The following is a 57671-nucleotide window of genomic DNA, read 5'->3' as shown; positions in this document are numbered from 1 at the left end:
GTTTGGACTTAAGATCAGAAATATCGCTGTAAACAGCGACCGTGCCCCCGTCGGGTGTCTGGCGTTTCGACACCTGAATCCATGCGCCACCCAGTAAGACTTCTTGGCGATCCCCATCAGGTCTGCGGTGTCGTTCAAGCCGCCCGCTAATCCACTCTTCGTCAGGAACATCGCCGCTATCCACCGATTTTCGTTCCAGTTGCAGCCGCAAGATGTCTTCGAACCGGGTGCCCGGAACCAGAATGTCGTCCACATGTGCGAAAATGCTGCGGAACCGGTCATTGAAGAGTATGAGCTCGTCTTCGTTGTCGAACAACGCAAATCCGTCTGGAATTGTTTCAATTGCTGTCAAAATCGTATTGCGCTGCGCACGCGCCTCTTCTTCTAGTTCGCGCCGTTTGTCCTGGCTGTCGCGAAGCGCTCTTAGCGCTTGGGACATCCGACCTAGCTCATCAGGGCCTTCGGGCGGCAGCGCGACATCCCGTTCTCCCCGGATTAGGCCTGAAATCGCAATGTTGATTGCATGAAGTGGCACAACGATTGACCTCAGAGCACGCCACGTAAGAAGCGCTCCCAATATCACAATGACAACACATGCAATGATCGCTCGGTTCATCGCTGCCTTGGCGGCAACCGTTGCTTCATTTCTGGTTTGGTCGGCGCTTTCAGATAGGTCATCGACCAATTGCGTCAGCGTCTTGTCGACGGCATCACTGGCCACTCGGGCCTGTGCAAGTAAAGTGTTTCCCAGCACCCTGTTACCATCTGTGTAAGCATCGGCTGCTAGCATAGAAGTTTCGTAATAGGAGTTTGCCTGCTCTTGTACGCTGGCTGCGGACTCAGGCGCAAAAGCGGCGAGCTGTTCGAGGCTGCTATTGAGCTTTGTACTGGCTTCGTTGGCGCGCCGCTCCGAAAGGGTCAGTAAGCTGACAGAAAGATCCGTCAGCCAGTACCTCATCTCTCCAAATTGACGATCTGCCTGGCCTGCCACTTCCAGCCGGTGAAATTCAGTGTTTGCGTCTTGTATGCGGGCTTGGTTACGCGCCAGATCGTAGACCATCACGATAGTGCTCACAACCAAAGCAGCTAACAGTAGCGCCGACAGTGATCCTATGCGCACCGGAATAGTATTTTCGGACACCCACCGCCAATTGTTACTCACACCAGATTCTTGTTTCATCTAAAAAGGGTTATGCTAATTGCACCCGCCAGATCACCAAGTTGCCCACCTTCCTTTGGGAAACCGGTCACATCCGTTTCACCCGCCGGCGATCCGTGGCATGAAAGACAAGACTCCGAATAGTATTCTGGGATCAACATACGGAAAGCGGGTGTTCCTGAAACGCTAGTTTCTTCGAAAAATGGCTGCCCTTCGGTCCAAGATGAGTCCTTGAACTTTTCCTCTATGACCGAGTTTTCCCAAGTATCCGGACGGGCCATGCGATTGCGGACAAATTCCGAAGGCGCCGTTACCTTGACCATGGCAGACGTGCCAATTTCATCAGCGAATTGTTCATTTACCAACCGCGCAAAAACTGCCGGAATAAATCCTTTGAATGCCACTCCCTCGGCATTTATTATATCTTGGTTTGCGTCGATTACCGTGACCATAGCGTCCAGCTGCGTTTCTGTAAGCTTTTGCTCCAGTGGGTCCAACCCATCATGCAGCGGTGGTTCGCCATTGGCCTCCAAGTAGGCCTCAATAACTTGCTCGTAAAACACATCGCCGGACAGCCCTTTGTCGGTGATATCCGGATTGTTGATTAGGTCCTGGCTGTTTGACACCACACTTCGTCCAGCTCGTAACACCGCTGCTAGTCGGTTGCCCGTCTCAACTTCTTCTGCGGTTTGCGCCGCAACACCATCCAGACTAAGCGAACAGATTGTACTCAGAACGACCGCTGCTTTCAAAATTAGTTTTTTCAATAGACCAACGCCCCCACGTAAAGTCGAGTGCCGTGACAATAAGATAAACTAGCAAAAAATCACCAAACTGTCTTATGAATTCGGCCCGACTGGAGTGTTCAGCCAAAAATGGTGTGTAGTATGTGGCGGAAGAGCTAGTCACCGCGTTGCTTATGCACCAAATAACTTTGTCCGCAAATCAGGTTGCGAGCGAGATTTCGTGAATGTGTGCACCGAGCCCAAAGCTGACTTACTGTGCTGCTCATGATGTTCAAACGCCTAAGCTGGGCACACGTGCCGGTGGCTTTGTTGCACAAATAGGGGTTAGAGCATACTGAGCTACTCCCCAATTGTTGGACCGGTCCTGGCGTGAATTGAGCTATTCTTTGGACCCGCTGACTGGGATTTGTAGTTTCATTTAGCTGCCATAGATCACGGCAGGAGACTTGCCGGCAAGGGCAGAATGCGGACACCTGCGATTGTAGAACTCGATCCACTTTCTGACAACAGCCTTTGCCTCTGATCCGGTTTCCTAGGCTTGCAGATAGTTGCTTTCGTATTTCAGGGACCGCCGCACCCGTTCAACGAAGATATAATAAAAAGAAGCGGCTTTTCCCATCCATCGAATTACGCATACTGGATCGACGCAATCAGTCGGTCCAGACAAAGGACGTGAACTGGCTGCGCTGATCTGTGTTCATGATCGAGGGCGGGCCGAACTTGTGGGTCGCTTCATTCAGCGCCTCAACGCGGAATTCGGCTTCCAGCGTGTTGGAGATGCGCCACCCCAGAACCTTGGGGTGTATCAGTCCATGATAGCTATGAGATACAGAGAACAACGCCGCATCGGCAGAAAGGAGATGTCAGCGCACCAGACCTGGTTGGGTCGATCTACACGTAATCCTCGCAAGAGATAGGGATATGGCCTTGAAATCTGGGTGATGTTACTTCCGTTTAAACATCTCGGATCTCTTTTCCGTTAAAGTTCAGCTGACAACAAAAAGCAGCTTACATATGTTTCTGAATTTCCAGTCGTAGTTCAAGTCAACCAAACCGCGTGCGCAATTTTCTCAACAGGAAATCGGTGACGCTTGTTGCTGATAGACGTTGAATTCATCGATGCCAATTGCTTCCGGATCCAGTCTTGAGCAACGCCCATACAGTTACCGTGACAATATCGTTGGTCGTTCGAAAAAAGCGTTCTTGGTGTGTATTATCATTCTGGCAAGCCATGGAGTATCAATCCAGTCAGCAACAATGTCAGAGAGTTCTTCGATGTTTGGCAATCTCTTGCCGTCATCCGCGTTCGCCACGTGGCAGATCAGCAGGAACAGGCACCTTCGGCGTCTTATCAGCGAATCAGCTTTGATTTTCGCAAAGGGAAGTCAGGATCAAAGAAATCAGCATGGATGAAGGATGTGGGGGAATGGAAAAGTTCTGTCGCTGGTGGTGGAACTTTGTGTAGCCTTAAAAAGATATGTGGAACGTCACATATCATTGACTCCATCTACGACTGAATTTTCAATAAATCAGCGAATTACGTCGTTCAATTTTGACCCAGACCGAATACCCAGGTGGCTCAAGCGCTCATGATGATCGGCGAAGCCTCGGGGTTAGATTATCTTCGGGAGAAAAATCGCAGATTCCGAGGTCTGCAACAGCCACCAAGGCTGCAACCCGGGTAGCCCGTTCCTAAGCGGTTAACACAAGCGCTGTATCAAGGTGCCTTGGACAGCGACTCCAAAAATGCAGCTAGGTCTGCAATCTCTTGCTCAGACAAATTCAACTCCGACAGTATGGCTTCACCGTCGGCGTGCAATCTTTCCGTATCAATTTCGCTGTAGTGCCTGATCACCGCATCCAAGTCGATCAGGCTGCCGTCATGCATGTAAGGCGCGGTTTCGGCCACGCCCCGCAGGCTTGGCGTACGAAAGGTCCCAAAATCTGAGTGGCTCCTGCGGACACTGCGAACCACCCATGCACCTTGCTTTTCCGGATCGTCGCTCCAGTTGCCGTCCAATGTGTAAGCGTTTGAAAGCAAAAAGTTCAATCCACCGAACCGCCCGTCGTCGACCTCGGTTTCGCTCAGAAAATATGGAACGCCTGCGTCATGGAACTCATTGTTGGAAAATCTCGGACCATTGTGGCACAACACACAGTTTCCACGCCCTATGAACAGCTGAAAACCTCGCTGGGCAGCTTCGGGGTAGTTCGCAGCCGCTGCTAAATCTTGGTTCTCCAATGCATCGCGAAAATCGTCAAATTGTGTCCGACCGGTAGCCAACGTTTCCAAGTAAGCGGATAGCGTTTTGGCAGTGTTCACCAGCACAAGTTCTGGATCTTGAATCTGGATGTCGCCAAATATGGCTTCAAATTCATCAATGTAGCTACTTTCAGAGACGGCTGTTTTTAGGCTTTCCTTACTGTGCGCCATCTCATGTTCTTCGATGATCGGATGCAAGCTGGCTGCCCAAAGACTGTCACTCTTGCCGCCCCAACCGTACCAGCGGAGACCGGCAAGGTTCCGCAGGGATGGTGTGTTTCGATCTAACTGGACGCGACCAAATGCTCGCGCGTCGGACGTGGTAAATGCCTGTTCAGGGTCATGACAACTTGCACAAGTAAATGCGCCGTCAACTGACAACACCGGATCGTTGAACAAGGCCGCTCCTAGCGCAATCGCTCTTGTATCGTTTGAAACCCTGTTGCTTGGATCCGACTGAAACGAAATTGGCCATGGTCCGAAGGACAGCGTTTGCTGAATTTCGTCATCAGACAACAGGACTTCGGCATGAACGGCCCCCGCTAGGACTACAAACGCCGCTGTCACCAGCACCTTCATTTTAGCACGACATCGGAAGTGTAGGATATCGATCGCCCGCCAAAATTGGTGTCAACTCGCAGTTCCCACAGCCCCGGCATGTGAAACAGCATGTTATCTGCACGAAACACCCTATCGCCTAATGCGGTGATTTTGGGGGCGTAGTTTAGCCCGTGTTGGTGAGCAGGCATTATTGCATCGACGCGCACCTCACTCACGGCAACATCATCACAGACTGTCAGAAGAATAGAAAACGGTTGGGCCAATCGAATTTCGTCGACAGCCACATGCACCTTGGGTGCGTTTTGAGTTTCCGAACTCATGCGTTGCCCTGCCGTTTCACAAGCGACGGCCGCGCCAGATGATACTAGAAACCAGACAACCCAGCGGATCATTCTGATGCCAGTAAACGTTCTGCGTTTGCGTATGCGATGTTGTCTGCGATCTGGTCCGGAAGCAAATCCAACCACTCCCGTGAAAAATCAGCATGAGGGCCTACGTAGTACCAACGCTCTGGAGCGAATGTATCCGTACCAACCATAAACCGATCCGGGTGCGCTTCGAACGCAGCCTTCCAATCTGGGTCAACACGGCCCTGCGAGACCATATCAGAGCGAAACGCAAGATCGGCCCAAAGTCTCGGATAGGTGTCTAGTGCATCGACCACACTAGACGGGTCGTCAAAGCCAGAGTGGGCCCACAATACCCGAGCTTCGGGCCAAATCTCAAAAATCAGGTCAACGGCCTCTCGATCGCCATGGTGATGCAGAATTAGGTTACGTTCTTTTGCCAGTGCGATCATATGCTGGATGACCGGCGTTTTGATATCATCACCATAAGCGTGAAATTCGCCGATGGCTTTGTATTCGTTCTTCGCCAGATTTGCTTCCAGATAACCGATTACGGTTTCATCGTGCATCCAGGTGTTGATCTCACCGCGGCGACGGTAGGGGCGAAGGGCCGGAACAACGATGTCCGGCGCTGCGGCCAACAGCAATTGGGTACCGTTGTCATCCGAGCTGGAAACCAGTGCTTTGCGCACGCCTGCGTCCCGAAGGATTTTGGCAACTTGTTCGGGAGGAACCAGTTTGACGGCATCATGGCTGTAATGAATATGCGCATCGAAGATCGGTCGCTCTTCTGCGATGGCATTACCACAAAGAAGCGTAGCACCTAAAATTAAGGTATGTTTCAGCACCGCACCACCCTCAATAGCATTCAAACTCTGGCAAGCTTCACATCGAACTTTACGTGCAAGAAAGGTTCAGTAATCTTGCCAGAAAGTTCCATGCCTTCGGGAAATTCTGAAGCCGGCCTTTCAACATAAGTCATTACCAGGTCATCCCGAACACCAAACACTGTATCCTGATCCAGGTAGGGATCGTCGTCGGGGAATATCTCGGTAACTAAGGAACGATGCCCGGGTGCCTTAACGATATAGTGCAGGTGCGACGGTCGCCAAGGATGGCGACCGCAGGCGCGCAGGATGTCCCCGACAGGCCCGTCTGAAGGCACGGTGTATTCGACTGGCTTGACGGTCGTGAATGCATACTTACCGTCCTCACCAGTGGTCATCAGGCCATGAAAAGAAAAGGTGTCCTGTTCTTCATCCTGGCTTGCATACATTCCATTTGGCGCCGTTTGCCAGATGTCGAGCTCTGCACCGCTAATCGGATTACCCTCGGCATCCCTGATAACGCCCTCGGCCAGCAGAACCGGCCCACCGTAGTGACGCTTCATATCACCACCGAATGGCAGTGGCGGTGCGCCAGAAACGTGAAAAGGCCCAAGAACAGACGAACTTGTGGCATCTGGAGTTGAATGGAGCATATCCACCAGCGATGACAGTCCCAACACGTCCGAGGCCAAGACAAACTCATGCCTATCTGCGGTTTCCACAGCGGCGCACCCCTCTAGAAATGCAATTCCAGTACGCCATTCGTCATGCGTCAGGTTGGTTTCACGGGCGAAATCGTGGAGGTGCTTGACCAGAGACCCCATGATTTCACGCATCCGCGGATCAGTATCCTTGGACAGGTATCCCATGAACACATCGGTGATATTGTCTTTGGTGACAGAGCGCATCTTGGCCTCCTTAAATCAGGGCAAGGCTGAGGATCGGGAACTCGATCAGAATGAACAGAACGATTAGCATTACAAAGGCGAAGGGCAGCGCGCCCATAAACACGTCCTTCAGAGAGATGCGGTCGTCATTGATTGTCGATTTGATGACGAAGCAAGATATGCCTAGTGGCGGGGTCAAAAGCCCGATTTCGGCGCCGACCACGGTGATGATACCAAACCAGATCAGCGACATATCCAGCGCTTCGGCCATAGGCAGGAACAGCGGGACAACGATCAGGATGATCGAAGCCGTATCCAGCAGTGTTCCCAAAAACAGCATCAAAAGGACGTACAGGAGCATAATCGACCAGAAGGACGCGGAATTCCCCGCAAGCAGGTCCTGCAACTGGTTGGGCAGCCCCGCCAGTCCCAGCATGCGGCTATAAATTGACGCTGCAGTGATCAGGAACAAGATCGCCGCTGTGATATGACCGGTTTCCAGCAACGCGTCCCAGAACGCTTTTGGGGACATTGATCTACGTAGGACAGCGATGATCAACGCCACGAAGGCACCGGCTGCTCCTGCCTCGACCGCAGTAAGCCAGCCGGTGTAGATCCCGCCAAGAACGATAGTGATGATGCACAGTGTTGGTAGCGTTTTGGACGCAATCTCGCGCCCGGACATCCATTCGGTGTCATCGACGACACGGCCGCCCACGAATACTGGCGTGAAACGGCCCATGGCCCAGATCGCGCCGACATAGGCGATCGCCAGCATGATCCCCGGAATAATCCCCGCCAGGAACATGTCCCCCACCGATTGTTCGGCGACAAAGGAATAGATGATCAGCATCGCGGAAGGCGGGATGATCATACCCAGAACCGAGGACCCGGCCACCACGCCAACAGCAAAGCGTGGGTTGTACTCCTGCGCCATCATCTGCGGCACCGAAACTTTGGTGAACACCGATGCGGATGCAATGGACGACCCGGTCACGGCGGCAAAGACGGCGTTGGCTCCGACCGTGGCCATTCCAATGCCGCCTTTGACCTTGCGAAACCGCATGGTCATGACTTCGTAGATGTCCCTGCCTAACCCGGCCTTTGAAACGATGAGCCCCATGAAGGTAAACAGCGGGATAGTCGCGAAGCTATATTCCATCGCGCTGTCGCCGACCGCCACTTTCAGCAGATTCAGCGCTAGCGTGAAGTTGTCCCGCATCAGCCAGATCGACACGAACGAGACGACGCCCAAGGCGATGGGAATGTAGACGCCCGCATAAATCAGGAAAACAATGGCAACGACCGAGATCAGGCCAATCTCAATCGGCGTCATTCTGCGGCCTCGTCATGTTCAGGGGTGCGAATAAGTTGCGGACGGTCCTGCGCCGTGACGACCTTGAGCAGCAAGATCACGCAGGCAAGCGCAGTACCGCACGCGATAACTAGTTTGACCGGCCACCATGGCAATGTGAAAAGACCGGGCACTCCGAAGTAGTCCTGCGTCTGCCACATGTGTAGGAATTCAGGAAATGTCACATAGGCAATCAATGCCATGAAGATCGCCGAGATGGCATTGATGATGCGCCTCAGATTGGCTGTTAGCCCCGGGCGACGATGGTGCAGCAGATTCAGGAACCCGTCCGAGCGTGTTAGCCGGTCAACTCTGACCACGTCTGCCAACTGCAGAAAAACGATCATTACGACCGAGAATTGCACCATCTCATAAGTGCCACGCAATGGGGCTGAAAACAGGCCACGTGCAATAACGTCGACATTTAGAACAACCACCAACGCCAGGACGACGAGCGTACCCAAAGCGTTGGCGGCGATTGCAAGTGAATTGGCGACCCGCGACAGGCCAGCAACTGCGGTCTTCAGCATGAAAGGCCCCTTTCGTGGATCGCCGGACAGCTATTCGGCTGTCCAGTCACGCACTCCGGTGAAACCGGCGTCTTGAAGCTTGCCAAGGTAGGCGGCCAGCATTTCCGTTCCTTGTTCGCCGTTGTCATTCAGCGTCGCGGCCCATTCCTGCGCGACATTCGGCATGGCGTTTGCCCAAGCGGCACGGTCTTCGTCCGAAACCTCAACGATTGTTCCACCCGCTTCAACATACGCATCCCGCGAAGCAGCGGCGCGGTCCATCGCGATGCCGGCGACATGGTCACGGTAATCGATGGCAACCGCCGTCAACACCTCTTTGACATCGTCCGGCAGGCTTGCCCAATAGTCTGCATTAACCGTGATGGTTTTTGAGTTCACAGCACCCAGATCGGCCTTGAGCATATACGGGGCAACTTCAGCGATCTTGAACGTCTTCGCCGCTTCGGGCCACAGCATTCCACAATCAACCAGACCCGTCTGAAGCATGTTGTAGAAATCGGTCAGCCCACCGCGCACACCTGCCGCATCCTTGATGCCTTCGAGATACCGCAAGTTAAGGCCGGCACCGGCAATCTTGCGACCCTCTAGGTCCGAAACGGAAGCAACCGGTTCCGTGCAGAAAATCTGATAAGTGTCCAAAACAACACCTGTGGCCAGATACACCTGGTTCTGTGCGGCAAACTCGTTCTGCATCGCCGGGTATTCGCGTGCGATTTCATCCACCGCCTTGGCCACCGCACGAGAATCCGATGCCACAAAGGGTGTCGATCCTGAAATACCCTGGCTAGGCAGCTTAGAGGAATGGAAGATCGTTGTCACGATACCTATGTCGCCAAGGCCAAGCTGAATCCCTTCCAGAACGCCTTTCGGCTTTACGATCGAACCGCCATAGTTCTCCTGCCAGTTCATCTTGTAGTTGCCGGAGTCGGCCAGTCGCTTGTCCACTTCCGGAATGAAGAAATTGGTGAACTCCTTCACCCATAATGCCCGGTCCGGGTAACCATCGATGACAACGGCAGAAATAGTTTCCTCTGCTGCGGCGGGCAGCGCCATGACGCTTGCCAGAGCAGCTCCGATAAGGCTGCGTTTGGTCCAGATTTTCATTTCTCTCCTCCCAGAAAGTCGGGCCTTTTGTCTTTATTGGTTTGTTTTGACCCAGTTGACGGTCAGGTCCGTGCCTGCCGCTTCAAATAGTTTTGCGATGGCGCAATACTTGGCTGTCTCTTCGCCCACCCGTGTCAGCTCCTCCTGACTGGCGGGCGTGTCACACTTCACGGTGAGCTCGATTTCCGGAAACGGAACATCGATCTCCTCCTCCATCAGGACACCGCGCCGATCCAGCCTGCATTTCGCGTCGATTGTCACCGTGCCAAGATCTACTCCCAACCGGTGTGCATTCTTGTGCCCGATGACGTTCGTACAGGCGATCAAGGCTGCCATTGCGGTTTCGGTCGGAGACGGGCCAAGATTTGTTCCGCCGCGTTCGACGGGTTCGTCGACAACCACATCAAGGTCGCGAATTGGGATCTCGGTACGCGCATGTGTCGGGCATTGAGCTGTCGTTCGGTAAGTCACGACAGGTTTTACTTTCATGGCCACGGTGTTACCTCTTCATGCATACGAGCAAACCTTTTCGAATGGAAAACGTGGAAGCTTCTGGAACAAACCGGTCTCGTCTGCGTAGCCCAAATTACAAAGAAAATTGGACTTGAGCGTCGTGCCCGCGAAGAACTCCTCGTCGACAATCTTGTTCGAAAAGCCTGACATGGCACCGACGTCCAACCCGACAGCCCGGGCCGCAATCATGAAGTAAGCGCCCTGCAGAGTGCCGTTTCGAAAGGCCGTGTCCGCTACGTATTCGGGTTTGTTTTCAAACAAGGGCCGACGGTCTTCGTGTGGGAAAAGAAACGGCAGCTCCTTCCAAAAGTCCAAGTCGTAGGCAATGATCGCCGTGACGGGTGCATCCATCATCTTTGGCACGTTTTTCGGCTTTAGCGACTTGGCAAGCCGTTCTTTGCCTTCAGTGCTTTTCACGAAAATAAAGCGCGCGGGCAACGTGTTCATGCTGGTCGCGCCATTGATCGTGATGTCGTAGATCTCTTCAAGTAGGTCGTCGGAAACAGGCTTGTCAGTCCACGCGTAGTGCGATCTGGATTCTCGCAGGATCAAGGCGATCGCGTCATCCGACAAGCGTGGAATGCGCCCGCGCAGATCGCGGTGATCTTGCTGCGCCTTGGCGCGAAGTGCCTCCAGCTCTGCTCCGGTTGGTGCGCTCATGCTGCGGCCACCTTGGACTTGGCGTCTTTTTCGTCGATGATCGGGCTGGCGCAGATTCCGATGCCTTCAATTTCGACTTCGACGGTTTCACCCGGCTTCAGCCAACGTGGATTGGGCTTTTTGGCGTGACCGACACCCGGTGGTGTGCCCAACGCAATCAGGTCTCCGGGCTCCAGAGTGGTGTATTCCGAAATCGTCGCAATGACCTGACGAACGCCCCAGATCATGTTGGCAGTGTTCGAGCTTTGCAGGATTTCATCGCCCACGCGGCTTTCGATCTTCAGACCGGACGCCCCTTCGGGCAGTTCGTCCGGCGTTACGGTGAAAGGACCGATCGCTCCCGTATCATCGAAGTTTTTGCCAGGCGTCCATTGAACGGTTTTGCGCTGATAGTCCCGCAGCGACCCGTCGTTGAACACGGTGTAGCCAAAGACATAATCCAGTGCGTCCTCTTCCGAGATATGCCGACCTCTTTTTCCAACGATCAGCATAAGCTCGGCTTCGTAGTCTAGCTTCTCAGAACAGGCAGGCCGTACCATGGGCTGCCCCGCCGCCATTATCGAGTTTTTCCCGCGCATGAACAGCGTTGGATATTCGGGGATGTCGTAGCCCCCTTCCTTGATGTGGTCCGTGTAGTTCAAACCCATGCAAATGATCGTGCCGGGCGCGACCACCGGCAATGCTGGTGTGATAGACGGCACAGGCACACTGTCTGCGGCGGCGATTTTGTCAGACAGTGAGTCGGCCAGCTCAGGCTTGGCTATTAAACCCATCAGATCGGAACCGACGGTAGCGTCCAAAGCCGTTAAATTCACTGCGTTTTCACCGTTCACAGCAAAGACCGCAGTGCCTTCCGAGGTTTCTCCCACCAGGTATTTCATTTTCACCATCCATGTCAGTTCGCTTGATTTTTGCCGACTATTTTGCAATATGTCAAATAATATCGATATTTTTGGAGATCCGCGATGGTTGCTTGGGCAGATTATAAATCAGAAGCGAAAAGCCGTGGCGCACTGGCACTGGAGCTTTATGTTGCACTCAGCACACCGACCAAAGCGCCAGAAGACGTAAAAGCATCCCTTCCGGATCACTTGGCGTATCAGGCGGATCTTGAACGCGCGGGAAAGTTGGCTTTTGCTGGGCCGATGTCGGATGAGACCGGTGAGCATATGCAAGGGGTTGGCCTGATCATCTATCGCGCTGACGGTCTTGAAGCCGCGCGGAAGTTGGCCGAGGGCGACCCCATGCACAAAAGCGGGGCGCGCAGCTTTGTACTTCGGCGCTGGATGATAAACGAAGGATCGCTGAACCTTTCAGTTGGCCTATCGACTGGCACGAGCGCCCTCAGTTAAGAGCACTCATGAGTTTTTGCCGTCAAAAAGGAACAGTCGGATATGGACGCCATGCTTGATACCGAGGGCAGAGAAACATCAGCCACTCATGGCGCGTATCGAAGGCTGCGCGAAATGATCCTGACCGGCGAGTTGCCGCCCGGACAAAAACTAAAGATCGAGCAACTCCGCGGCCTTCTGAACACTGGCGCAAGTCCAGTTCGCGAGGCGCTGAGCCTTTTGACCTCGGACATGTTGGTTGAACGGATTGACCAGCGCGGATTTAGGGCTGCGCCCGTGAGCAAGAGTAACTTCGAGGAAATTCTTCTGTTGCGCTGCAACCTCGAGGAAACCGCGTTGCGTGCCTCCATCGCCAACGCGGATGCGGCCTGGGAGGATCGGCTTGTTTTGCGTCACCACCATATGAAAAAGGCCGGCCAAAATGGGGCGCACGACTTTGAAGACGCTCATAAAGCGTTTCACATGGCGTTGTTGGACAATTCGAAACTGCCGTTGCTACTGCGATATTGTTCGCAGCTCTACGACCTGAACATTCGCTACCGCTATCTGGCAGCCGGCGGGTCGAGCTACAAAAAACGGGATATCGCCGCCGAACATCAGCAAATTCTGGACGCTGCATTAGATCATGATGCAGACAGCGCGACCAAGCACTTGATCAATCACTACCGTCGAACAGGTGAGTACCTGAGCAGCCAGATGGATTCCTGAAATGCAACGGAATTGGTTTCTGGGCGATCTATTAAACCAATTGCTGGACCGTCCTGACAAAAGGCGTGGCAAGGATGACAAACGATCCATTGCTGAACTTTGCGAGGCGCTTTTGTCCGCAGAAGGTGAGGTATCGGGCTTCACGCTCGCGTCCACCATACTTGACCGCCACCAGACCCTGGATGACGCGGGAAAACTGGACTTTTTTGTCTACTTGAATGACCAGCTTGAGTTAGACGCAGAAAAACTCGCTGACACGGCGCGCCTCTATGCCAATGAGCGAAGTGTCGATCTATATCAAAAGCTTAGTGAATCTGCAGAACCCAGGCGGCAAGAGTTATTGCGTCGGCTGAACCAGCCGTCTGGTGCGACGCAAGAACTTGTGGCTATGCGCGTTGATCTACTGCGATTTCTCAAATCTGATGCCGAACTCAAGCGAACCGATATTGATTTTGTCCATTTGTTGAGAAGCTGGTTCAATCGAGGCTTTCTTGTTCTCAAGCAAATCAGCTGGGATACGCCTGCCCGCGTTCTGGACAAGATCGTCGCCTATGAGGCGGTTCACCAGATCAACGATCTGGACGACTTGAGGCGCAGGCTCTACCCACCTGACCGTCGTTGTTTTGCGTTCTTCCACCCTTCAATGCCCAATGAGCCGCTGATTTTTGTCGAGGTGGCCCTTACAACTGAAATCCCGGGCGCGATCGATACGCTTTTGTCTGAAGCTCGAGAACCGATTGAAGCCGAGCAGGCAAAAGTCGCGGCGTTCTACTCCATTTCAAACTGCCAAAAGGGTTTAGCAGGAATCAGTTTTGGGAACTTGTTGATCAAACAGGTTGTGACCGAACTTTCGCGAGAGCTTAGAGGTCTCGACACTTTTGTGACCTTATCGCCTATACCAGGGCTTAGCCGTTGGCTGGCCAGCGAAACAGAACATCCAGAGCACGGTCATACCGCCGAGGCCGTACTGGCAGCGACGGCCTCAGCGCAGGACGTGCGCGCGATGGCCGCCCGGTATTTGTTGCTTGCGAAGCGCGAAGACGGGATGCCGCTGGATCCCGTGGCCCGCTTTCATCTGGGCAATGGTGCTGAGCTTCATGAACTGCACGCCGACGCAGATCCGACGCCAAACGGGCGCGCCCAGTCCGGAGGCGCGATGGTCAACTACCTTTACGACTTGAACAAAACAGAACGTCACCACGAAGAATTCGCGACACATGCCACTATCCAAGCCTCGCGTTCAGTTCGTGCGGCTTCAACTGCGGCGCTTGCGATCAAACCAAGGGAAAATACAGCGTGACCAATACACTCTACGACAGCTTGTTTGCCCGCCACGAGGGCAACACGGCTCCATTCCTGCAACTCGATGATGGAAAGGTGGTTTCCTATGACGCGTTTCTGAAGCGCGCCGCACAGATCGCGCATGTTTTGCAGAACAGCGGAGTTTCTCCTGGGGATCGCATCGTCGTGCAGGCCCCCAAGCTGGCTGATACGATTGCGCTCTATGCTGCTTCGGTTCAGGCAGGTGCTGTCTACCTGCCACTTAACACTGCCTACACCATGGCGGAGTTGGACTACTTCATCTCTGATGCTCAACCGGCGATGATCGTTTGCGACAGCAACGATGAAGCTGAAATCAAAAAATTGGCAGCCCAATCGGGCGCAAAGCTACTGACCCTCGGCGGCGATAGTCCAAGCCTAAGCGTAGAGGCTGACGCACAACCCTGCGTATTCGAAACCGTGGATCGCGCACCGGACGACCTTGCGGCTTTGCTATATACATCAGGCACTACGGGCCGTTCGAAGGGTGCAATGCTAAGTCAGCGAAACCTGCTGTCCAATGCCCAAGCTCTTGTGGAATTGTGGGCCATCACCAGCGCCGATCGCCTGCTTCATGCGTTGCCAATCTTTCACACACATGGGCTTTTCGTGGCGATGAATACGTCATTGCTCGCAGGTGCCAAAGTTCGGCTAATGGAAAAATTCGACATTGGCATGATCTTGGAAGAGTTGCCCCTCTCGACCCTTCTAATGGGTGTCCCCACTTTCTACACCAGATTGCTTGCGGATGACGGTTTCACCAAAGAGGTCACAGGGAGCATGCGTTTGTTCATTTCTGGTTCGGCCCCATTGCTAGCCGAGACCCACCTAGCGTTCGAAACGCGCACCGGCCACCGCATCCTTGAGCGCTATGGAATGACTGAGACAAACATGAACACCTCGAACCCCTATGACGGTGAGCGTCGCGCAGGAACTGTCGGCTTGGCGCTTCCCGGCACCGAGGTGATCGTTACCAATCCTGAAACTGGAGAACCGCTGCCCCGGGGCGAGGTTGGAATGATCGAAGTACGAGGGCCCAATGTGTTCCAAGGCTATTGGCAGATGCCCGAGAAAACCGCCGAAGAGTTGCGGGAGAACGGGTTCTTCATCACCGGAGATCTGGGTCAATGCAGCGAGGATGATTATCTGTCGATCGTTGGTCGGTCAAAAGACCTGATCATCACTGGTGGTTACAACGTCTACCCCAAAGAAATTGAAGACGTCTTGAACGACATCGACGGCATCCTGGAAACGGCAGTTTTTGGCATTCCCGACGCCGAATTTGGAGAAGCTATAATTGCCACTCTGGTTGCCGAGCCTAGCGCGCAACTTGACATGGAACAGATCGCGGTGACCATCAGAGACAAGCTGTCGCGATTCAAACATCCGCGTCGCTACGAAATCGTCCCGGGCCTGCCGCGCAATACAATGGGAAAGGTCCAAAAGAACGTGCTGCGCGAACAGTACGCACAAAAAGAACTGCCAATGGATGTGTCCTAACAGCCCGCTGAAAAACTCAAACCAACCACGACCCTTTGATCTGACAACCTCTCACTTCGAACTGCCTATTCATCAGGAGATTCACTATGACCCGCATGACGGCAAAGGACTTCGACCAGGAACTTCTGGACCTGTACGACTTTTACGCGCACGGCAAAATCACCAAGCGCCAGTTCCTGGACCGCGCCGGTAAGTTCGCGGTTGGTGGTTTATCTGCGGTCGCGTTGCTGAACATGCTCAGCCCGAATTATGCTTTGGCCGAGCAGGTATCCTTCAACGATCCCGATATCCATGCAGACTACATCACCTATCCTTCACCAAATGGAACCGGCGACGTTCGGGGCTACCTTGTTCGGCCTGCAGGCGTTGAAGAGCCCCTGCCAGCAGTGCTGGTCATCCACGAAAATCGCGGCTTGAATCCCTACATCGAAGATGTGGCGCGCAGATTGGCGAAAGCCGGGTTCATGGCTCTGGCTCCAGACGGCTTGACGTCGGTGGGCGGATACCCAGGCAATGACGCCGATGGGCGCGAGCTGCAAAAGACAGTGGACCGGGTCGAGTTGATGAACGATTTCTTTAATGGGTTCGAATACTTGTTGAACCGGGATGATTGCACTGGGAAGGTCGGCGCTGTTGGTTTCTGCTACGGCGGCGGTGTTGTCAGCGCAATTGCCGTGGCCTATCCCGAACTGGCCGCTGGTGTCCCGTTCTACGGGCGCCAGCCAGCGGCCGAAGATGTGGCCAAAATTCAGGCGCCGTTGCTTATTCAAATGGGAGAGCTTGACGAACGCATCAACGCGGGCTGGCCAGATTTTGAGACTGCTCTAAAAGCCAACGATAAGGTTTACGAAGCCTATATCTACGAAAATGCCAACCACGGCTTTCACAATGACAGCACGCCACGTTACGATGAGGAAATGGCAAACTTGGCTTGGGACCGAACCATTGATTGGTTTAATACCTATCTGAAGTAACTGCGGGGAGCTACGAAGCCGACCTAGCGTTGGTATCGCTTTGCGGACGCCCACAGTTCTCCGAGAACAAATCCCGTGAAGTCCGAGCACTTTGACTTTCGTGATTAGAGAAACCGGCCTTTCGCAGCGCTCGCAAGATCGTTCGCCATGCGAATTCACAGATCGCAGACAAACTGCGCGTTCGCTGCAGTTGCGTGAAGGTCAGCTTTCTATTCCGGAACTACCATCAGACCAACCTCGTGGGCGCCGGCGATGATGTTGCTGGCGATGTGATGCCCGAGCGCACGCAGTTCGGCGTCGGGGGCGACGATATCGGGGACCTGCACCGTTATGAGGCCCGCCGCGTGGGCCGCGCGGACGCCGTTGGGCGAATCCTCGAACGCAACGCAGTTTGACGGATCGTGACCCAGACGTGCCGTGGCATGTAGGTAGATATCTGGTGCGGGCTTGCTGGCAGCGACCTGATCGCCGCCTACGACGTCGCGAAAAAGCGCGCCGAGACCCGCTCGCTCGAGATGCAAATGCGCCTTTTTCGTCTGGGTGCTGGTGGCAATGATGTAAGGTATATCCCGCTCGCGCAGGTGTTCTGCCATCGCGCGCGCACCCGGTTTGACGGGGATGTAATCCGCCAGCCGTTGCGCGATTTCGGCGTCCCAGACGGCATCAAACTCTTCCAGATTGACGCGCCCCGCTAGCCCTTCGGTCAAAAGTCGGCGTCCTAGCACACGGTTCGTGCCGACTAGCCGCCGGAACAGGTCGTCGTCTTGCGGCAATCCGAGTGCGTCAAGCGTGGTGCGGAAGCCTTCGAAGTATACCCGCTCGGTGTCGAGCAACAGGCCATCCATATCGAAGACGACGGCTTGGGGAGTAGGAAGAGGCATGAGGTGTGGCCGTGCTGAGGTTCGAGTGTGCGTAGCTTGAATGAACGTTTTCGGGCGCAGTGGAAAGGCCTTAAGCGGGCATTGCTGCCGCCCACTTAGTGATTTCTAATATCCGATTTGAACTCAAAAGTTCAAATCGCGACGTCGCTTCTTTCTTTTGTACACGTCGTCAAAAATCGTCTCTACTTTTTTCTACGACCTCAACAAAAGCGACCGCCGCAGGGGATGGCGTTGCGTGCGGATGCATCGCGAGACCAATTTTTCGTGTCCTGACTGAATTCAGCGGTTTGCTGACCCAGCCCTCTTTACCATTCGTTGGCGGCAAGGCCATCTCGGCCACGACCGAGACGCCTTGGTTGCGCGCCACCATAGTCAACGTACTTAGCATCTGCGATGTCCGGTACCGCACATTTGGACTAAGACGGGCCTGCGTGAACAAACGGCGAATGATCCGGGCAGAACCAGATTCCGGCATGATGAATGGCATTTCGCACAGTTGCTCCAATCGGATTGAAGATTGCCTGGCCAAAGTACTGTCAGCGGCAACCAAGGCGACAAACTGGTCCTGTGCCACAGGCCAGGTCCGGAAGCGTTCATCTGGTAACACGACAAAACCAAGATCAATGCGCCGGTCTTCGATCCAACGGATAATCTCATCGTCAGCGGCTTCTTCAATCAGCACTTCGATACCAGGATGGGCTGCATGAAATGCTTCGAGAAGGCGCGGCAATATCTGCAATGATGACGTTGCACCAAAAGACCCAATGCGCAGTCTGCCGGTTTGCACTCCACGATATTCCGAGGCCTCCTGATGCATAGCGTCGGCTAGCCCAAGAATTTCGCGTGCGCGGGATAGAAGTCGTTCGCCCAACGGGGTCAGTTCGATTGGGGATACGGTGCGATTAAAAAGCGTGATGCCAAGCTCATCCTCAAGACTCTTGAGGGCATGAGACACTGCGGGCTGACTTATCCCAAGTCGCAATGCAGCAGCCGTAAACCCGCGCGTTTCGGCAAGAGTGACAAAAATATCAAGCTGACCAAAAGTCATAAGTAAATACTCATTTGACTATAACATAGTATAACTGAAATTCGGCATGGGCAATCCGATGTTTTAGGTGTTTCCATGTCCCAAGCCCTATCATATCCCATAGCGTCGCAGAACGCTTTGCTTTACGTCCGGCTCTCAATGGTGGCCTTCCTGTGGGGCGGCACATTTGTTGCCGGCCGCGTCGTTTCGGGTGAAATGCCCCCTCTGGTCGCGGCAACCGCTCGGTTTGGCCTGGCGTCTCTGGTATTGCTTTATCTTGTCTGGAAAGCGGAAGGTGGTTTGCCTCGCCTCACTTGGCGGCAGAGCGTGTTGATGGGGCTTCTCGGACTGTCCGGCGTCTGCCTTTACAACCTGTTCTTCTTTGCCGCTCTGGCTGAGATACCAGCTTCGCGAACGGCACTGTTTGTTGCCTTCAATCCGATAGCCGTGGCTCTAGTCGGGGTACTGATCGCGCAACGGCTCCCACCGATTGGGCAAGTTGCCGGGATTTGTGTGGCACTAGCCGGGGCCGTGATCGTGATTAGCGGAGGGGACGTTGCCGGACTGATGACTGACGTCCGGCAGAGTTTTGGGCAGGGAGAACTGTTCATGCTGGCAGCGGTGGGTAGTTGGGTGGGCTACACGCTTCTTGGACGCAAAGCTCTGGGAAGCCTCTCGCCACTGGCGGCAACCACTTGGGCTGCGCTGATCGGTTTTTTACTTCTGGCATTGGGGTTACCGTTGGCCGGTCCCGTGCAAGTGCCTCAGTTGCCCACGTTCACCTGCACTTTGGCCATCATCTACCTGGCCATTGGTGGAACAGTCGTGCCATTTGTTTGGTACTATCGAGGGGTACATTCGCTTGGGCCTGAGCGTGCGGCGGTGTTCACCAATCTCGTCCCCGTCTTCGGGGTAGCCCTTGGGGCTGCTATTTTGCGCGAACCGGTTGAGGTTTCCATGCTGGTGGGCGGTGCGCTAGTGATTGCCGGAGTTTCACTCACCAACCGAGGATGATGTCAAATGCCAAGAAACAGTCGGTTGGACAGGTTTTTTGTAGAACGATTGCTGGCTTTCACTGCGGATCGCAACGTGTTCAAAAATCCGCAGCAATAAAGACAGGCCAGTGCTGAGCCGACCTTGGATGCGGTGCAGCAACTCGCGTCCACTGATACAGTGCTCAAGCCAGAACGGCCCCAGACCTGCCATTTACTCACCGCGCTGGTGTCGCTACTGCGGCCCTTTATTCCTGACATTCGGGGCAACGGAACAGACTGGATGAACGAAAGCTCACACATTATTTCCACGTGGTCGATCCGGCTTTAAGAGTGGATTCCACTTACTCGAGTTCTCAGGTTATACGTAGCTATGGATATCGTCGTCATTACGACCATCATCACTTCTCTTTTTGTTGTAATCGGCGTGGCGGAACCGCTGGCCGCGCGAATGCGCCTGCCTTACAGCGTTATCCTCGCCGTCCTAGGGATAGTGATCGGGCTTGGCGCGACGTTCTTTCTCGACACAGACCTGACGGATGCATTGAATCCGGGGGCACAGGCAATTATCGATCTACCGATCCGGTCAGACGTCTTCCTCTATGTTTTCCTGCCCACGCTGCTCTTTCAGGCGACACTCGGCATGAACCTGCGCAGGATGCTGGATGACTGGATGCCCATCCTGATGATGGCCGTTGTGGCAGTAATTGTTGCGACACTTTCCATTGGCTATGCGCTCAGTTGGGCAAGTACGCTGCCGCTGGCCGCCTGTCTGTTGATCGGTGCTATTGTATCGACAACGGATCCCTCAGCGGTTGTCAGCATTTTCCGGTCGATTTCGGCACCGCGCAGGCTGTCGCGAATAATCGAGGGCGAAAGCCTGCTTAACGATGCTGCTGCGATTGCTCTTTTCGGGCTATTCATGAGCTTTGTTATGCTCGGGAGACCCAATCCACTGCTAAGTGAAGCCGTGGGGCAATTTCCGCTGTTGATCGCAGGTGGAGTTCTCACCGGTTGGCTCATGGCGCGCATGGCGGTTTGGCTGATGGCTTTCGTAGGCCGCTGGGAAATGGCGCAGATTTCAATATCCGTGTCTTTGCCGTATCTCGCCTATATCGTTGCAGAACAAAGCGTCGGAGCTTCGGGTGTCATCGCGGTGGTGGCTGCAGGTCTTACGCTCAACCTCACAGGCCCCGGTCGTCTGTCACCGGCCACCTGGACAAATCTGCAAGAAGTTTGGGACCTACTGGCACATTGGGCAGGCGCGCTGATCTTTATTCTTGCAGCCTTGCTGATACCACGATTGCTGGAAGAGGTGCGGCCGTCCGACTTTGGCCTGCTGGTTGTGGTGGTTCTGGCCGCCATGTTCGCAAGGGCGGCAATTCTGTTCGGGTTGCTGCCATTGCTTACGGCAATCGGTTTGTCACCTGCTGTCGAACGCCCCTATCGCACCGCAATACTGTGGGGTGGGTTGCGTGGTGCCGTGACGCTGGCTCTGGCTCTGGCAGTCACCGAAAGCACGCACATCCCGCTTGAGACGAAGCGCCTGGTCGGCATTCTGGCCACTGGCTTTACGCTGTTTACACTGATTGTTCAGGGTACAACCTTGCGCATGGTGATCACAAAACTGGGGCTCGACAGGCTTTCTCCGCTTGATACCGCCCTGTCGCGTCAGGTGGTCGCCGTCGCCTTGCAATCGGTTCGCGAGGACATGTCCCGCACAGCAGAAAACTATAACCTGACGCACGATATCGTCAGGAACGAAGCCAAACAGTTTAGTGAACGCCTGGACGAGGCCGTAAAGGCCGCCGAAGACAGTGCGCAGATCCTGGATCGTGACCGGGTCACGCTTGGTCTTATTGCGCTGGCCGGTGCAGAGCGGGACTCTGTATTGGCCAGGATGCGAGAACGCACCATGTCATCGGTTCTGAGTGAGAAGATTTTGTCCGATGCGGATCGGCTCATTGAAGGCGCACGGACTGGCGGGCGGATCGGCTATCAGCGCGCATCAAATCGGTCGGTCGTTTACGGCAGATCTTTTCGGATCGCCGTGTTTCTGCACAACCGGCTTCGAATTTCGTTCCCACTCACGCGTATCACAACGGATAGGTTCGAAAGATTGCTCATGCAACGTCTGATCCTGCAGGACCTCGATGGGTTCGTCCGCGGCCGCATCCGCCGGATCCATGGCCGCCGGGTTGCGGAATTGCTGGATGAAGTGTTGGCGCGTCGATCCGAGGCGGTTGAGACGGCGCTTGATGGTCTGAGACTGCAATTTCCCGGTTACGCCGAAAAGTTAGAGCGACGATTCATCCAGCGAACCGCGCTGCGCCTTGAAGAACGTGAATATGCGGTCATGCGCGAAGACGGCCTTGTGGGCGAAGAACTCTATTCCGTGTTGATGCAGGAAGTGGCGACGCGACGCACGTTATCTGAAGGACGTCCAAAGTTGGACATCACTCTTAAAGGACGGGATCTGGTCCGGCAGTTCCCACTGTTTTCCGATCTCGACAAGTCTTCGCTTAGGAAACTCAGCCGGGCGCTGCGTACTCGATATGCCAACGCGGGTGATACCATCATTTCCAAAGACGAATTCGCCCAGAGTGTATTCTTCATTGCTTCCGGAGCTGTTGAAGTGGAACTCGGCCGGCACACCTCGCGGCTGGGTCGTGGTGAAATGTTCGGGCAATTGGCCATGTTATTGAAACGGCCCCGTCGCGTAAACGTGCGGGCATTGGCACCGTCGACGCTGCTTATGCTCGACGAGGCAAGTTTCCGGCGCTTGCTGCGGCGAAGCAAAGCCATGCGAAACTCTGTCAAGATGAGCGCTGACAAGCGCATGATCGACCCCGCGGTGTTGGATCTGGATGAGGCCGAGGTATCCCCTGAAAAAGGGACCAAATCTTGAGAGGCTCTCAATTGGAAAGGAGCCGCGAAATCAAAAGTGCTGGTTCACGGACACCAATCTGATTCTGTTTTGTTGAGTGTCAACTCCTGTCAGAGGCTTGTTCGCTCGAAAAAATCACTACCTTCGACATCTCGGACAATCGCTCCAGTTTCCGACCTCGAATTTTATTGCGTCAGTCAAGACGTGCAGCTGTATGAGAAGGCGGGGTACGCGATCTGCGACATATCACGGTCCAAAGTGGCCCGTCGGTACAACTTCAATCGCTGCGATGCAGCGTTCTCTAAAGAAAGCCGATGTTGGTCACGAGCAACGTGCGGCTCCACTGCGTGGAAGCGAATGAGTGATTTAATAGGGGTATTCTTTCGACAGAAACTCATTTGACGCGAAGAAAGTGGATTATAGCCTGACAAACACTGTTTTGTTTTCCGACACCCCTTCCCTTAGATGTGGTGATGCATTCAGCAGGAAGTGAGCGGATCAATGCAAAACATCATTGCAAGAAGAAACTTCGCCGTCGCGGTAGCCGAAGAGGCGGGCGCGCTAGCGCTAGAGTGTTTTGCAGCGGTTTTGTCTGGGTGATTGATCCGATTGATGGGACAACGAACTTCGTCAATGGCATTCCTGCCTGGACGATTGTCATAGCGGGCGTTTCGGAAAGTCAGACGCAGGTCGGTGTGATTTTCGAGCCAAACGTTGGTGAAACTTACGTGGCGGTCGGAGGCGAAGGTGCCACCTTGAATGGACACGCCATGCAGGTTGCCTCAAGCGTGGAACTTGCAAGTGGAACCGTCTCAATTGGCTATTCGAACCGGGTCGAAGCATCAAACGTCGTTCCGGTGATTGCGGCCCTTATCGAACGTGGCGCTCTCTATCATCGCAATGCAAGCGGTGCGCTTTCGCTGGCCTATGTCGCGGCGGGACGTCTATTGGGGTATATTGAAGAGCACATGAACGCCTGGGATTGCCTCGCCGGTCAGTTGATAATCGCCGAAGCAGGTGGCGAGATCGAGGATCAAGACGCCGACGGGATGATCAGGGATGGTGGTCGCGCGATCGCTGGTACACCGGCCGTGTTCGATACCTTGAAAATGATCTGCGAAGACGCTTGGAACGAATGACGCCTTTCAGGCAATCGGGCGCCACCCGAATTCGGGTTGAAGAGTTTTAATATCCGCGCGCCAGAAGTGGCCCTGCCCAGATTGATCAAACCGCCGGTCGATTTCTTTCCCTGCCAGATGGCACCAAAGCAGTGTCCCGACCGCGCCGTGGGTTACAATGGCTAGGTCTCTTCCGTCGTGGTTTTCGACGATTGACAGGACTGCTCGAACGACACGCAATTGCGCAGCAGGGGCTGTTTCCCAGCCGCGGAAGCTGGAATTGGGTGCTTTGAAGAAGTTATCAGCGGCGGACTCGAATATCGAGGGAGGAAGGAGCCCGGTGGCGTTTCGGTCGTTCTCTCCCAATCCAGATTCGGATTTCGCGACCAGCCCCAAAGGCTTTGCAAGGATAGCCGCAGTCTCGTACGCTTTTCGCTCGGTGCTGGACCATATATCTGTCACGCACGACATGGGCTCATTCGACCAATTCGGGCCTGTCGCAGAGAAAGTCCGGTGCGAGCCCAAACCGGAAGCGGTGCTGCGCTGACGTTCGCAAGTGCGGAAACTCAAACGCAAAAATGTTGACTGCGCCGCAGAGAAAGAAGCAGACGTTCAGCCCAACCGCAGCGAAAATGACTGTGCGGATGTCCGAGTTGCGGTGCCGTTTCAACCGATCGCCGCAACACATTCATGGAACGTCTCTGCTGGTGAGAAGTAATGCAACGTTTTTCTTGGCCGCTCGTTGAGTTCACGAGCAACTGCGTCGAGATGTTCCTGGCTGTGCACTGAGAGGTCGGTGCCCTTTGGGAAGTACTGGCGCAGGAGACGGTTGGTATTCTCGTTGGTGCCGCGTTGCCACGGGCTGTGCGGGTCGCAAAAGTAGATGTCGAGATCGGTGGCCAGTGCCAGGTTCTTGTGATCGGCAAGCTCTTTGCCGCGGTCCCAGGTCAGCGTCTGGCGAAGCTCTCTCGGCAGATGTTGGATTTGTGCGGTCAGCGCAGCCACGACAGTCTGCGTTTCTTTCCCGCCCACCTTCACGAGCATGACATAGCGCGTGCGCCGCTCCACCAGCGTCGCGATGAAGCTGTTCTTCGAGCCGGCGATCAGGTCACCTTCCCAGTGGCCGGGAATGGCGCGGTCTTCGACAGCGGCCGGGCGTTCCCGGATCGAGATCGCATCCTTGATTTGACCGAGCCCATCCCGCTTCAGGCTAGCATGGCGAGACCGGCGGATGGCACGTGTCGCGCGCAAATGTGCAAGCAACTCCTTCTTCAGAACGCCACGGGCCTGGATAAACAGGCTTCTGTAGATCGTTTCGTGAGACACACGCTCGCCCTCGTCGTCGGGATGCTCGCGCTTCAGCCAACCCGCGATTTGCTGCGGCGACCACTTGCGTTCGAGCTTCTGAGCTATTGTGTGACAGAGCGCCGGCCTCTCCGCCAGCTTGCAGGGCTTCGGACGCCGTGCACGCTCCCAGGCTGCCTGATCGGACTGGGTGGCCCGGTAATGCTGACGCCCCCCGTTGCGCCGCACCTCCCGGCTGATCGTCGATGGAGATCGGCGCAGCTGACGCGCAATTGTACGAACGGACAACTCGGCTCCAAGCCCGCGTGAGATTTCTTCGCGCTCTGCCGTTGTCAACGCCCACCGTGATCGCCGCCGCTCTGGTGGCCGTATACCACCCGTTCTCGCAAGCAGGGGATAGATCGACGACGAGCCTCGATCAAACAACCGACCGATCGAGCTCATCGACTCCCCGCACTGCCAGCGATCCCAAATCTCTGCCTTCTGTTTCTCCGTAAAATAAATCCGACGACGATAAGCCATACCAACACTCCATCCTTGCTTCCAAAGTGAAGTGTTGCGGCGATCCGTTGAGTCCGCCGGTCAAAACGGACCTTTAAAGAAAGCCTTCTATAAGGAATTTGAGGTTATGCAGGACACAAACGCTCGCGCATTGCGCGACATGTCCTGCCAGTAAGGAAGAAGCTGCAGTGAATAACCGATTTTGAAGTCGACTAGCGGTGATTCCATGTAATGCTGACAGCCCGGATATGGGACTGAACCGGGCTTTTTGCAGGTTATCACGTCGGTGATTTGACCGCTGGAGTTGCGAGAAATATTCAGCTCAGTATCGCTGTAGGCGCTGGTTTCTGGATCTCGGAAGGGTGGTGCATCAGACACTAACGTTTCCAGTCCAAGTATAGATTCGACCGCATAAAAATCGGGTACATCAGCGACGGTTTAGCCTCGAACTCGAGTAGCGAAATGCTCAGCGATAGTGTCCATCGGCCTATAGTCGGTCAACAACATGCCGACATAGGGCCCCTCCTGACGTTTTGGCAAAAGCTCAGGTGGCCAGAGCGTGAAGCTCTCACCGTGAATCCGCAGAACCTGGCCTTCCCGCGTCGTGTTGTCCCGTAACTTGAGTCGAGGATCGAAATAACCGCGTGGAATGCTAAGACGAACTCTCTCTTCCCCCGGTTCAAATTCAAGGAATAGTGTTAGGTCTTCCGACCGATCCAAAGGGCAAATGAACTGTGAAGATTCGAAACTGGATGGGTCGTAGATTCCAGCGGTTGATCGGGACGTGGCGGCTACCAAAGCGAGTATGCCGACGACTATCGAGGTGGTTCGGAGGATTACATTCCGCATCCACTCAAAGTAGAAAACCCATACTAAAGATTCAAGCAAAGCGATTCACGTTGCTCTGATAAACCTATGTCGTAGAAGGGCTCGGTGCGGTCATTCGGCAAAATTCCGTGAACGTCTGCCTTGCGGACAAAGCCGACCTTGAAAAGACTGGAACATTAACTCGCAAAAAACTTTTGTGCTTAGCGCGCCTCCGGGAACGGGAGGGACTGGCAGTGTAACATCTTTCCTTGCCACGATAGAAGAAACCGCCATTAAATTTGGGTTCAGTACGAACGCGGTCTAAAATTTAACGTGTCCCCAAGTGCATTCATCCTGCATTTAATGTGGTACTCTGCGGGCTTTTGAGTCCAGAACTACCTTCGATAATATTATCTATCTGTATAGGCGCGGTTCACCCATTCTGTCGTGAATTGCATTTACCATATCCGGATCTAGGTCCAAGGCGCGTGACAGTTCATGCAAATATTTCGCCTCTTTTTTGGTATCCAGATCAATACCCATGACCGACATCATGTAAACCTGACCGGCAGCCTCTCTTGGCACGTCGCGAACCAAAGCGGCAACATCGATGGGCTTTGCAAGTTCCGCATTCACAAAGTCCAGCTCGGCGCGATCCAGCTCGCCTAGATGTTGCAACATTTGCTCTTTTTCGCTGGCATCAATACGTCCGTCAGCCTTCGCGGCCTGAATGAGTGCACGTAGTAAAATGCCTGCCAACTCCTCCTGCTCGCGTGATGGCCCGGTCTTTTCTTTCCCATATGTATCGAGACTATTGTTAAGCATATCGCCAAACGAGCCTTGGCTTGGTTTGCCGAAAGGACGAGATGCGCCGCTAGGACCAGAAAAACGGTCGGTTGAAATCTGGCTCAACTCTTCCAACGCTCCTCCAAGACTACCGCGTCCCCGTGGACCACTGCTGCCGAGCATCTGCCCTAGCAGATCTGTAAAGTCTCCTTCCCTGGCGGCTTCGCCTTTCGGTTGCGGGCCTCCATAGGGTGAGCTGCCACCTGAATCTCTGACCACCGATGGACCGCCTCCGCGAGAGGCTCCGCCGGACATCATACCACTCACGCCTTTTGCAAGTGCAATTCCAATCGCGGCTTTCGCCAGTGTATTAACCAAGCTCACTTCAAATCCTCCTAAAAATAATATCTTGAAACGAAAACAATCTACTAGACCATCGGTTAAGGAGAACCACCTTTACAAACTGTTGGCCCCAAAGGTATCGCAAGCGCGGACGTCGCCTGTCTGGTAGCCCGTCGAAAACCATCGCATTCGCTGTTCTGATGTACCGTGAGTAAAAGTGTGCGGACGCGGAACTCTTCCGGATTGCCGCTGAATAGCATCGTCTCCAATTGCTTTGGCAGCGTAAAGTGCTTCTTCAAGATCACCAGGTTCCAGAGTACCCAGTAGCGATTGAGCGGCTCGTGCCCAGACACCTGAATAACAGTCTGCCTGCAACTCAATTCTAACTGAAATTTGGTTGCTTTCAGCTTGTCCCATCTGCGAGCGTAACCTGTGGGCTTGTCCTAGAATTCCAAGTTGGTTTTGGACATGATGGGCGATCTCGTGGGCGACAACATAGGCCGCTGCGAAGTCACCTTTAACCCCGAACTGTCTCCTCATTTGCGCAAAGAAAGCGGTGTCGAGGTATGCCTTTTGGTCTACTGGGCAGTAGAATGGGCCGGTAGCGCCAGACGCGCCTCCACAAGGAGATTGTGTGACTCCTGAGAACAGAACAAGTATAGGTTCTTCATAAGGGCGCCCCACCTGTTCGTCAAAAATATCGCTCCAAACGGTTTCAGTGTCCGCTAGAACAACGGAGACAAACTGGGCGGCGGCCTCTTCTTCTCCAGCATCCAGAGCACCTACGTTGCCAGTTGAAGTCGCGACAGTGTTGTCTTGATTAAGCAGGAACGATGCGTCCACTCCGAACAGCCACCCAACCAAGACTATCAAAAGGATTCCAAGCCCAGCACCGCCTCCAGCTCGTGCCGCCTTGCCGCCTCTGCGATCCTCTATGTTACTGCTGCCTTTCCGTCCCTGCCAGCGCATAAATAAGCTCCACTACAATCAAAAGGGCTTTTCGGAAATTCAATGTTATCCTTTTAACATCATTTCTTTGCTGCGTTAATCAAATTGACAATCTGGGTTGGCACTTCCTCGAAACTCGGACGAAGCAATCTCGATCCTCTTTATATTAATTGAATGCCCATTATGGGCTCAGAGCAGCCGTTCGCTGCACTCGGCGTGGACGTCTGCTGTGCGGGACCATCCGGACTTTTGCATTTGCAGCTATTGCTGACGCAGCATCCGCCCGTACGTGCAGCGGTGCTCTTGCTGCGTCGCAGCCTTGATCACCGATGCGGACATTGCACACCAGTTTCTTGGGCTCAATCCAAACCAATCTTCCGCTGCATTATGCCTGGATGCGATTCCCGCGGGCGTGGCGGACCTTGCTCGCATCCATTCGACAGTCTTGTTAGCGTCACCTTGCTGCCGTTTGGAGACGGCGCTTGCAAATTGCGACCAAGATATACACGTGCCCCGGATCCGGGTGGCAACTTGGAGAAATCAGATGCGCGAAAGCCGCCATGTTGGGACAAGCGCCGACCGGGTGCAGAAGTCGCTTACGTCAACACCGCAGAACATACCATCCCGCTCGACAAGCACGGTACGCCACCCCTGCGCAGCGGCCCCGAGAATATCCGTATGCAGAGTGTCGCCGCACATTGCTATCCGGCTTGGCGCAACGCCAACTAGGCTTTCTTTGACCATCTCAAAGACTTCGGGGAAGGGTTTTCCGAAGAAATTGATATTCGTTAGACCCTTGTCGATCAGCATGTGGCCAAAGTGGCCAGGTTCAAGCGAGAAGCCATGATCGCGTGGGGCCGCGATATCCGCGTTGGCGATTACAACGGGCCGCGGATTGGCCAAGAGACTCTCAGTTAGGATGCCCTGACGCTCGGAAGTCCAAATTTCAGTCGAAAGAAACAGAATGCCCTCGACCTGGTCATATTCCGACCGGTCACTGTTGAGGCGCAACGTGTCGGCCGAAATGTCCGACAAGTCATCGCGCGACGCGGCAATGCACCCCCAGAGTATGTCATCCAGCCCGCGCAGCGTTGCATCGCGACTGGTAATAATTTCCTCTGGTTCAACACGCATGCCCAATTTGCGGAATTTTTCGGTCGCGCAATCATGATTATAGCTTGCCGCATTTGAAAGGATGCGGATTGCGTGCCCATTATCTCGAAGCTGGTCCAGCCTTTCCGCTGCTCCGGGTATTGGAGTTTCACCGACATTCAAAACACCGAAGGCGTCAAAAACGAAAGCATCTACATCGCCCGCTACGTCCAGCAGCGAATTCACCAATTTGGTATCAGCGGCGAAGTTTACAACCGGAAGACGGTGGCGAACCGACTGATACCTTTCGAAGATGCTATTTACATCATCCATGTGTTCAGCGCGGTCCCTTTAGAAAGCGGCACGCGTCGTGCGCGTTAATGAATCCATGGTAACGAGAGCAAACAAAAATGAAAGCGAAAACAACAAAACGACATAATTTGCTTAAAAACATGAGTTAGGACTGGATTTTTTTGTTGCTTTGTCGCTTTTGTTCGATATTTTTCGAACAAAACGTCAGGGATTCGATGGCATCGAAAAAGATCAGACGACGCGACATGATCCAGCAGGTCGTTCAGGAGCGCGGTGGCGTCAGCGTCGGTTCGCTTGCCGAGATGTTGGGCGTTTCCACGCAAACGATCCGCCGAGATATCGACGTCCTGTGTGATGGCAACACGTTGCGTCGGGCGCACGGTCGGATCGAACTCGCCGAAGATCGCCTGAACACGCCATTTGACCAGCGCGCCGGGACCAACCTCGCCAGCAAACGAGCGATTGCTGAAGTTGCAGCAGCACAGATTCCGGACGGCGCGACGCTCTTCATCTCTATTGGGTCGACGGCCTTGAGTGTTGCGCGGGCCCTTCGCTATCGCAAAGAACTGACCATCATTACCAACAACCTCAGCGCGGCGATGGCTCTGAGCGAGGAAGTTTCGAATCGTATCATTCTTCCAGGCGGCGAGCTTCGGCTTCCCGACCGCGATTTCATCGGAGAAGAAGTGGTCGACTTTTTCGGGCGCTTCCGTGCCGAATTTGCCCTGTTCGGAACCGCTGGGGTCGGCGAGGACGGCAGGTTGCTTGAATTTCATGAGTCCGAGGTTCGGGCGTCCGAGCGAATGCGGTCCAATGCACAATGCGCGATCCTTGTGATCGACCACAGCAAGTTCGGTCGCCTCGCCCCGGCTGCAGGCGCGATGATCACAGACGTCGATCAGGTGGTGTGCGACCGGCGGCCGGCGGCTGAATTCGATCCAGTCATCGAGGCGCTCGGCGACGGTCTCCTATTCGCGGAGAAGACAGAATGAATAACGTGGCAACCTTCGTTCACGTGGACAACGTCGCCAAGAGGTGGAACGGGCAGCTTGGGGTCGAGAACATTTCGCTTTCGATACCGCGTGGGGCTTTTGTCGCACTCCTTGGCCCCTCGGGCTGCGGAAAGTCTACTACCCTGCGGCTCTTGTCCGGTCTCGAACTGCCGGATGAGGGGCAGATCACCATAGACGGTCGCGACGTGACCAAAGCGGCCCCATCCGAGCGCAATCTGTCGATGGTGTTCCAGTCCTACGCGCTATTCCCGCACCTCAGCGTGGCAGAGAACGTGGTCTTTGGATTGAAAGTGCGAAAGGTCGGCGCTGCAGAGCGGCGTGAGAAACTGACCCGCGCTCTCGAGATCACGGGGCTGCTGGGATACGAGGACCGCAAGCCGGGAGAACTTTCGGGCGGTCAGAGGCAACGTGTGGCGCTGGCCCGAGCGATCGTAGCAAACCAGCCGCTCTGTCTGATGGACGAGCCACTCTCCAACCTTGACGCCAAACTGCGCGCCTCTGTCCGCAAGGACATCAAGAAGCTGCAAATCGATCTGGGCATCACGGTCGTCTACGTCACCCATGACCAGACTGAGGCTATGAGCATGGCCGACATGGTTGTGCTGATGAAAGACGGCCAAATTCAGCAAACTGGCACCCCGGAAGAGCTGTATTACAAACCCTCAAACACCTTCGTCGCCGAGTTCGTCGGCGCGCCGCCTATGGCGTTGATCGAAGGCTCTGCGTTGCCGGGCTTTGGAGAGGCTGCCCGGATCGGTCTGCGCGCCGAGAACGTTGAGGTCGCCGAGGCTGGAACCGGGCGGATGACCTGCAAAGTTTCGGAATGCGAGTTTCTGGGGTCTGAAACCTTTGTTGGCCTGTCGCATCCAGGCGCGTCCGGACTTACCGTCAGCTTGCCGGGCCTCCGGAACATCCCAGCAGGCGAGGAGATGGAAATTTATTTCTTTGACAAAGACTTACACTTCTTCGACTCCGCGGGCCAAAGGCTCGCGCAACAAGCCGGGTGACCGGCTATGCAATTCTAATGCATATCCAGGGAGGATACCGATGAACGCATTCAGAAAACTGGGACTGGCCGCCGTGTCAGCCACCGCCCTCGCCGCACCGGCAACGGCGGAAACCGAACTGACCATGTACTATCCGATCGCTGTTGGCGGCGCGCTGACCGAAGTGGTGGACGGGATCGTCGCCGACTTCGAAGCCGCGAACCCTGACATAAAGGTCAACGCGATCTATTCGGGAAACTACGACGACACCCGCGTGCGGGCGCTGTCGGCACTTGCGTCGGGTGAGCCTGCCCAGTTGGCGGTGATGTTCTCCATCGACGCTTATGACCTGATTGAGCAGGACTTCATCGTCGCCTTTGATGATATCGAAGGCGTGGACGCAAGTTGGCTCGACAGCTTCTATCCAGCGCTGATGGCCAACGGCAAGATCGAGGGCAAGACTTGGGGCATCCCTTTCCAGCGCTCGACAATCGTGGCCTACTACAACAAGGACATGTTCAAGGCCGCAGGCCTTGATCCCGAAGCACCGCCCACCACCTGGGACGAGATGATCTCGATGGGTAAGGCGCTGACGAAGGACGGCAGCTATGGCCTGATGATCCCGTCCACGGGCTATCCCTATTGGATGTTCCAGGCGCTGGCGATCCAGAACGGTAAGGAAGTGATGTCGGATGACGGTCTGACCACCTATTTCGACGATCCAGCCGTTGTTGAAACGCTGGAGTTCTGGAAATCGCTGAGCCAGGAGCATGGCATCATGCCGACCGGCACGGTGGAATGGGGCACACTGCGCCAGGCCTTCCTTGAAGGGCAGACAGCGATGATGTGGCATTCCACCGGGAACCTGACAGCGGTCAAAAACAACGCCAGCTTTGATTTTGGCGTGGCGGAACTGCCTGCGAATGTGCGCAAGGGATCGCCCACTGGCGGCGGAAACTTCTACGTCTTCAAGGACACCTCGCCCGAGGAACAGGATGCCGCGCTGAAGCTAATCGAATTCATGACCGCGCCCGAGCAGGCGGCGGCATGGTCGATTGGCACCGGCTACATGGGTGTTTCGCCCGCGGCTTATGAAACCGACGCGCTCAAGAACTACACGCAGGAATTCCCGCCAGCTTTGGTGGCCCGCAACCAGCTTGAAAATGCTGTTGCCGAGTTCTCCACCTTCGAGACCGCCCGTGTGCGAGAAGGTCTGAACAACGCGATCCAAGCCGCGCTGACCGATGCGAAGTCCCCGGCGGATGCGCTCGCTGAAGCACAGGCCGCTGCCGTGCGCCTGCTTCGCGACTATCAGTAAGCACTCACGGGCGCTCGGGTGACCGGCGCCTGATCTTCACTTTTCACGAAAGTCCGCCTCATGGCCGATCACGTCAGCAAAGAACGCCGCAGACAGGCCATCTATGGATGGATTCTGCTGTCTCCGGCGGCGATCTTGCTCACGACTTTCGCCTTCTACCCCTCGCTTGCGACGCTCTGGTCGAGTCTGTTCAGCCGCGAAACCCGCCGCCGCCCGAGCGAGTTCAAAGGGGTCGAGAATTACACCGACCTATTCGCCGATCCGACCTTCTGGAAGGTGATCACCAACAACCTGATGTACGCGGGCGCAACCGTACCAATCTCCATCGCTATCGCCCTTGCTATGGCACTTTGGGCAAATTCCAAGATCCCCGCGCGCGGCTTCATCCGCACCGCCTATTTCACCCCGACCGTGCTGCCAATGATCGCCGCGGCGAACCTTTGGCTGTTCTTCTATACGCCAGGCCTAGGTGTGCTGGATCAGATTGGGGGCCTGTTCGGCCTGCCCAGCGTCAACTGGTTGGGCCAGCCTGAGACAGCGCTTTGGGCTGTGATCATCGTGACGATCTGGAAAGAGGCCGGGTTCTTCATGATCTTCTATCTCGCAGCACTTCAGACGATCCCGGAGGACCTCAAGGAGGCCGCGGACATCGAGGGGTGCAGCCGCTGGACCTACACGCGCCGGATCGTGCTGCCACTCTTGATGCCAACGACGCTCTTCATCATGGTCAACGCACTGATCAACTCGGTCAAGCTGATCGACCACTTGTTCATTCTGACCAAGGGCGGTCCGAATGATGCCTCCAAGCTGATCCTCTACTACATTTGGGAAATGGCCTTTGCCTTCTTCGATGCACCGCATGCGGCGGCCATGACCATTCTGGTGCTGGTGGTGCTGGGCGTCGTGGCAGGTATCAAGTTCACCATCCTCGACAAGCGGACTCATTACCAATGAAGACGCTGACCCGAAACATCGAGGCTTTGGGAGCCCTGCTGCTCGCGATCATCTGGATCTCACCGCTGGTGTTCGCTTTCTGGGCCGCGTTTCACACCACGTCGGACGCGGTAAACTTCAACATCACTTCGCCCTGGACGCTGGATAATTTCCGTACTGCCTGGGCGGGCGCGCCTTGGCTGAAGTATTTTCTCAACACCTTCCTGCTGGTAACGGTCATCCTGATCGGACAGTTCATTGTGACCACTTTGGCGGGATTTGCCTTTGCGCAGGTGCAGTTCCCAGGGCGGGATTTCGTGTTCATCCTAGTGCTGATGCAGCTTTTCATCCTGCCAGAAGTGCTGATCGTCGAAAACTACGCCATGGTTTCGCGCCTTGGACTGTTCGATACGATCCTGGGCGTGGGTATGCCATATATGGCTTCGGCCTTCGGCATCTTCCTGATGCGGCAGGCTTTCAAGGGCGTACCGATTGAGTTGCACGAGGCGGCGCGGGTCGAGGGTTGCGGCTGGGTCGGCATCTTGTGGCGAGTTTATGTGCCCCTAGCCCGGCCGACTTATCTGGCCTATGCCCTTGTTTCGGTCTCGACTCACTGGAACAATTTCCTGTGGCCGCTTATCGTGACCAATTCACCCGACACACGCCCCTTGACAGTGGGCTTGTCGATCTTTGGCGCACCGGAAAACGGCGTCGATATCAGCGTGATCTCTGCCGCCACAATGATGTCCGTCGCCCCGCTCCTGATCGCTTTCCTGATCTTCCAGCGCCAGTTCGTGCAGGCCTTCCTGCGCTCAGGGATCAAGTGAGGCGATGGCCCAGTTTCTGCAACTCAGCGATCTGCATGTGGTAGAGGAGGGCGCACTTGCCTCCAGCGTTCTGGACACTCGCCGCACCCTGACAGCCGTTATAGATCGGCTTTTGGAAATGAAGGCGGCTCTCGATCCGCTGGACGCTTTGCTGGTCTCGGGCGATATCAGCGACGATGGCAGCGCGGACAGCTATGCCTTTGCCAGGGCCGAACTCGAACGTCTCGACATGCCGATTTACGTTGTCCCAGGCAATCACGATGCGCGCGAGCCATTTCGGGCCGCCTTTGCCAATCTCGACGCAACGCCTCCCAGCGGCCTGATTGACTGGGCCACAACCATCGGGGATACGCTTGTTGTCGGTCTGGACACCTTGGTCGAAGGACAGGGCGGCGGCCGCTTGCGCGAAGATAGCCTCGACCTACTGCGCAACGCGCTGGACACGGCGGGTCAAGGTCCGGTGGTCATCATGCTGCATCATCCGCCGATCAAAACCGGGATCCGGTTTATGGATGCTATTGGCCTTGAAAACGCTGAGGCGCTGGAAGCAGAACTTGCTGACACCCGGTGCGACATCACCCTGATCGCGGGTCACGTCCACGGAATTCATCACGGTCGACTTGGCCACCACCGGGTTGCAACCGCACCTTCGGTATGCAGCGGTTTTGCGTTGGATCTGCGGGCCAGTGCCACAGTGGGTTTCTTGACAGGGCCAACCGGCTGTGCGTTCATCGACACGGCCCCTGGCGGCATATGGAGCGCGGTGCCTCTCGACCCGTCTGATGGCCCATTTCCATTCTAAGTTGGTGAGCCATGGATAACTCGCCCATCATGATTGCTCTGAACCTTATCGCCGCGGCCGCCCTTCTGATCTGGGCGGTTCGCCTTGTGCGCACCGGGTTCGAGCGCGCCTTTGGCGGCGAGTTGAGACAATGGCTGAAACATTCGACAAGCAACCGTTTTGCTGCCGCCACTACGGGTGCTGCGGCGGCCATGTTTCTGCAAAGCTCCACAGCCGTGGCAATGTTGTTGGCGGGGTTCATGTCCGCAGGCGCAATCAGCGGTGCCGCCGGGCTCGCGATCATGCTTGGTGCGGATCTGGGCTCGGCGATCGTCGTCCAGATCCTGACATCGCCAATCTCGGCCCTAACGCCGCTTCTACTGATCCTCGGCGTGGTGATCTTTCTGCGCAGTTCCCGCCGAAACCTCAGGCAGGTCGGGCGCATTCTGATCGGTCTCGCTCTGATCTTTTTGTCACTTGACCTGATCCGCGAAGCAAGCACCCCGTTAGCGCAAAGCGACGCGGCGAAATCGACCATGGCTTATCTCTCAGGAGATGTCTTCACGGCCTTCCTGCTCGCCGCCCTATTTGCCTGGCTGGTTCATTCCAGCGTCGCCGCCGTGCTGCTGTTCGCGACCTTGGCGGCCCAGGGGGCACTACCGCTTGGGGCTGCGGTTGCCATGGTGTTGGGCGCGAATCTGGGTGGTGCCTTTATCGCCTTCTTTTTGACCCTGCATGCAGAAGTCGAAGTGCGGCGCGTCATCCTTGGCAACCTTGTGTTGCGCGGCGGCGGTGCCTGCATCGCATTGGGTCTGCTGTTCTGGCTTGATGCCGACATCCTTCCCGGTGCGACCGCTCAACAGCAGACGCTGAACGTTCATCTCGCCTTTAACGGGGCCCTGCTTTTGGCTGGAATGCTGCTGCTGAAGCCTTCGACGCAATTGGCCAGATTCCTGCTACCGGACACCGGTCGCGCGAGCACCGAATATAACCGCTCTGTCCTCGACCCCACTGTCATGAACCATCCCGCCCGCGCCTTTGCCTGCGCGCAGCGCGAACTGGTCGACATCGGCAACCGCATCGAGAACATGTTGAGGGACGCAATGCCTTTGTTTGACAGCTTCGATGAGGAAGTTGCCGTGAAGGTCCGTTCGGAGCAACGCACCATTTCGCGCATGTCACATGATCTGAGGGTCTACCTGTCGGGCATTCGAAGCAGCGATCCGAATGAAGACACCGGCACTCGCGCTTTTGATCTCGCCGGGGTGGCAACCAACCTCGAATCCGGTGCAGACGTGATCTCCCGAAAAATGGTCAGCCTCGCGCGTCAAAAACATCTGGAGAAAACCAACTTCTCGGACGAAGGGCGGCGCGACCTTTCCGAGTTCCACGATCGGGTGCTCAGAAATCTCCAGCATGGCATTGCCGTCCTAATGTCCGAAGACGTCGGAGCGGCGCGCGAACTGGTGGAACAGAAGGAAACGATCCGCGAAATCGAACAGATACTGGAACGCAAGCACCTCACACGGTTGCGTCAAGGCCTTGCCGAGTCGATAGAAACCAGCGCGATCCATATCGATGTCTTGAGATCCCTGAAGATGCTCAACACCGCGTTCGCCATGATCGCATACCCACTTTTAGAAGAGCAAGGCGAACTCCTCGAAAGCCGGCTAGCAGGCGGTTGACCGAACCGGCCTATTGCGAAGATGAGGTAGAAGATCCAGTTTTCTTCGCGGCCCAGCACGACCAGCGTTAGGAACCCGGTCGCAATGCTGTTTCGGCGCCGGTGCGACGACGATATATGCCGCGCCAGCGAAGTCCGAAATGCAGGTCGGCTTTGTCCCGCCACCTGTGAATTCGACCCCTGATTTTCGCTGCGATTTGCACGAATGGCCGATATTCCCGCTGTTTGACGGCACCGGATCTTACCTTCTCGCAGCATTTTCCACGCCGCGAGCGCATGCAGCAAGGTCTTGACACTTCTGCTGTGGGCTCGAGGCAGACGTTCGCAAAATCGCGATGTATGACCGCTTTGCGGGACATTGCAGTCATTGACCTAAAGTTACATGATCACCACCTGAAGGGATTAAGCGGAGACACCATGGCAGACGAGAGAGTGAGCCACTGGGAGGAGGCCTACCGCGAGAAAGACGATACCCAGCTGAGTTGGCATCAGGATGATCCCTCGATCTCGTTGGAGCTCTGCGACGTGGTCGGCGTCGATAATGCCTCCTCCGTGATAGACATAGGCGGAGGCACTTCACGCTTCGCAGAACGCCTGATCGAAAGAGGACTAAGCGACGTTTCTGTGCTCGATGTATCCAAAGCTGCGCTTGATCGATCTCGTGGACAACTTCGCGCCGTAGGCGAGCAGATTGAATGGATCGCAGCCGATGTCACAACCTGGAGCCCGGAGAGAAGCTATGATCTATGGCACGATCGCGCCGTATTTCATTTCCTTGTCGATGCGGACGACCGTTCCGCCTACCGGGACCAGTTGTACCGCTGCCTTCTCCCAGGTAGCCATGCGATTATCGCAACGTTTGCGCTCGACGGTCCGGAGAAGTGCAGCGGTTTGCCAATCGTTCGCTATGATCCAGAGGAGCTATGCGAGGTATTAGGCGATCGTATTTCCCTGGTCACGCATCGGAAGCACACACACCATACTCCCTGGGGAAGCTCTCAGTCCTTCCAATTCAGCTTGTTACGCGTGGGCCAGTAGCGCTGCTAATGCGCTTCGGCACGACTGTGACATCCAATGGCCTTGCTCATGCCTTCGGTGCAACTTTACTCATCCGGCGGCCGGGTGCTGTCAGACTAATTCGAACCAGTCTCAGTTTGCCGCGGAAACCGCGAACCTATCCGGAACAGAGTTGATGCCACTCGCTAAGAGCGGCGGCGCGGGTCAGCTTGAAGGTGTCCCGGCTGGTGAGCGATCTTTCCTGGTTGAAGTGGTTGTAGACAGAGGAATGGACGGAGGCGAATTTCTGTAAACTTCGCATGCGCCTGAAACGCTGCATCGCGCGTTCACGTCGTAGAAAAGGAAGGTGCGAATTCTCGACGCGGTTATTGAGCCACCTGCCCGTCTGCTGTTTTTCGGTAGCGCCGAGCTCTCTGAGAGCAGCCCGATACGACGCAAAGCGATCGGTGACTACCTCTTTAGCTTTACCGTGTCGCTTCATCAATTTCCTGAGGAATTTCAATGCCGCTTGCTTGTTTCGACGTTTGGCAACGATTGCTTCCAGCACTTCGCCCTCATGATCGACGGCCCGCCAGAGGTAGTGTCTCTTGCCATTCACCTTTACGAAAACCTCGTCCACGTGCCACTTCCATTTAGAGAATGCGCGCAGCTGCTGAATACGCTTCCGTCTGATCTCAGCAGCAAACATAGGGCCAAACCTGTTCCACCAATATCGGACAGTTTCGTGGCTCACGTCGATGCCGCGCTCATGCAGCAGATCTTCGACATTCCGAAGCGAGAGTGGAAAACGGATGTACAGCATCACCGCAAGGCGGATAATCTCAGGACTGGTTTTGAAGTACTTGAAAGAGACAGGGCTGGTCATGGGCAAAAGCTATGCAACCGCCCTGCCCGCCTGAAGCCAAGTTCTTCTGACAAGACCGACTAAAGTGTTGCGTCGACCCATTGAAACCGCCCTCGCATTGCGGGCGTTTAGAGTAGATTGGCTAAAGCATGCTAATGCTTCAGCAAAGAAATGTGTTGTCAGCAATGCCTACTATGGGTACGGCTCAATCTTCTCGGCAGAAAGGGAGTAACCGATCTCGGCCAGTTGGGTCGATTCTGCTGCTGTTCCAAACGTTCCGGTGACACTCACGGGCTCAAACAATCCCTTACTAGCGTAAGGCTCGCCTGTTGTGACCAAAACCAATTGATTTGCTGGTGGCGGTGGCACATGCACACATGCGCCGACGAATGGAACCAGAATAAATGTAGTGACGGCCGCACCATCGAATTCGAGCGGAACGACGTATCCGGGCAGTCGAACGATTTTGCCATTCCAATCGGATCGTAGACCAGATGATTGAGGCTGCTGAGTCACAAGAGGTGCGGCTTCGTGTTGCACGAGACCGCGCAATTGCTCAGGTAGCGGACTTTCTCCTTTGGGGAGAAGGTCCTCCCAATTCAGATTTATGATCTCATCAGCGTTGGCAAAGGAAGCCCTTGGTACCGCGATAGCCGCGGTCAGACCGAGCAAGACGTCGCGTCGGAGCAATGGATTTTTTATGTCTGCGTTCGCACGTTCGCTTCTGGGCATGCAGTTATCCATCTGGCTGACCCCCCACTCCCGCTGACAAGTTCGCTTCTCGGGCTTGCGCCAAATATACGGACACTGTCAGCACGCCTGTCAGACCCGAAATAGACCGTTGGCGAACAAGTGTTTGGAGTGTCGCTGCCTGAGACCAGTCGGACACGGCTGCGAATTGCCGCGCCACGATCTCGCCCGCACCGGGACGCAAGGCGACGAAATCGCTGATAGCAAGTCCTATGGCCGTTTGCACGTCTGGCTCGGCCAACTTGTTTATCGCCGCAAAGGCCATGATCACCTCTTCCAGCTTTTGGAGCGGCTGCGACGGGTCCAAAAGTAGACGATCTGCAAGTTTCTGTGCACCTTTGGCACCATCCAGCTCCACCAGCGCTGCGGAGAAAGCGCCTAGATTATTCGCCCAATCCCAGTCTTCGGCGCGATCGATGAAGGCATGGACCTCCTCGCGCGCCGCGTAGTCGTCGCTCAACCCGAGCAGCAACACGCGGATGGCCTGATAGGGGTAGCCTTGCTTAGTCCATAGCTCTTTGAGCAATTCTTGAGGCGGTATGCGAATATCCATCGTTCGCAGCCTCTCATACGGCATCTTGTCAAACTCGGAGATCACGAGAGCCCTTATATTAGGATCACTATTGCCTTGAAGGCCGTCCACGAAATCTTGCCGGGATTGTTCGTATCCAGCACGCCATTCTTTTCTGTGGGCAAGAGCGGTGTTCAGTACCGGTCTGAATACATTGTCGACTTGAGCCACGATCCTCCAGCCGCTTCCTGCAATGCCATCGTCAATTCCCGACACATGCGCAAAAAGAATGCCGTCTTCCAGATTAAGCGCCAATTGACGCCGGACCGTGCTGCTTACGAGGCCGGGAAGCTCGATGTCTGATGTCGAGCCGACAAGTAACTCGGACACCCCATAAGCGAATGCGTTGTCGGCTCTCGGTCGCGCGATGACCAGCTTTTCGGCGTCGACAATCCAGTCGATTGAGGATCGCTCGGGCTTGACGAGGTCAAAACCGCAGGCCGCTACCGAGCCGATCGAAATCGTCACCGTAATTATAAAGGCAGCTGCCATCCGCACAAGCTGGCTGACCGAAACTGTGATGGTATTGCTGGTCAATCTGGGAGCCTTCTCGGAACAGGTACTCGAAAACATTAAATGATCCTCGCTCGGATTGCCGCTCAAGAGTACACAGGAGTGTTTTTCAGGTACAGGAACAATAATGGTGCACAAAGGGACGCATATTCTCTTTTCAAATATGATTGAGGGGATCGACCGAATACAGGCTTTTGCAGCCCGGAATACAAGGACCAGGCTTTACCACTGTAAGGATCCATCCGCTCTGCCGTTAGCTTGTAACCGGTTTAAGGGAGCACTTTCGATTGCAGCTGGGTTCGCATGATCTTGGCATCCCAGAGTTCATCGCTCGGCCAGGACCGCGTGTCTCACAAAGAGAGTATGATCAATCTGTCTCATGTTTTCACCATCATACCATCGGCCAGTGACAAGCGATAGGCTCTGAAAGCCGGAACCATACTCACAATTGCGCCAGCGGCCACCACGCCAAGCAAGACCCAAAGTTCCCTAATGCTGGGTGCTTCTATGGGCAACCATAGGCCAAACGCGCTGTCGATCATCGGTTGCGCGACGGTCAAACCGAGGTAAAGGAATAATACACCAAGGAGCGCACCAACAGCAGCGGTCAGAACCGCCTCCAACACTAAAAGACCCATGATCGTTGCGGGTCGCGCGCCCATGGCCCGAAAGATCGCCATTTCGCGGCGGCGTTCATTCAGACTTGAAAAAATTGTCGCCATCATGCCGATCAAGGCTGTGACCACAACCATAGCCGACACACCCAACAAAGCGGTTTCTGCAACCCCGACAATGCCCCAGAGTTCTTGAAGGGCGACACCTGGCAGGACGGCCAGAAGCGGCTCCTCCGGGTATTCATTTATCGCGCGTTGAAGGGCAAAGATCTGCAATGGGCTTTCGACGCCGATCAGGGCCGCCGTGACCGCCTTGGGCGTCAGCTCCATCTGCCGGATCACATCGGCGGGCGTGGATTGACCGGGCACTTGTGCGCCGTTCTGCCAATCCACATGAATCGCCTCAATGGCCTCTAGGCTGACGATGACTGTGCGATCGACCGGTGTGCCGGTCTTGTCAAGAATGCCGGAGACCCGAAACGGCTGATCCTTGTGTTCGCTGAAAGACGCGATGCCATGCGCCACAACGATCGGATCGCCGACGTCATAGCCAAGCGATGTGGCAACGTCCGCGCCGATCACTGTGTCGAAAAGATCAGACATCAGCGCGCCATAAGCCACTTCAAGCCTCCGCCCTTGCCGGTACTTGTAGCGCTCGAAGAAGTCGACGGTGGTGCCCATGACCCGGAACTGGCGATGACTGTCACCAAGCGAGATTGGGACGATCCAGTCCACTTCGGGTCGCGAGGCAATGTCCCGATAGCTTTCCCATGTGACATTGTTCGTGGCGTTGCCGATGCGGAAAACCGAGTACAGCAAAAGCTGCACCGAGCCCGACCGCGCGCCAACAATCAGGTCGGTGCCCGAGATCGTGTCGGAAAAGCTGGCCTTGGCCCCGGTGCGCACCTTTTCGACGCCAAGGAACAGGGCCACCGACAGCGCAATTGCCAGAACCGTCATAGCCACCGTCAGCGCCCTTGCGCTCAGCGACCCGATTGCCAGCCGCAGGATCATGCCGCCTGCCTTTCTATGCGCGCGATGTCTTCCATGGCGATCACCCGGTCGAAGCGGCCCCCAAGGCGGGGATCGTGACTGACCATTAGAAGCGTCGTCCCATGGGCCCGCACTTGGGCGAAAAGAAGGTCAAGGAATGCCGATTGACTGGTGGCATCAAGTGCAGATGTGGGTTCGTCAGCAATGATGATCGGGGGCCGGCCTATCATGGCACGCGCAACTGCAACGCGCTGTTGCTGACCGACGCTGAGGGTGGAGGCTTTCGTGGCCAAAAGATCTGGCAGACCCAAAGCGGCGCAAAGACCTCGTGCCTCATCGGGCCCATTTTCTACCCGACCACGGCGCGCCGGGGCAAAGCGCAGCGGTAAAAGGACATTGTCTAGGACGGAGCCGAAAGGCAGCAGGTTGAATTGCTGGAATATCACTCCGATCTGTTCGGCGCGAAACCGGTCGCGCTGTCCGCCCGAATAGTCAGACACATCGGTACCCGCAACGCGCACAATCCCGGCGTCCGCGTGGACCGTACCGCAGATCAGAGACAATAGCGTGGATTTGCCTGATCCGCTTTCCCCCAGAAGAAGAACGGCTTCGCCCCTCAGAACTGAAAAATTCGGCACCGAAAGCGCGAAAGACGCCCGTCCTGGCCATCGGAAACGAACGTCCTTCAGATCAAGGATCAGTTCAGGCGACGTCAATTAGAACATGCCGCGCAAATCAAGCGTCGGTGCATCGCGCTCGATCTCGAATGCCTGCGCACCCGAGGCCGTCACAATCTGCACCTCCAATTCCAATGCGTTCTCGAAAGTCTCGAAATAAGCGAATTCGATCCCCGTTAGCGCATCAGGATTTCCGCAGGTCAGTGCGTATTCAGCGTGAAACTCAGTGTGGCTGGCTTCCGCTTCGGCATGGTCGTCGTGATCGTTATGCTTTTCGCCATCGGCGTGGTCTTCATGGCCATGCTCGTCGTCGTGGCCCTCATGAGCCTCGCTTTCGGCATGCTCTTCGTGGTCGTGCTCGTAATGTTCTTCTTCACTTTCCAACACAGCGCTGGCCTGGGTCACGCTGCACTCCGCCGCTGAGGGAAGAACGAAAAGGTCTAGCGGTTTTGCCAGCATGGCTACGGCGGCATCAATCGCAGCGCGATCTTCGGCGCCCGTCGCCTCGTATTCGAAGCCAACAATGTCCGCACCCGGCGCATGGAGCTCCATCGCGATCGTGCTGCCGTCAACCGCGATGTTCAGTTCGCCAACACCGTGTTCGTGAGCATCCAACTCGCGCGCATCTTCTGCGATGGCGGGAGCGGTGGTAAGGGCGACTAAGGCGGGAAGTGCATATTTCATGGCATACCTTTTTGAATTGGATTTGTCTTAAACGGCGCAAGTATTGCAGGCCCCGTGGAGTTCAACGATGTGGCGGTCTGGCACAAATTTGCTGGCCGAAATCAGAGCGGTGAGTTTCGACAGAAGTGATCCACCATCGTGCTCTTCGACCTTCCCGCAATTATCGCAGATCGTCAGGACCGGTAGGCTGTTGTCGTGGTCACATCGGCAAGGCACGAAAGCCTTGAGCGATTCAAGTTTGTGCGCCCGACCCTGGTCGGTCAGTGCAGTCAAGGCGCGATACACAGTTGGTGGCGCAATATCCGGCTCGTTCTTCTGCAAACGACCCAAAATTTGATAAGCCGTCATAGGTGCTTTCGAAGATCTCAGGACGCCAAGAATGTCTGCCTGTCTGATTGCAGCCTGTTTGCGCATGGGATTTGCCTCTTTGTTCGGTAGTTTTTACTTTATAAAGTAACAACATCCAAGCGCCTCTATAATTGTCGGCGAAAATCGATCAAAGTGGGCATTTGAATGCAGTGCAGCAATTGTCACAATGGGTTCAAAACAGTCTTTTGCTGCGTAGTGCATCAATGACCGCTGTGCGGAGAGGATGTGTGAAAACTCCGGCCCAAGCACGCTCTCGTCGCGCTCGTTTTCGGCACCTGCGCAAAAGCTCTCTCAGAAATGCGAGAGAATGCACATAGAGGCTGTTTTCGGCGTATTTCGCCAGACCGTCAGAGTTTTCACACAGCCTCCGGACGAACCCGCCTTATGCTGGCGCAGCGAACTCCGTGCCCGCGCATCCACGCAATCGGGGAATTACTTGCGGCGCTGCAGCGAGATTTCCCGAAAGCGGTCATTGAACGCTGCCAAACTGGAACCCGTCGTTCGCTGCGCTTCCGTTCTATGTCTCACATGCGGACAAAGCATCCGTTCGCTGCTGTTTAACCCAAACTACGGCTCCTCGGCCTTTTCGGCCTGGCATTGCTGTTAGCCAGCAGAATGAACAAACAGCAGCGAAATCGACCCCACAAGGATCAAGCTCAACGCCCATATTACGTCCAGATTGAACCACCCTTTCGAGAGGAACCTCAGGCCCAGCCAATGATATACTCCGAACGCAAGCAACCCGCCTGAGATTGTCATAGCCAGCGTGTGGGCCAAGGCGACACCAACAGCGATTTTGGCGTTTCCAGTCATCAGATCAGCCGCCGCTGCATGTCCTGGGTCCGTAGCGATTGTGCGACAGATGCCCAGATAGATAGGAACCAACATCAGCCCTGCTCCGTGCGCCATCGCTGCCAAAAACGACCAGAGCGCAAGCCGCGACGGAGGTACCCGCGCAAGTATTCGCGGGTGACGCCGGTTGAGCAACAGATAGACGCCCAGTCCGATCACGAGACAGGCCGCGAAGATCTGAATCTCACGCTGCCACTCGGCTAGAAACAGCAGCGCAGTAAAGGGAAACAGAATGGCGCCCATCGCAACAAGATGCCCGGTCGCCAACGCGATCAACGCCCTGAAAAGGCTGTTGCTGCTTTTGTCCATCAGAGCCGCTGATACCGCCAAAGGCCAACCCATACCCGGATTGACCCCGTGATAAATGCCCGAGGCGACAACAGCCCACCACAGGGCTGTTGCCGTGTCTAATCCGTCCACGCGTCAGACAGACGGGTAGCAGAAGCTATCTGTTGAGCAGTCTCCGCCTTCCAGACGAATCTGGTGGCTACGATAGCCTTTTGGGAACTCGACATAGAAATCTTTGTCCAGTTCCAGACCACCGTTTTCTCCGACATTGGCCATGACCATTTGCCCGCCCTCATCGTCTGGGTAAAACTGATCATCCCACGTCGAATAGAGCGAATTGGTCCAGTAGACTCGTTTGCCGTCCCGGCTGATCTCAACCATTTGGGGTCCGTAGACAAAATCCTTGCCGTTCGGGTGTTTCGCCCCGCGTGCAATCCCGCCAAGCTCGACCTTGCCGGTCAGCTTGGGGTTCATCGGGTCAGAAACATCATACTGATGCATTTCTCCCTGACCCCAACAGGCGACGTAGAGGTACTTGTCGTCCAGGCTCAGGTCGATGTCGGTGACCAATGGGGGTACGGCCTCAAATCCCTGCAACAGGGGTGGAAGGTTCTCAGCCTTCTCAGGTCGCGGATCAATCGTGATCGTCTTTTTAGCCTCGAACGTTCCGTCATCCTTCTGCCACCATGTGAAAATTGCGCCCTGCAGGTTTGTGGTGTCCACGACGACGCCGCAAAAACCATAATCCTTTGCCGGATCATGAGCAGGCCGGATTTCCAAAGCCATCTGGTGGTTCGCACCCAGATCAATGGTTTGGACGTTGCGGCGTTCGCGCAGGTTCCAGAAATGGATCTTGTGGCCGTATTTGTTGGACAGCAAATCCTCGGCCACGATCCCGTTTTCAAACTGTGGCGGCAGCCCCCATTCCGAGCTTACCATGTAGTCCCGCGGAAGATTCCACCAGAAATCATAGTGCTTGTCCTGTTCACCTCGGTCCATCTCGTAGCGGCCAAGGATATCAAACGTCTCGCAGTCCATGATGAAAATGCCCGGAGGGCCATTCGTGCCATCGGCACCGCCGCCGCCGAGCGTTGAAACATAAATCCCTTCGGGACCGCAGTGGATTGTGTGCGGGCGGGAATAGCCCGTTTTGGCGAACACCTCTTCGGGTTCGATGATCTTGTGAATCTTCGCCTGCAGGGGGTCCTTCACATCGATCACGTAGATGCGCGAGGACCGGATTCCCGGTACAATCAGATACCTGCGTTCCAGAAATGCATGCCCTGTCAGGGGCGAAAGTGCAGAAGAGCACGCGTTCCAGCCAAAGTGGTGAAACTCGTCACCCTTGTTGGGCATGATAAGCTGATGGACGATCTGACTGTAGGTCTTCGATTTCGGGTCAACATCCACAACGGCCAGGCCATCCGGCTGTGAGCCGTCGGGACTGAGCATCAATGTGAAGGCGAGCGTTTCCGCCGGTGCCTCCATAGCAAGTTTCGGTGTGGCGTGAAAAGTCGGGTCAGGTCTCAAGTTCATAACTGGCTCCTCCCAGGCCGTGGACGCCAGACCTAAATCAAGTTTTGTCTGGTATCGCCCAGAACTGAGAATGGCACATATTCAAGATTCGCGAAAACGGGCCAAACTCAGGCACTTGAATTTGCCCTTTTGAATCGGCTCTTCCAATGACTGAAATGGGCTCAAAGCAGCCGTTTGCGGGGCTCTGTTTGAGTGACCGCCACGCGGACATAGCAGTCATAGCGTGTGTTGGCGTTACATAGGCATCCCAGAGGACTCCATAGCTTCGAGCCATCGTTCGAGAACGCCTGGAGCGATCCACAAATCGGCGTTAACGTCGCGTTCTCGCGACACGGTCCAACTTGGGTTCTCGGCGACATAGACAGCCATTGCCTGCGCTGCTTTGTTTGCATTGCCTAGGCAGTTATGAATTGCAGCCAGCATCTTGTTGGCTGCTGTCGGCATTGAAGGCGATGATTGAAAGGTCTTCAGCGCCTGCTCACAATTCCCCATCTGCCATTGTATTCTGGCCTTTTCCCAATGAATGTCGTGTCCGTAAAAAGGGTCTACAAGTTCAGCCTCGGCAATAACCTCCAAAGCCTCTTCCGATTCTCCGATAAAGCCCAGCGTTTGCGCCAACGAAGTTCTTGCAAAGGAAGATGACGGGTTCAGTTCGATCGCACGGCGGAAAGCGTTCGCTGCGGCTTCGGGATTGTTATTCATTGTCAACGCCCGCCCCAGCGCCTGATAGGCCATGAAGTTATTGGGATCCAATTCCACGCCACGGCGCGCCAGATCATACATCCTTTTGCGTATTTCCTCTTCGTCGCCTTCGATCCAGCCGTAACGCAGGCCGATCCGCAGCGAGAGCGCCTGCCCAAGATGACCCCAGGCGGACTCCGGGTAGTCTTTCAACGAACGTTCCTGTTCCTCAATGTTCTTCAACAGGCTCTCGCGGCTAAAGTCTCGCATGATCCGGCTTTGCGCGGCATTCGCAATCATCAGCGCGCTAACATCGTCTTTGGCCATACGCGCCACCTCCGTCTCGATGACCTTGTTTCCAACGGACCCGGCGACATTCAAGCTGATTGCGTTGTTCGTTTTCAACAAGTCTTCCAAAGGGACATCGACATCATCAGTCCAGATGTGGGCCTCCGTTTCCCCATCGATCAATTGCGCCGTAATCTGCAGCCTTTCCCCATCGTATTGTTGGGTTCCTTCAAGAATGAAATCGGCACCCAGCTGATCGGCAATTTCAGAGATGCGAAGGTCGGAATCCCGAAATTTGAAGCTCGATCGCCGTGAAATCACTTTCATCTGCGGAAAACGCGCCAAAGACGTGATGATACCTCCGCTCACGGCGTCGCTCAGGAGGCCTTTGTTTTCGGCGTCACTGAAGTCTTCGAATGGAAGTACTGCGATCACAGGCGGTTTGAAGACCTCCGGTCGCAGCAAATACATCGCACCTGAGAGCGCAATCACCACAATTGCCACGGCCAGAATCCACTGCTTTACCTTCCTGCGCGGCGCTTCGAATGTTGGTTCTGTGATCTGTGTAGGTGTTTTCGTGGCAAGCGCTCGCGCGCGCTCGTCGAACGCGATCCTGTAGACCTCTACGGGAGCAGATAAGTTCTTGAGCTGTTGCGGCCCTATGTCGACAAAGGTGAGGTCTAGCTTGTTGCTCACCTGATCAAAGACAGTGCGCGATATGCAGATGCCGCCGGGCTCGGCAAGCCCTTCTATCCGAGCAGCGACATTCACACCGTCGCCGTAAATGTCTTCCCCGTCCACAATGACATCACCGACGTTAATCCCAATGCGGAACCGAATTCGTTCACCTTCGGTTACAGCGCTTTGGACTTGTGCGATGGCGTTCTGTACGTCCACAGCAAACTGAACTGCATCAACGACGCTGGCAAACTCAACCAGGCTTCCGTCCCCCATCAGTTTAACGGTGCGTCCGTTATAACATGCGATACGAGGATCAATCTCCGAATGTCGGAGTTTCGTCAGCGCTGCCAGAGTTCCGCTTTCATCGCGGCTCATCAGGTTTGAGTAGCCGACAAGATCGTGGTAAGCTTCCGTGAGTGTTGATCTTTTTCCAAGGCACTGATCTCCGCTATACCGAGCATATCGCAAAGACGGTCAAAGCGTCGAGCAAACAATGATGGGCCGTATGTCGCTAGTTCCGACATTCATTATTGGCGACAGCTCTGGGCTCACAGCAGTCGTTCGCCGCACTAGGCGTGATAGTCCGGATTGCGGACAAAGCCGCCGTTCGGGACAACTATCCAAAGGGCTGCTTTCGGGGGCAATGTAACCCGTGGCCTCAAAATCTCGTGAGCTGGATCCGCCACCAATTTGCAGTCTGTGGCGGTTCAGTTGGAGAACAAACGGTTAGATTGCTCGACGCAAGCCTGTTGCTACATCAAACAGGTGTGATTTGCCAAGTTGGATCCAAAACCGCACGACAGTGCTTGTCATGTTCAATACATGAACACCTTGCAAATTTACGATGTAACTCTCGTTTGTGTTGGCTAGCCCACAATGAAGCAGCGTATTAGTGCCGTACGGTTCGAGAATCCCAGCGTTCAATGCCGTAGCTTGGTCAGCCGCCATGGTCGCTTCGACCTGCACATGGGTCAGGTAAAGAGGCGCAAAACCCAATCTCCTCCAAGAGTCATTTATCTTCCCAAAGCGGAAAAACTCGCTACGTTGAACTTGTTGGGTCAGGATCACGAAAAATGTGACGTTCCGACACTTCCGGTCCGGCCAAAAGTGGCGGCGACAGGAAACAAAATGCGGGCGTTGAGCCCGACCAAGGGAGGATTACCATGAAGAAATTTAGCACTATTGCCGTGACGTCTATCGTCGCGCTGACGGCAGGCGTATCTGCCGCGCAGGCCGACAAATTGACGCTGTATTGCTCGGCGCAGGAAGACTGGTGCCAGCTTATGGCGCGAAGCTTTGAAGACGCCACAGGTATTGACGTGAACATGACCCGCAAATCGTCAGGCGAGACCTTCGCGCAGATCAAAGCCGAGTCCGCCAACCCAAAAGGGGACGTTTGGTGGGGTGGTACGGGCGATCCGCATTTGCAAGCTGCCGAAGAGAACCTGACGATGGCCTACGTGTCACCGATGCGCGACCAGTTGCATGACTGGGCGATCAGTCAGGCGACATCCGCTGGCGACAAAACAATCGGGATTTATTCGGGCGCGCTTGGCTATGGGTACAACACCGACCTTTTGGCTGCCAACAACCTGCCCGAGCCATCGTGCTGGAAGGATCTTTTGAAGCCTGAGTACAAAGGCCACGTTCAAATGGCGAACCCCAATTCATCAGGAACGGCCTATACGACGCTGGCTTCTATGGTGCAGCTTTTTGGTGAAGACGAGGGCTTTGAGTTTATGAAAGGCCTTCATGCCAACATCAACCAATACACCAAGTCCGGCTCTGCCCCGATCAAAGCGGCAGGTCGTGGTGAAAACACCATCGGTATTGTGTTCATGCACGACGCGGTGAAGCAGGCTGTTTCGGGTTTCCCCGTGAAAGTCGTCGCACCTTGTGAGGGCACTGGCTATGAAATCGGTTCGATGTCGATCATTGAAGGTGCGCGAAATGAGGACGAAGCCAAGAAGTTCTATGACTGGGCCTTGTCCACGGACGCACAAAACCTTGCGCTGGAAGTGAACGCGTTCCAGGTGCCGTCGAACACTGGCGCCCAGACGTCACCGTCTGCGCCGGACATGTCGACGATTACTTTGATCGACTATGATTTCAAGACCTATGGCTCGTCTGCCGAGCGCAAGCGTCTGTTGCAGAAATGGGACGAAGACGTCTCGACGTTGCCGCAGTAAAACTTGCGAAACGTTTCAACTGAAACGTCCACCCATCCGGCCTTGATCTTTTGGATCGTCGCCGGGTGGGTCGGGTTCTGTATTTTGCCTTGGTACGGGGTCGAAGACGGCTTCTTTGCATTTGAATGGCTGATTGATGGCTATCCCTTTGATGAGGATTACGCGCCTGCGGCGTTTTTGATTGGACAGGGTGAAAAGCTCTGGCTGGCGCCACTCATAATCCCGCTGATCACGTCGCTTTTTGCGCTTCGCCGCAAGAAGAGCGACCCACTTTATGCAAAGATACTGATTGCGTCTGGCGCCATTGGCTTTGGGTGGCTGATTGCTCAAGGCTTTGGCATCGGCATAAGGGGGTTCAATTTCGAATGGCTGATGGCGCTGTTTGGAGACCTTGGCGACCGCCAGTTCGGTATGGGATACGGCGCGCTTTTGCTCGCGTCGGCGTACCTGTTCCTGTTCACCCAAGGCATCGCTGCACGGGGTGCGATTAACGGAGATGTCTTTGTTGTCAGCGCGATTGGTGGCGTGATCGTTATCGTCACGGTTTTCGTGTTCTTGCCGATCGCAAAGATGCTTTTGGCCGCTTTCATAACTGAGGAAGGTGGCTACTCTGCTTCGGTCTTTGCTTCCAAGTTCTTTGATGACCGTCTTTGGGGCCTTGGCTGCATGTCTGGCGCGCGCTGTGGGGCCGCTTGGAACTCGCTTTTCCTCGCCATCACGGTTGGCATCCTGACAACTGTTCTGGGTTTGGTATTCGCGCTTGTCGTGACGCGCTCGGGTTTCCGCTACAAGCGGGCACTGCGCGCGTTGACCGTTCTGCCGATCATCACGCCTCCTTTCGTTATTGGTCTGGCTTTGATCCTGCTGTTCGGCCTTTCCGGCACGGTCACGCAGTTCTTTGCCGATCTGTTTGGGGTCCAGCCGACACGCTGGCTCTATGGCATGCCCGGCGTACTCATTGCACAAACGCTCGCCTTTACGCCCATTGCGTTCCTTGTCCTTATCGGCGTTGTTGAGGGGGTGTCTCCGTCGATGGAGGAGGCCGCGCAAACGCTGCGGGCGAACCGCTGGCAAACGTTCCGTACAGTTTCGCTGCCGTTGATGCGGCCGGGGCTGGCAAATGCCTTTTTGCTTGGCTTCATTGAGAGCATGGCGGATTTCGGCAATCCGCTGGTTCTGGGCGGAAATTTTGATGTTCTGTCAACCGAGATATTCTTTGCAATTGTCGGCGCTCAGTACGATCAGGGCCGCGCCGCTGTGCTTGCGATGGTGCTTTTGTTTTTTACACTCTCCGCGTTTTATGCGCAGCGCATGTGGCTTGGCAAAAAGAGCTATACAACCGTTTCCGGCAAGGGCGACGCTGGCGTCCATCCGCTGATGCCAAACGGCCTTGCTGTCCCGGTTTTCATTGCGGCAGGCGTCTGGGGTCTGTTTACGGTCGTTGTGTACGGCATGATCCTTTATGGAAGCGTGGTCGAACTTTGGGGTGTCAACAACACGCTCACCTTCAAACACTATGTCACCGCGTTCTCTGTGCGTTTCGAAGAAACAGGCATCCGCTGGACAGGCGCGGCATGGGATAGTTTCTGGACGACGATCTATATCGCTGCTGCAGCTGCGCCGTTGACGGCCGCCGTTGGTCTTATCACGGCATATCTGCTGACACGGCAATCCTTTACAGGCAAAAACGCGTTCGAGTTTGGAACTATGCTGAGCTTTGCGATCCCGGGAACGGTTATCGGGGTCAGTTACATTCTGGCCTTTAACGTGCCACCGATTGAGATCACCGGTACGGGCATTATACTTATTGTGAGCTTCATCTTTCGGAACATGCCTGTTGGGGTCCGCGCTGGCATCGCTTCGATGAGCCAGCTCGACAAATCGCTGGACGAAAGTTCTCTCACGCTTGGTGCGAATTCGTGGCAAACTTTCCGGCGGGTGATCTTGCCGCTCTTGAAACCCGCAATTCTGGCAGCACTTGTTTACAGTTTTGTGCGCGCCATGACTGCGATTTCTGCAGTGATCTTTCTGGTCTCAGCAGAGTACGACATGGCGACGAGCTATATTATCGGTCGTGTTGAGAACAACGATTACGGCCTTGCGATCGCCTATTCCACAACGCTGATCTTCGTCATGCTTGCTGCGGTCGGCCTGCTACAGGTGTTGGTCGGGCGGACGAAAATCGGACGCCGCACGCAATTCGGGGCAAAGGAACAAACATGAGCAAAACACTAATTGCCAGTAAAGCCGCCCCGGTTCGTTTCGAGAACGTGACCAAAAGCTTTGGACGCGACGTTGTCGCTGTGGACAACATCGATTTGCATGTGGAGGCGGGCAAGCTTGTCACCTTGCTTGGGCCATCGGGCTGTGGGAAAACGACGACGTTGCGTATGATTGCAGGTCTAGAAATGGCAACGTCCGGGCGCATTCTGATCGGCGACCGCGATGTCACAACGTTGCCCGCGACAGATCGCGATGTGTCGATGGTATTCCAGTCCTACGCGCTGTTTCCTCATATGAGCGTGCTGGAAAATGTGTCTTATGGCCTGACTTTTTCTGGATACTCGAAATCGGAAACGCGCGACCGCGCGCTAGCCGGATTGGAGCTTGTTGGGCTGAAGGGGTTCGATACGCGCTTGCCCAGTGAGCTTTCGGGTGGTCAGCAACAAAGGGTCGCCGTCGCGCGTGCTTTGGTGTTGGAGCCGCAGGTTCTGTTGTTTGACGAGCCGCTGTCCAACCTTGATGCAAAACTGCGCCGTCAGGTGCGCGAAGATATCCGCGCCATTCAACAAGACCTTGGGCTTACGGTTGTCTATGTCACCCACGATCAGGAAGAGGCGTTGGCCGTCTCTGATGAAATCGTGGTTATGCGCAACGCCTCCATCGCTCAGATTGGCACGCCGCGCAGCCTGTACGATGCGCCTGTTGATCGTTTTGTTGCGGATTTTATCGGAGAAGCGAACATCCTGCCATGTACCATCGAGAGCGTGGATGGCGATATGGCGACGATTTCCATTGAGGGGTACACTCATGTACTCCCCGCCCGAGGGCTAGCGGTGGGAGCCGCCAAGCTTGCTGTTCGCCCATCTAGATTGGTGATCGGTGCGCAAGATGGTTTCAAGGCGACCGTAGCCAAGGCGACCTATGTCGGTGTGCGGATGGAATACACGCTTGAGGCCAGCTTCGGTTCCATGTTCGCTGTTCACGAAAACGTGGACACGCCGCTGGAAGTTGGCACTGACGTGACCGTCGGGTTTTCTCAAAAAGGGCCGGTATTGCTGCCGGAGGCTTAATCGGTTTGCTCGAAAGCTGTCTTGGAGAGCTCAAGTAGCCGATCAAATACGGCAGGCGTTCCCACAACGACACGTCCGCCATAGCGTATCATGTCGTCAGCGTTCTGCACCTCTACGCAGCCTCCGGCCTCGGCGACAATGAGCTGACCCGCAACGCAATCCCAAGCGTTCATGTGCTCTTCGGCGTACCCCAAAAGCCGCCCCGCTGCGACATAAGCCAGGGAAAGAGCCCCCGACGCGTTCCGATAGAACATTGATCCTTCATCAACCAAAGCCGTAACGAGGCGAACGATCCCTTGGTCGTCCACTCGGTTGGAGTATCCGACGCCAACTGTGCCTTCGGACATCTTCCGTGAATCCTCGAGTTTCAGCGGCGCCCCATTCAGCTTTGCGCCTTCGCCTTTTACGGCGACAAACGTTTCGTCGTTTGCCGGATCGTGGATGACCCCGCATTCGGTTGCAGCGCCGCGCACGCCCGCAACAACAACCGTCCAAGCAGGAATGCCGTTGATGAAGTTCGTGGTGCCATCGATCGGATCAATGACCCAGGTGAACCCGGAGGTGCCGGGGGTCGGAGCGTGCTCTTCGCCGACGATGGTGTCTTCAGGAAAAGCCTTGGCTAACAGATCGCGCGTCAGCAACTCGACATTGCGATCTGCCTGCGAGACAAAGTCCTGATGTCCTTTGTTGTCGATCACCAGCGTGTCTTGTTCGCGGAAATACTTGAGCGCCAAACGCCCGGCTTGTTTGCAGATATCCTCTAGGACTTCAATTCTTTCTGGCATGCGTTCTACTCTCGCAGGGGAAGACTGGTTGTGCTCTGGCTACCACTGTTCCTGCCGCAAACCCAACATTCATTTTTTATGCACCACTTAAGCGGTATTTGAATGTGGCACGGGCAGACACTTCAGTAATAAATATGCGCATCAGGCGATTGTATTTTCCAATTGTTAAAGGCAAATATTTCGCGACTGAGGTCCATCAATGCAGGCTTTGATTGGGATCGGGGTTTAAAGCGCACTAAGGCGATACGGTGTTGATTTTGCAGTCGTAATCCTTCGTTCGTGGCAGATAATTTCAATGCTTTTCCTGGACCAAAGCTGTCATTGGTGGCGGTTTGCACCGGCGTCTGTTTTGGGCTCGGAGCAGCCATTCGCTGCACTATGCAACAATGACTGCAGTGCCGAAGCTTGTAGTCGGTATTCTATGCAAAGTGATCCGCCACTTCGAAGTCGATTTCTGCAATAGTCACGCCTTCAAACCAGCATTTCCAGAACATTGGAGATCGCCTGGGTTTCGTGATCTGACGAGTTCCGATAGCGTCCTGAAGCAACTCGAAAAACAGAATTGAGACAAACTGCATGATCTATCCAGCTACAGAGATAGTCTTCCACAACTATCCGCAATCACCCGTAGCTGAGTAAGTGCGCGTGGCCTTCGGTATCAAGCAGCTGTCCTGGCGCGATGTCGAGATCCCGCGCTTGCCGCCGAAGCCCATGCTGACAGCGCTGACGGGCGGCTACCGACGTACCCCGGTCATGCAAATTGGGGCGGACATTTATTGCGACAGCCAATGTATCCTTCGCGAGGTTGAAAGTCGTCACCCAACGCCGACACTGATGCCGACAACTGAGGCTGGTTTGATGTGGTGCTTGAGTCGCTACACCGATGGCGATCTTTTCTCGCTGGCCGTGAAAATCGTTCTTGGATCTGCCGGTGATAACCTGCCAAGTGATTTTGCAGAGGACCGCGGACGCTTGTATATTGGCCAAGACTGGGCTGCAGGGCTTAAACGCGCCAACGAGCAGCTACCACATCTTGTCGCTCAGATGCGCGCACCCCTATCTTGGATGGATGCTCAGTTGAGCGACGGGCGTACGTTCTTGCTCGGCTCTGATCCTGCGGCCATTAACGCGCAAATGTACCATATCATTTGGTGCATTCGTGGGCGGTGGACCGGTGGCCCTGATCTGCTATCCGAATTTCCTGACCTGATACGGAGGGAAGAAAATGTGTGCGGAATTGTGCATGGGACTTCAAAGGCTATGCGCACGAAGCACGCAACCGAGCAAGCAAAAAACGCCGAGCCCGTGTCGGAAATCGGTGTAGCTCCTCACGAATTGCAGGACCTTCAAATCGATACTTTGGTAACGATCACTCCTGATGTTGAAGGCGGCGAGCAACCCGTCGAAGGCAAAGTGCGCTGCGCAGATTGAGCAGCCCTATCTGACGGGTCCAACGTGATTGTTAGTGCATGATCGGCCTGTGTTCCATCGGGATGATGGTTTCTGGTGCCGGAGAGCGATAACCCAGTGCACTGTGTGGTCGTTTGGTGTTGTAGTGCTTCCTCCATTCTTCGATGATGATCTGCGCTTCTCTGAGCGAGTAGAAGATTTCCCCGTTCAACAGCTCGTCCCTCATGCGACCGTTGAAGCTTTCACAAAATCCGTTCTCCCAAGGCGAGCCTGGTTCGATGTATGCCGTTTTGGCTCCGACAGCTGCAATCCAGTCGCGAACCGCCAGAGCAACGAACTCAGGACCGTTATCTGAACGGATGTAGGACGGTGTGCCGCGCAGAATGAACAAATCCGTCAGAGCATCGATCACATCCGCCGAGTTTAGTTTTCGCTTTACCCTGATTGCCAAGCACTCCCGGCTGAACTCGTCGATGATGTTCAACGTCCGGAAAGGTTTCCCATCATCGGTGCGACAATGCACGAAGTCATAGCTCCAGACATGATTGCTATGTTCCGGCCTGAGTCGAACACATGAACCATCGTTTAGCCAAAGCCGTCCCTTCTTGGGCTGTTTTGCAGGCACCTTCAGCCCCTCTCGTCGCCAAAGCCGTTCAATGCGCCCATCACTGACAGACCATCCAGCCTCTCTCAGCAACACCGCAACCCGGCGATACCCATACCGACCATACTGCCTGGCAAGCTCGATCATGTCGGCCACCAGCTGTTCTTCATCGGGTCGGCCCCGTGGAATACGCCTTTGCGTGGATCGGTGCTGTCCCAGTACGCGGCATGCACGGCGCTCGGAAACTTTGAACTGGCTGCGAACATGAGCGACGCAAGCACGGCGACGAGAGGGGCTTAGAAGTTTCCCTTCGATGCTTCCGTCAGGATAAGCTTGTCGAGCGTCAGGTCTGATACCGCACGCCTGAGCCGCTCATTTTCCTTCTGAAGCCGCCTAAGTTCCTTCAATTGGTCTACACCCATTCCGCCATATTGCTTGCGCCAGCGGTAATAGGTTTGCTCCACAACGCCGATCTGTCTGATCGCATCCAGACGCGGCATCCCTTGCCCCATCAGAACTTCAACCTGCCGCAACTTCGAGACAATTTCTTCCGGCTTCGGTCGCTTGTTTGCCATTCTTGGTCCTCCGTTTCCTAATCTTAACGGTGGGCCCATTCAAATGGGGAGGCTCACTTCCTTTACGAAGTCGCTAAGTTATTGATTTTGAATCAAGTGGAAACCGGAACGC

Annotated in this window: 58 protein-coding genes (1 of these 58 running past the window's edge); 22 read left to right on the top strand and 36 right to left on the bottom strand. The window is 55.1% G+C overall.

Annotated features, from left to right (window positions below; all coding sequences use genetic code 11):
* The 3 genes from RUA4292_RS15240 to RUA4292_RS24105 form a co-directional block, all read right to left on the bottom strand.
* A protein-coding gene (locus tag RUA4292_RS15240; protein ID WP_058278373.1) for a hybrid sensor histidine kinase/response regulator crosses the window boundary here: on the bottom strand, nt 1-1180 show its 5' end (the start). Its footprint begins 1526 nt before the window's first position; the window shows 1180 of its 2706 coding nt (coding positions 1-1180); it begins with the start codon at nt 1178-1180; its stop codon lies off the left edge, out of view.
* The gene (locus RUA4292_RS15235; RefSeq protein ID WP_058278372.1) at nt 1177-1926 is read right to left on the bottom strand and encodes a Tll0287-like domain-containing protein; all 750 of its coding nucleotides are present in this window, start codon (nt 1924-1926) and stop codon (nt 1177-1179) included. The genes RUA4292_RS15240 and RUA4292_RS15235 overlap by 4 nt, the downstream gene beginning before the upstream one ends.
* Nucleotides 1927-2555: 629 nt before the next feature.
* Nucleotides 2556-2744: a hypothetical protein gene (locus RUA4292_RS24105; protein WP_082637139.1), complete on the bottom strand. Its 189-nt coding sequence runs from the start codon at nt 2742-2744 to the stop codon at nt 2556-2558.
* A gap of 369 nt (nt 2745-3113) precedes the next feature.
* Here RUA4292_RS24105 and RUA4292_RS24525 point away from each other — a divergent pair, with 369 nt between their 5' ends.
* Nucleotides 3114-3422 (top strand): hypothetical protein, encoded by a 309-nt coding sequence (locus RUA4292_RS24525; RefSeq protein ID WP_145974973.1) that lies wholly within the window; start codon nt 3114-3116, stop codon nt 3420-3422.
* Nucleotides 3423-3622: 200 nt separating this feature from the next.
* Here RUA4292_RS24525 and RUA4292_RS15225 read toward each other — a convergent pair whose 3' ends face one another.
* Genes RUA4292_RS15225 through RUA4292_RS15180 form a run of 10 tightly spaced genes read right to left on the bottom strand, consistent with a single transcriptional unit; the run spans nt 3623 to nt 11832 of the window.
* Complete coding sequence (locus tag RUA4292_RS15225) at nt 3623-4747, bottom strand: cytochrome-c peroxidase (RefSeq protein ID WP_058278371.1); 1125 nt, start codon at nt 4745-4747, stop codon at nt 3623-3625.
* Nucleotides 4744-5121, bottom strand: a complete 378-nt coding sequence (locus tag RUA4292_RS15220) for a hypothetical protein (RefSeq protein WP_058278370.1) — start codon at nt 5119-5121, stop codon at nt 4744-4746. The genes RUA4292_RS15225 and RUA4292_RS15220 overlap by 4 nt, the downstream gene beginning before the upstream one ends.
* Entirely contained in the window at nt 5118-5948 is an 831-nt protein-coding gene (locus RUA4292_RS15215; protein ID WP_233493461.1) for an amidohydrolase family protein, read from the bottom strand. Before RUA4292_RS15215 ends, RUA4292_RS15220 begins: the two co-directional genes overlap by 4 nt.
* A complete protein-coding gene (locus RUA4292_RS15210) occupies nt 5945-6811 on the bottom strand; it encodes a dioxygenase family protein (RefSeq protein ID WP_058278369.1) in 867 nt (288 codons plus the stop codon). The genes RUA4292_RS15215 and RUA4292_RS15210 overlap by 4 nt, the downstream gene beginning before the upstream one ends.
* A 10-nt stretch (nt 6812-6821) precedes the next feature.
* Nucleotides 6822-8126 carry a TRAP transporter large permease gene (locus tag RUA4292_RS15205; protein ID WP_058278368.1) on the bottom strand — a complete coding sequence of 435 codons (1305 nt, stop codon included), beginning with the start codon at nt 8124-8126 and terminating at the stop codon, nt 6822-6824.
* Entirely contained in the window at nt 8123-8674 is a 552-nt protein-coding gene (locus tag RUA4292_RS15200) for a TRAP transporter small permease (RefSeq protein ID WP_058278367.1), read from the bottom strand. Before RUA4292_RS15200 ends, RUA4292_RS15205 begins: the two co-directional genes overlap by 4 nt.
* Before the next feature lie 30 nt (nt 8675-8704).
* Nucleotides 8705-9778, bottom strand: coding sequence for a C4-dicarboxylate TRAP transporter substrate-binding protein (locus RUA4292_RS15195; protein ID WP_058278366.1), 1074 nt, complete (start codon nt 9776-9778; stop codon nt 8705-8707).
* Nucleotides 9779-9811: 33 nt separating this feature from the next.
* Nucleotides 9812-10267, bottom strand: a complete 456-nt coding sequence (locus tag RUA4292_RS15190; protein WP_058278365.1) for an OsmC family protein — start codon at nt 10265-10267, stop codon at nt 9812-9814.
* An 18-nt stretch (nt 10268-10285) separates the two neighbouring features.
* Nucleotides 10286-10951, bottom strand: a complete 666-nt coding sequence (locus RUA4292_RS15185; RefSeq protein ID WP_082637138.1) for a malonic semialdehyde reductase — start codon at nt 10949-10951, stop codon at nt 10286-10288.
* Nucleotides 10948-11832 carry a fumarylacetoacetate hydrolase family protein gene (locus RUA4292_RS15180; protein WP_058278471.1) on the bottom strand — a complete coding sequence of 295 codons (885 nt, stop codon included), beginning with the start codon at nt 11830-11832 and terminating at the stop codon, nt 10948-10950. Before RUA4292_RS15180 ends, RUA4292_RS15185 begins: the two co-directional genes overlap by 4 nt.
* An 84-nt stretch (nt 11833-11916) precedes the next feature.
* Here RUA4292_RS15180 and RUA4292_RS15175 point away from each other — a divergent pair, with 84 nt between their 5' ends.
* From RUA4292_RS15175 to yghX, 5 genes are all read left to right on the top strand, one after another.
* Nucleotides 11917-12303: a YciI family protein gene (locus tag RUA4292_RS15175; protein WP_058273385.1), complete on the top strand. Its 387-nt coding sequence runs from the start codon at nt 11917-11919 to the stop codon at nt 12301-12303.
* A 51-nt stretch (nt 12304-12354) separates the two neighbouring features.
* Entirely contained in the window at nt 12355-13011 is a 657-nt protein-coding gene (locus RUA4292_RS15170) for a GntR family transcriptional regulator (RefSeq protein WP_233493460.1), read from the top strand.
* 1 nt (nt 13012) lies between these two features.
* A complete protein-coding gene (locus RUA4292_RS15165) occupies nt 13013-14311 on the top strand; it encodes a malonyl-CoA decarboxylase (protein WP_058278363.1) in 1299 nt (432 codons plus the stop codon).
* Complete coding sequence (locus tag RUA4292_RS15160) at nt 14308-15831, top strand: malonate--CoA ligase (RefSeq protein WP_058278362.1); 1524 nt, start codon at nt 14308-14310, stop codon at nt 15829-15831. The genes RUA4292_RS15165 and RUA4292_RS15160 overlap by 4 nt, the downstream gene beginning before the upstream one ends.
* Before the next feature lie 86 nt (nt 15832-15917).
* Nucleotides 15918-16805 (top strand): YghX family hydrolase, encoded by an 888-nt coding sequence (gene yghX, locus RUA4292_RS15155; RefSeq protein ID WP_058278361.1) that lies wholly within the window; start codon nt 15918-15920, stop codon nt 16803-16805.
* Nucleotides 16806-17014: 209 nt separating this feature from the next.
* Here the strand turns inward: yghX and RUA4292_RS15150 are convergent, their stop codons facing one another.
* Together RUA4292_RS15150 and RUA4292_RS15145 are read right to left on the bottom strand one after the other, a co-directional pair.
* Nucleotides 17015-17686, bottom strand: coding sequence for an HAD family hydrolase (locus RUA4292_RS15150; protein ID WP_082637137.1), 672 nt, complete (start codon nt 17684-17686; stop codon nt 17015-17017).
* A 169-nt stretch (nt 17687-17855) separates the two neighbouring features.
* A complete protein-coding gene (locus RUA4292_RS15145) occupies nt 17856-18734 on the bottom strand; it encodes a LysR family transcriptional regulator (RefSeq protein WP_058278359.1) in 879 nt (292 codons plus the stop codon).
* A 75-nt stretch (nt 18735-18809) separates the two neighbouring features.
* On the opposite strand from RUA4292_RS15145, the gene RUA4292_RS15140 reads away from it, so the two are divergent.
* Nucleotides 18810-19727, top strand: coding sequence for a DMT family transporter (locus RUA4292_RS15140; protein ID WP_058278358.1), 918 nt, complete (start codon nt 18810-18812; stop codon nt 19725-19727).
* Here RUA4292_RS15140 and RUA4292_RS24520 read toward each other — a convergent pair.
* Entirely contained in the window at nt 19707-19919 is a 213-nt protein-coding gene (locus RUA4292_RS24520) for a hypothetical protein (RefSeq protein ID WP_145974971.1), read from the bottom strand. The two genes, RUA4292_RS15140 and RUA4292_RS24520, sit on opposite strands and share 21 nt — an antisense overlap.
* 159 nt (nt 19920-20078) lie before the next feature.
* Here RUA4292_RS24520 and RUA4292_RS15135 point away from each other — a divergent pair, with 159 nt between their 5' ends.
* Nucleotides 20079-22613 carry a cation:proton antiporter gene (locus tag RUA4292_RS15135; protein ID WP_058278357.1) on the top strand — a complete coding sequence of 845 codons (2535 nt, stop codon included), beginning with the start codon at nt 20079-20081 and terminating at the stop codon, nt 22611-22613.
* Between the two features lie 452 nt (nt 22614-23065).
* Nucleotides 23066-23731: an inositol monophosphatase family protein gene (locus RUA4292_RS15130; RefSeq protein WP_082637136.1), complete on the top strand. Its 666-nt coding sequence runs from the start codon at nt 23066-23068 to the stop codon at nt 23729-23731.
* Nucleotides 23732-23737: 6 nt separating this feature from the next.
* Here RUA4292_RS15130 and RUA4292_RS15125 read toward each other — a convergent pair whose 3' ends face one another.
* From RUA4292_RS15125 to RUA4292_RS15095, 5 genes are all read right to left on the bottom strand, one after another.
* The gene (locus tag RUA4292_RS15125) at nt 23738-24235 is read right to left on the bottom strand and encodes a histidine phosphatase family protein (RefSeq protein WP_267885460.1); all 498 of its coding nucleotides are present in this window, start codon (nt 24233-24235) and stop codon (nt 23738-23740) included.
* 141 nt (nt 24236-24376) lie between these two features.
* Nucleotides 24377-25537: an IS30 family transposase gene (locus RUA4292_RS15115; RefSeq protein WP_058276330.1), complete on the bottom strand. Its 1161-nt coding sequence runs from the start codon at nt 25535-25537 to the stop codon at nt 24377-24379.
* A gap of 1200 nt (nt 25538-26737) precedes the next feature.
* On the bottom strand, nt 26738-27493 hold the full coding sequence (locus RUA4292_RS15105; protein WP_058278353.1) for a DUF533 domain-containing protein: 756 nt from the start codon (nt 27491-27493) through the stop codon (nt 26738-26740).
* Nucleotides 27494-27565: 72 nt separating this feature from the next.
* A complete protein-coding gene (gene ypfJ, locus RUA4292_RS15100; RefSeq protein WP_058278352.1) occupies nt 27566-28420 on the bottom strand; it encodes a KPN_02809 family neutral zinc metallopeptidase in 855 nt (284 codons plus the stop codon).
* A gap of 519 nt (nt 28421-28939) precedes the next feature.
* Nucleotides 28940-29674 (bottom strand): HAD-IIA family hydrolase, encoded by a 735-nt coding sequence (locus RUA4292_RS15095; RefSeq protein ID WP_306346070.1) that lies wholly within the window; start codon nt 29672-29674, stop codon nt 28940-28942.
* On the opposite strand from RUA4292_RS15095, the gene RUA4292_RS25555 reads away from it, so the two are divergent.
* The 9 genes from RUA4292_RS25555 to RUA4292_RS15055 all read left to right on the top strand — a co-directional run bounded on the left by RUA4292_RS25555 (nt 29606) and on the right by RUA4292_RS15055 (nt 38383).
* On the top strand, nt 29606-29872 hold the full coding sequence (locus RUA4292_RS25555; RefSeq protein ID WP_306346071.1) for a hypothetical protein: 267 nt from the start codon (nt 29606-29608) through the stop codon (nt 29870-29872). The genes RUA4292_RS15095 and RUA4292_RS25555 overlap by 69 nt on opposite strands.
* Nucleotides 29873-30018: 146 nt before the next feature.
* Nucleotides 30019-30795: a DeoR/GlpR family DNA-binding transcription regulator gene (locus RUA4292_RS15090; protein ID WP_058278350.1), complete on the top strand. Its 777-nt coding sequence runs from the start codon at nt 30019-30021 to the stop codon at nt 30793-30795.
* A complete protein-coding gene (locus RUA4292_RS15085; protein ID WP_058278349.1) occupies nt 30792-31823 on the top strand; it encodes an ABC transporter ATP-binding protein in 1032 nt (343 codons plus the stop codon). The genes RUA4292_RS15090 and RUA4292_RS15085 overlap by 4 nt, the downstream gene beginning before the upstream one ends.
* Nucleotides 31824-31863: 40 nt before the next feature.
* Complete coding sequence (locus tag RUA4292_RS15080; protein ID WP_058278348.1) at nt 31864-33120, top strand: ABC transporter substrate-binding protein; 1257 nt, start codon at nt 31864-31866, stop codon at nt 33118-33120.
* A 60-nt stretch (nt 33121-33180) separates the two neighbouring features.
* On the top strand, nt 33181-34074 hold the full coding sequence (locus RUA4292_RS15075; RefSeq protein WP_058278347.1) for a carbohydrate ABC transporter permease: 894 nt from the start codon (nt 33181-33183) through the stop codon (nt 34072-34074).
* On the top strand, nt 34071-34880 hold the full coding sequence (locus RUA4292_RS15070) for a carbohydrate ABC transporter permease (protein WP_058278346.1): 810 nt from the start codon (nt 34071-34073) through the stop codon (nt 34878-34880). The genes RUA4292_RS15075 and RUA4292_RS15070 overlap by 4 nt, the downstream gene beginning before the upstream one ends.
* Nucleotides 34881-34884: 4 nt before the next feature.
* Nucleotides 34885-35682: a metallophosphoesterase gene (locus tag RUA4292_RS15065; RefSeq protein WP_058278345.1), complete on the top strand. Its 798-nt coding sequence runs from the start codon at nt 34885-34887 to the stop codon at nt 35680-35682.
* Between the two features lie 11 nt (nt 35683-35693).
* Nucleotides 35694-37346, top strand: a complete 1653-nt coding sequence (locus RUA4292_RS15060) for a Na/Pi cotransporter family protein (protein ID WP_199520015.1) — start codon at nt 35694-35696, stop codon at nt 37344-37346.
* 416 nt (nt 37347-37762) lie between these two features.
* Nucleotides 37763-38383 carry a class I SAM-dependent methyltransferase gene (locus RUA4292_RS15055; RefSeq protein WP_058278469.1) on the top strand — a complete coding sequence of 207 codons (621 nt, stop codon included), beginning with the start codon at nt 37763-37765 and terminating at the stop codon, nt 38381-38383.
* Between the two features lie 136 nt (nt 38384-38519).
* Here the strand turns inward: RUA4292_RS15055 and RUA4292_RS15050 are convergent, their stop codons facing one another.
* The 11 genes from RUA4292_RS15050 to RUA4292_RS24815 form a co-directional block, all read right to left on the bottom strand.
* A complete protein-coding gene (locus RUA4292_RS15050) occupies nt 38520-39227 on the bottom strand; it encodes an IS6 family transposase (RefSeq protein WP_058278344.1) in 708 nt (235 codons plus the stop codon).
* 171 nt (nt 39228-39398) lie between these two features.
* Nucleotides 39399-39950 (bottom strand): DUF3299 domain-containing protein, encoded by a 552-nt coding sequence (locus RUA4292_RS15045; protein WP_233493456.1) that lies wholly within the window; start codon nt 39948-39950, stop codon nt 39399-39401.
* On the bottom strand, nt 39943-41064 hold the full coding sequence (locus RUA4292_RS15040) for a hypothetical protein (RefSeq protein ID WP_145974970.1): 1122 nt from the start codon (nt 41062-41064) through the stop codon (nt 39943-39945). The genes RUA4292_RS15045 and RUA4292_RS15040 overlap by 8 nt, the downstream gene beginning before the upstream one ends.
* Nucleotides 41065-41417: 353 nt before the next feature.
* The gene (locus RUA4292_RS15035) at nt 41418-42668 is read right to left on the bottom strand and encodes an ABC transporter permease (RefSeq protein ID WP_058278342.1); all 1251 of its coding nucleotides are present in this window, start codon (nt 42666-42668) and stop codon (nt 41418-41420) included.
* Nucleotides 42665-43363, bottom strand: coding sequence for an ABC transporter ATP-binding protein (locus tag RUA4292_RS15030; protein ID WP_058278341.1), 699 nt, complete (start codon nt 43361-43363; stop codon nt 42665-42667). Before RUA4292_RS15030 ends, RUA4292_RS15035 begins: the two co-directional genes overlap by 4 nt.
* Complete coding sequence (gene zrgA / locus RUA4292_RS15025; RefSeq protein WP_058278340.1) at nt 43364-44008, bottom strand: zinc uptake protein ZrgA; 645 nt, start codon at nt 44006-44008, stop codon at nt 43364-43366. It lies immediately after the preceding gene.
* Between the two features lie 27 nt (nt 44009-44035).
* Complete coding sequence (locus RUA4292_RS15020; RefSeq protein WP_058278339.1) at nt 44036-44422, bottom strand: Fur family transcriptional regulator; 387 nt, start codon at nt 44420-44422, stop codon at nt 44036-44038.
* 558 nt (nt 44423-44980) lie between these two features.
* Nucleotides 44981-45649: a hypothetical protein gene (locus RUA4292_RS15015; protein WP_058278338.1), complete on the bottom strand. Its 669-nt coding sequence runs from the start codon at nt 45647-45649 to the stop codon at nt 44981-44983.
* Between the two features lie 3 nt (nt 45650-45652).
* Complete coding sequence (locus RUA4292_RS15010; RefSeq protein WP_058278337.1) at nt 45653-47053, bottom strand: selenium-binding protein SBP56-related protein; 1401 nt, start codon at nt 47051-47053, stop codon at nt 45653-45655.
* Nucleotides 47054-47287: 234 nt separating this feature from the next.
* A complete protein-coding gene (locus RUA4292_RS15005; protein ID WP_267885459.1) occupies nt 47288-49171 on the bottom strand; it encodes an adenylate/guanylate cyclase domain-containing protein in 1884 nt (627 codons plus the stop codon).
* A gap of 258 nt (nt 49172-49429) precedes the next feature.
* Entirely contained in the window at nt 49430-49771 is a 342-nt protein-coding gene (locus RUA4292_RS24815) for a hypothetical protein (RefSeq protein ID WP_058278335.1), read from the bottom strand.
* A gap of 95 nt (nt 49772-49866) precedes the next feature.
* Here RUA4292_RS24815 and RUA4292_RS14995 point away from each other — a divergent pair, with 95 nt between their 5' ends.
* From RUA4292_RS14995 to RUA4292_RS14985, 3 genes are read left to right on the top strand one after another with little or no spacing between them, the layout of a single operon-like run.
* Nucleotides 49867-50892 carry an ABC transporter substrate-binding protein gene (locus RUA4292_RS14995; protein ID WP_058278334.1) on the top strand — a complete coding sequence of 342 codons (1026 nt, stop codon included), beginning with the start codon at nt 49867-49869 and terminating at the stop codon, nt 50890-50892.
* 3 nt (nt 50893-50895) lie between these two features.
* Nucleotides 50896-53115, top strand: coding sequence for an ABC transporter permease (locus RUA4292_RS14990; RefSeq protein WP_058278333.1), 2220 nt, complete (start codon nt 50896-50898; stop codon nt 53113-53115).
* Nucleotides 53112-54185: an ABC transporter ATP-binding protein gene (locus RUA4292_RS14985; RefSeq protein ID WP_058278332.1), complete on the top strand. Its 1074-nt coding sequence runs from the start codon at nt 53112-53114 to the stop codon at nt 54183-54185. Before RUA4292_RS14990 ends, RUA4292_RS14985 begins: the two co-directional genes overlap by 4 nt.
* Here the strand turns inward: RUA4292_RS14985 and RUA4292_RS14980 are convergent.
* The 3 genes from RUA4292_RS14980 to RUA4292_RS24810 all read right to left on the bottom strand — a co-directional run bounded on the left by RUA4292_RS14980 (nt 54182) and on the right by RUA4292_RS24810 (nt 55548).
* Nucleotides 54182-54970, bottom strand: coding sequence for an inositol monophosphatase family protein (locus RUA4292_RS14980; protein WP_058278331.1), 789 nt, complete (start codon nt 54968-54970; stop codon nt 54182-54184). The two genes, RUA4292_RS14985 and RUA4292_RS14980, sit on opposite strands and share 4 nt — an antisense overlap.
* A gap of 122 nt (nt 54971-55092) precedes the next feature.
* On the bottom strand, nt 55093-55338 hold the full coding sequence (locus RUA4292_RS24515; protein ID WP_145974969.1) for a hypothetical protein: 246 nt from the start codon (nt 55336-55338) through the stop codon (nt 55093-55095).
* Between the two features lie 51 nt (nt 55339-55389).
* On the bottom strand, nt 55390-55548 hold the full coding sequence (locus RUA4292_RS24810; RefSeq protein ID WP_158507037.1) for a hypothetical protein: 159 nt from the start codon (nt 55546-55548) through the stop codon (nt 55390-55392).
* A gap of 61 nt (nt 55549-55609) precedes the next feature.
* On the opposite strand from RUA4292_RS24810, the gene RUA4292_RS14975 reads away from it, so the two are divergent.
* A complete protein-coding gene (locus tag RUA4292_RS14975) occupies nt 55610-56401 on the top strand; it encodes a glutathione S-transferase N-terminal domain-containing protein (RefSeq protein ID WP_058278330.1) in 792 nt (263 codons plus the stop codon).
* Nucleotides 56402-56432: 31 nt separating this feature from the next.
* On the opposite strand, the gene RUA4292_RS14970 is transcribed toward RUA4292_RS14975, so the two are convergent.
* Nucleotides 56433-57559, bottom strand: a protein-coding gene (locus tag RUA4292_RS14970) for an IS3 family transposase (RefSeq protein WP_145974883.1) whose coding sequence is annotated in 2 segments (ribosomal slippage) — nt 56433-57295 and nt 57295-57559 — 1128 coding nt in all. Because the reading frame shifts where the segments join, the coding sequence is not laid out codon by codon here.
* Nucleotides 57560-57671: the final 112 nt, after the last annotated feature.

It is taken from the genome of Ruegeria atlantica (genome assembly GCF_001458195.1).
In the GTDB taxonomy this organism is placed as follows: domain Bacteria; phylum Pseudomonadota; class Alphaproteobacteria; order Rhodobacterales; family Rhodobacteraceae; genus Ruegeria; species Ruegeria atlantica.
The sequence above is the reverse complement of the archived record's forward strand: the minus strand, read 5'-3'. Positions and strand labels throughout refer to the sequence as shown.

Coding starts and splice junctions, on each gene's coding strand:
- RUA4292_RS15225 (WP_058278371.1), bottom strand. CDS start 4,747: ATGAAGGTGCTGGTGACAGCGGCGTTTGTAGTCCTAGCGGGGGCCGTT.
- RUA4292_RS15220 (WP_058278370.1), bottom strand. CDS start 5,121: ATGATCCGCTGGGTTGTCTGGTTTCTAGTATCATCTGGCGCGGCCGTC.
- RUA4292_RS15210 (WP_058278369.1), bottom strand. CDS start 6,811: ATGCGCTCTGTCACCAAAGACAATATCACCGATGTGTTCATGGGATAC.
- RUA4292_RS15205 (WP_058278368.1), bottom strand. CDS start 8,126: ATGACGCCGATTGAGATTGGCCTGATCTCGGTCGTTGCCATTGTTTTC.
- RUA4292_RS15200 (WP_058278367.1), bottom strand. CDS start 8,674: ATGCTGAAGACCGCAGTTGCTGGCCTGTCGCGGGTCGCCAATTCACTT.
- RUA4292_RS15195 (WP_058278366.1), bottom strand. CDS start 9,778: ATGAAAATCTGGACCAAACGCAGCCTTATCGGAGCTGCTCTGGCAAGC.
- RUA4292_RS15190 (WP_058278365.1), bottom strand. CDS start 10,267: ATGAAAGTAAAACCTGTCGTGACTTACCGAACGACAGCTCAATGCCCG.
- RUA4292_RS15185 (WP_082637138.1), bottom strand. CDS start 10,951: ATGAGCGCACCAACCGGAGCAGAGCTGGAGGCACTTCGCGCCAAGGCG.
- RUA4292_RS15180 (WP_058278471.1), bottom strand. CDS start 11,832: ATGAAATACCTGGTGGGAGAAACCTCGGAAGGCACTGCGGTCTTTGCT.
- RUA4292_RS15175 (WP_058273385.1), top strand. CDS start 11,917: ATGGTTGCTTGGGCAGATTATAAATCAGAAGCGAAAAGCCGTGGCGCA.
- RUA4292_RS15170 (WP_233493460.1), top strand. CDS start 12,355: ATGCTTGATACCGAGGGCAGAGAAACATCAGCCACTCATGGCGCGTAT.
- RUA4292_RS15165 (WP_058278363.1), top strand. CDS start 13,013: ATGCAACGGAATTGGTTTCTGGGCGATCTATTAAACCAATTGCTGGAC.
- yghX (WP_058278361.1), top strand. CDS start 15,918: ATGACCCGCATGACGGCAAAGGACTTCGACCAGGAACTTCTGGACCTG.
- RUA4292_RS15150 (WP_082637137.1), bottom strand. CDS start 17,686: ATGCCTCTTCCTACTCCCCAAGCCGTCGTCTTCGATATGGATGGCCTG.
- RUA4292_RS15145 (WP_058278359.1), bottom strand. CDS start 18,734: ATGACTTTTGGTCAGCTTGATATTTTTGTCACTCTTGCCGAAACGCGC.
- RUA4292_RS15140 (WP_058278358.1), top strand. CDS start 18,810: ATGTCCCAAGCCCTATCATATCCCATAGCGTCGCAGAACGCTTTGCTT.
- RUA4292_RS24520 (WP_145974971.1), bottom strand. CDS start 19,919: ATGGCAGGTCTGGGGCCGTTCTGGCTTGAGCACTGTATCAGTGGACGC.
- RUA4292_RS15135 (WP_058278357.1), top strand. CDS start 20,079: ATGGATATCGTCGTCATTACGACCATCATCACTTCTCTTTTTGTTGTA.
- RUA4292_RS15130 (WP_082637136.1), top strand. CDS start 23,066: ATGCATTCAGCAGGAAGTGAGCGGATCAATGCAAAACATCATTGCAAG.
- RUA4292_RS15115 (WP_058276330.1), bottom strand. CDS start 25,537: ATGGCTTATCGTCGTCGGATTTATTTTACGGAGAAACAGAAGGCAGAG.
- ypfJ (WP_058278352.1), bottom strand. CDS start 28,420: ATGCGCTGGCAGGGACGGAAAGGCAGCAGTAACATAGAGGATCGCAGA.
- RUA4292_RS15090 (WP_058278350.1), top strand. CDS start 30,019: ATGGCATCGAAAAAGATCAGACGACGCGACATGATCCAGCAGGTCGTT.
- RUA4292_RS15085 (WP_058278349.1), top strand. CDS start 30,792: ATGAATAACGTGGCAACCTTCGTTCACGTGGACAACGTCGCCAAGAGG.
- RUA4292_RS15080 (WP_058278348.1), top strand. CDS start 31,864: ATGAACGCATTCAGAAAACTGGGACTGGCCGCCGTGTCAGCCACCGCC.
- RUA4292_RS15075 (WP_058278347.1), top strand. CDS start 33,181: ATGGCCGATCACGTCAGCAAAGAACGCCGCAGACAGGCCATCTATGGA.
- RUA4292_RS15070 (WP_058278346.1), top strand. CDS start 34,071: ATGAAGACGCTGACCCGAAACATCGAGGCTTTGGGAGCCCTGCTGCTC.
- RUA4292_RS15065 (WP_058278345.1), top strand. CDS start 34,885: ATGGCCCAGTTTCTGCAACTCAGCGATCTGCATGTGGTAGAGGAGGGC.
- RUA4292_RS15060 (WP_199520015.1), top strand. CDS start 35,694: ATGGATAACTCGCCCATCATGATTGCTCTGAACCTTATCGCCGCGGCC.
- RUA4292_RS15055 (WP_058278469.1), top strand. CDS start 37,763: ATGGCAGACGAGAGAGTGAGCCACTGGGAGGAGGCCTACCGCGAGAAA.
- RUA4292_RS15050 (WP_058278344.1), bottom strand. CDS start 39,227: ATGACCAGCCCTGTCTCTTTCAAGTACTTCAAAACCAGTCCTGAGATT.
- RUA4292_RS15045 (WP_233493456.1), bottom strand. CDS start 39,950: ATGGATAACTGCATGCCCAGAAGCGAACGTGCGAACGCAGACATAAAA.
- RUA4292_RS15035 (WP_058278342.1), bottom strand. CDS start 42,668: ATGATCCTGCGGCTGGCAATCGGGTCGCTGAGCGCAAGGGCGCTGACG.
- zrgA (WP_058278340.1), bottom strand. CDS start 44,008: ATGAAATATGCACTTCCCGCCTTAGTCGCCCTTACCACCGCTCCCGCC.
- RUA4292_RS15020 (WP_058278339.1), bottom strand. CDS start 44,422: ATGCGCAAACAGGCTGCAATCAGACAGGCAGACATTCTTGGCGTCCTG.
- RUA4292_RS15010 (WP_058278337.1), bottom strand. CDS start 47,053: ATGAACTTGAGACCTGACCCGACTTTTCACGCCACACCGAAACTTGCT.
- RUA4292_RS14995 (WP_058278334.1), top strand. CDS start 49,867: ATGAAGAAATTTAGCACTATTGCCGTGACGTCTATCGTCGCGCTGACG.
- RUA4292_RS14985 (WP_058278332.1), top strand. CDS start 53,112: ATGAGCAAAACACTAATTGCCAGTAAAGCCGCCCCGGTTCGTTTCGAG.
- RUA4292_RS14980 (WP_058278331.1), bottom strand. CDS start 54,970: ATGCCAGAAAGAATTGAAGTCCTAGAGGATATCTGCAAACAAGCCGGG.
- RUA4292_RS24515 (WP_145974969.1), bottom strand. CDS start 55,338: ATGGCTGCTCCGAGCCCAAAACAGACGCCGGTGCAAACCGCCACCAAT.
- RUA4292_RS24810 (WP_158507037.1), bottom strand. CDS start 55,548: ATGCAGTTTGTCTCAATTCTGTTTTTCGAGTTGCTTCAGGACGCTATC.